This window comes from Citrobacter sp. BIDMC107, from assembly GCF_001037575.1.
In the GTDB taxonomy this organism is placed as follows: Bacteria; Pseudomonadota; Gammaproteobacteria; order Enterobacterales; family Enterobacteriaceae; genus Citrobacter; species Citrobacter freundii.
Genome location: NZ_KQ089848.1, coordinates 4,387,393 through 4,442,216, shown reverse-complemented (window position 1 = coordinate 4,442,216; position 54,824 = coordinate 4,387,393). Strand labels below are relative to the sequence as shown.

General features: G+C 51.5%; 64 protein-coding genes, 5 tRNA genes and 2 pseudogenes (2 of these 71 only partly in view). 32 read left to right on the top strand and 39 right to left on the bottom strand.

What is annotated here, in order from left to right:
* Together SK39_RS20645 and SK39_RS20640 are read right to left on the bottom strand one after the other, a co-directional pair.
* Window positions 1–108 carry the beginning of an SRPBCC family protein gene (locus tag SK39_RS20645; protein ID WP_003839113.1) on the bottom strand. Its footprint begins 363 nt before the window's first position, so the window shows 108 of its 471 coding nt (coding positions 1–108); the start codon lies at window positions 106–108; the stop codon falls past the left edge of the window.
* 13 nt (window positions 109–121) lie between these two features.
* A complete protein-coding gene (locus tag SK39_RS20640; RefSeq protein WP_048217380.1) occupies window positions 122–811 on the bottom strand; it encodes a LolA family protein in 690 nt (229 codons plus the stop codon).
* Between the two features lie 204 nt (window positions 812–1,015).
* On the opposite strand from SK39_RS20640, the gene SK39_RS26290 reads away from it, so the two are divergent.
* A complete protein-coding gene (locus SK39_RS26290; protein WP_075261962.1) occupies window positions 1,016–1,360 on the top strand; it encodes a hypothetical protein in 345 nt (114 codons plus the stop codon).
* A gap of 109 nt (window positions 1,361–1,469) precedes the next feature.
* Here SK39_RS26290 and SK39_RS20635 read toward each other — a convergent pair.
* From SK39_RS20635 to uvrY, 6 genes are all read right to left on the bottom strand, one after another.
* Window positions 1,470–1,556, bottom strand: a tRNA-Leu gene (locus SK39_RS20635).
* A 12-nt stretch (window positions 1,557–1,568) separates the two neighbouring features.
* Window positions 1,569–1,642: transfer RNA gene (locus SK39_RS20630), tRNA-Cys, on the bottom strand.
* Between the two features lie 51 nt (window positions 1,643–1,693).
* Window positions 1,694–1,769: transfer RNA gene (locus SK39_RS20625), tRNA-Gly, on the bottom strand.
* 151 nt (window positions 1,770–1,920) lie between these two features.
* Complete coding sequence (pgsA, locus tag SK39_RS20620) at window positions 1,921–2,469, bottom strand: CDP-diacylglycerol--glycerol-3-phosphate 3-phosphatidyltransferase (RefSeq protein WP_003030490.1); 549 nt, start codon at window positions 2,467–2,469, stop codon at window positions 1,921–1,923.
* Between the two features lie 55 nt (window positions 2,470–2,524).
* Window positions 2,525–4,357: an excinuclease ABC subunit UvrC gene (gene uvrC / locus SK39_RS20615; RefSeq protein WP_003030488.1), complete on the bottom strand. Its 1,833-nt coding sequence runs from the start codon at window positions 4,355–4,357 to the stop codon at window positions 2,525–2,527.
* Window positions 4,354–5,010, bottom strand: a complete 657-nt coding sequence (uvrY, locus tag SK39_RS20610) for a UvrY/SirA/GacA family response regulator transcription factor (protein ID WP_003030486.1) — start codon at window positions 5,008–5,010, stop codon at window positions 4,354–4,356. The genes uvrC and uvrY overlap by 4 nt, the downstream gene beginning before the upstream one ends.
* Before the next feature lie 296 nt (window positions 5,011–5,306).
* Between uvrY and SK39_RS27910 the strand changes: the two genes are divergently transcribed.
* Complete coding sequence (locus SK39_RS27910; protein WP_418219448.1) at window positions 5,307–5,450, top strand: hypothetical protein; 144 nt, start codon at window positions 5,307–5,309, stop codon at window positions 5,448–5,450.
* Between the two features lie 19 nt (window positions 5,451–5,469).
* Window positions 5,470–5,694 carry a DUF2594 family protein gene (locus tag SK39_RS20605; RefSeq protein ID WP_003030482.1) on the top strand — a complete coding sequence of 75 codons (225 nt, stop codon included), beginning with the start codon at window positions 5,470–5,472 and terminating at the stop codon, window positions 5,692–5,694.
* Between the two features lie 66 nt (window positions 5,695–5,760).
* On the opposite strand, the gene sdiA is transcribed toward SK39_RS20605, so the two are convergent.
* From sdiA to SK39_RS20560, 9 genes are all read right to left on the bottom strand, one after another.
* Window positions 5,761–6,483: a quorum-sensing transcriptional regulator SdiA gene (sdiA, locus tag SK39_RS20600; RefSeq protein WP_003030480.1), complete on the bottom strand. Its 723-nt coding sequence runs from the start codon at window positions 6,481–6,483 to the stop codon at window positions 5,761–5,763.
* A 230-nt stretch (window positions 6,484–6,713) separates the two neighbouring features.
* A complete protein-coding gene (gene tcyN / locus SK39_RS20595) occupies window positions 6,714–7,466 on the bottom strand; it encodes an L-cystine ABC transporter ATP-binding protein TcyN (RefSeq protein WP_003030477.1) in 753 nt (250 codons plus the stop codon).
* Entirely contained in the window at window positions 7,463–8,131 is a 669-nt protein-coding gene (gene tcyL, locus SK39_RS20590) for a cystine ABC transporter permease (protein ID WP_003030474.1), read from the bottom strand. The genes tcyN and tcyL overlap by 4 nt, the downstream gene beginning before the upstream one ends.
* Before the next feature lie 21 nt (window positions 8,132–8,152).
* The gene (gene dcyD / locus SK39_RS20585) at window positions 8,153–9,139 is read right to left on the bottom strand and encodes a D-cysteine desulfhydrase (protein ID WP_048217379.1); all 987 of its coding nucleotides are present in this window, start codon (window positions 9,137–9,139) and stop codon (window positions 8,153–8,155) included.
* 108 nt (window positions 9,140–9,247) lie between these two features.
* Complete coding sequence (gene tcyJ / locus SK39_RS20580) at window positions 9,248–10,048, bottom strand: cystine ABC transporter substrate-binding protein (protein WP_003030469.1); 801 nt, start codon at window positions 10,046–10,048, stop codon at window positions 9,248–9,250.
* 99 nt (window positions 10,049–10,147) lie between these two features.
* Entirely contained in the window at window positions 10,148–10,699 is a 552-nt protein-coding gene (gene fliZ, locus SK39_RS20575; protein ID WP_016150547.1) for a flagella biosynthesis regulatory protein FliZ, read from the bottom strand.
* Between the two features lie 57 nt (window positions 10,700–10,756).
* A complete protein-coding gene (locus tag SK39_RS20570) occupies window positions 10,757–11,476 on the bottom strand; it encodes an RNA polymerase sigma factor FliA (RefSeq protein WP_003030465.1) in 720 nt (239 codons plus the stop codon).
* 196 nt (window positions 11,477–11,672) lie between these two features.
* Window positions 11,673–12,875 carry a flagellin lysine-N-methylase gene (fliB, locus tag SK39_RS20565; protein WP_048217378.1) on the bottom strand — a complete coding sequence of 401 codons (1,203 nt, stop codon included), beginning with the start codon at window positions 12,873–12,875 and terminating at the stop codon, window positions 11,673–11,675.
* A gap of 79 nt (window positions 12,876–12,954) precedes the next feature.
* Window positions 12,955–14,223: a flagellin FliC gene (locus SK39_RS20560; protein WP_048217377.1), complete on the bottom strand. Its 1,269-nt coding sequence runs from the start codon at window positions 14,221–14,223 to the stop codon at window positions 12,955–12,957.
* Between the two features lie 255 nt (window positions 14,224–14,478).
* Here SK39_RS20560 and fliD point away from each other — a divergent pair, with 255 nt between their 5' ends.
* The 4 genes from fliD to amyA all read left to right on the top strand — a co-directional run bounded on the left by fliD (window position 14,479) and on the right by amyA (window position 18,229).
* Window positions 14,479–15,879: a flagellar filament capping protein FliD gene (gene fliD, locus SK39_RS20555; RefSeq protein ID WP_032936833.1), complete on the top strand. Its 1,401-nt coding sequence runs from the start codon at window positions 14,479–14,481 to the stop codon at window positions 15,877–15,879.
* Between the two features lie 15 nt (window positions 15,880–15,894).
* Window positions 15,895–16,302, top strand: coding sequence for a flagellar export chaperone FliS (gene fliS / locus SK39_RS20550; protein ID WP_032936832.1), 408 nt, complete (start codon window positions 15,895–15,897; stop codon window positions 16,300–16,302).
* Entirely contained in the window at window positions 16,302–16,673 is a 372-nt protein-coding gene (gene fliT, locus SK39_RS20545; protein WP_048217376.1) for a flagella biosynthesis regulatory protein FliT, read from the top strand. Before fliS ends, fliT begins: the two co-directional genes overlap by 1 nt.
* Window positions 16,674–16,741: 68 nt before the next feature.
* Window positions 16,742–18,229: an alpha-amylase gene (gene amyA / locus SK39_RS20540; RefSeq protein ID WP_048217375.1), complete on the top strand. Its 1,488-nt coding sequence runs from the start codon at window positions 16,742–16,744 to the stop codon at window positions 18,227–18,229.
* 40 nt (window positions 18,230–18,269) lie between these two features.
* On the opposite strand, the gene yedD is transcribed toward amyA, so the two are convergent.
* Window positions 18,270–18,683 carry a lipoprotein YedD gene (yedD, locus tag SK39_RS20535; RefSeq protein WP_003030454.1) on the bottom strand — a complete coding sequence of 138 codons (414 nt, stop codon included), beginning with the start codon at window positions 18,681–18,683 and terminating at the stop codon, window positions 18,270–18,272.
* Between the two features lie 185 nt (window positions 18,684–18,868).
* Here yedD and yedE point away from each other — a divergent pair, with 185 nt between their 5' ends.
* The gene (gene yedE, locus SK39_RS20530; RefSeq protein WP_048217374.1) at window positions 18,869–20,074 is read left to right on the top strand and encodes a selenium metabolism membrane protein YedE/FdhT; all 1,206 of its coding nucleotides are present in this window, start codon (window positions 18,869–18,871) and stop codon (window positions 20,072–20,074) included.
* On the top strand, window positions 20,071–20,304 hold the full coding sequence (gene yedF / locus SK39_RS20525) for a sulfurtransferase-like selenium metabolism protein YedF (protein WP_048217373.1): 234 nt from the start codon (window positions 20,071–20,073) through the stop codon (window positions 20,302–20,304). The genes yedE and yedF overlap by 4 nt, the downstream gene beginning before the upstream one ends.
* A 55-nt stretch (window positions 20,305–20,359) precedes the next feature.
* Here yedF and fliE read toward each other — a convergent pair whose 3' ends face one another.
* The gene (fliE, locus tag SK39_RS20520) at window positions 20,360–20,674 is read right to left on the bottom strand and encodes a flagellar hook-basal body complex protein FliE (RefSeq protein WP_003030448.1); all 315 of its coding nucleotides are present in this window, start codon (window positions 20,672–20,674) and stop codon (window positions 20,360–20,362) included.
* Between the two features lie 216 nt (window positions 20,675–20,890).
* On the opposite strand from fliE, the gene fliF reads away from it, so the two are divergent.
* The 14 genes and pseudogenes from fliF (at window position 20,891) to rcsA (ending at window position 32,391) form a co-directional block, all read left to right on the top strand.
* Window positions 20,891–22,564 carry a flagellar basal-body MS-ring/collar protein FliF gene (gene fliF, locus SK39_RS20515; RefSeq protein WP_003839087.1) on the top strand — a complete coding sequence of 558 codons (1,674 nt, stop codon included), beginning with the start codon at window positions 20,891–20,893 and terminating at the stop codon, window positions 22,562–22,564.
* A complete protein-coding gene (gene fliG / locus SK39_RS20510) occupies window positions 22,557–23,555 on the top strand; it encodes a flagellar motor switch protein FliG (protein WP_003030443.1) in 999 nt (332 codons plus the stop codon). The genes fliF and fliG overlap by 8 nt, the downstream gene beginning before the upstream one ends.
* The gene (gene fliH / locus SK39_RS20505; RefSeq protein ID WP_048217372.1) at window positions 23,548–24,255 is read left to right on the top strand and encodes a flagellar assembly protein FliH; all 708 of its coding nucleotides are present in this window, start codon (window positions 23,548–23,550) and stop codon (window positions 24,253–24,255) included. Before fliG ends, fliH begins: the two co-directional genes overlap by 8 nt.
* Window positions 24,255–25,625 (top strand): flagellar protein export ATPase FliI, encoded by a 1,371-nt coding sequence (fliI, locus tag SK39_RS20500; protein ID WP_003030440.1) that lies wholly within the window; start codon window positions 24,255–24,257, stop codon window positions 25,623–25,625. Before fliH ends, fliI begins: the two co-directional genes overlap by 1 nt.
* A 21-nt stretch (window positions 25,626–25,646) precedes the next feature.
* Window positions 25,647–26,090 (top strand): flagellar export protein FliJ, encoded by a 444-nt coding sequence (fliJ, locus tag SK39_RS20495; RefSeq protein WP_003839084.1) that lies wholly within the window; start codon window positions 25,647–25,649, stop codon window positions 26,088–26,090.
* The gene (gene fliK / locus SK39_RS20490) at window positions 26,087–27,301 is read left to right on the top strand and encodes a flagellar hook length control protein FliK (RefSeq protein ID WP_032936829.1); all 1,215 of its coding nucleotides are present in this window, start codon (window positions 26,087–26,089) and stop codon (window positions 27,299–27,301) included. Before fliJ ends, fliK begins: the two co-directional genes overlap by 4 nt.
* A gap of 104 nt (window positions 27,302–27,405) precedes the next feature.
* The gene (gene fliL, locus SK39_RS20485; protein WP_003030435.1) at window positions 27,406–27,873 is read left to right on the top strand and encodes a flagellar basal body-associated protein FliL; all 468 of its coding nucleotides are present in this window, start codon (window positions 27,406–27,408) and stop codon (window positions 27,871–27,873) included.
* 4 nt (window positions 27,874–27,877) lie between these two features.
* Complete coding sequence (fliM, locus tag SK39_RS20480) at window positions 27,878–28,882, top strand: flagellar motor switch protein FliM (RefSeq protein ID WP_003030434.1); 1,005 nt, start codon at window positions 27,878–27,880, stop codon at window positions 28,880–28,882.
* The gene (gene fliN / locus SK39_RS20475; protein WP_003030433.1) at window positions 28,879–29,292 is read left to right on the top strand and encodes a flagellar motor switch protein FliN; all 414 of its coding nucleotides are present in this window, start codon (window positions 28,879–28,881) and stop codon (window positions 29,290–29,292) included. Before fliM ends, fliN begins: the two co-directional genes overlap by 4 nt.
* Window positions 29,292–29,669 (top strand): flagellar biosynthetic protein FliO, encoded by a 378-nt coding sequence (gene fliO / locus SK39_RS20470; protein ID WP_121540187.1) that lies wholly within the window; start codon window positions 29,292–29,294, stop codon window positions 29,667–29,669. The genes fliN and fliO overlap by 1 nt, the downstream gene beginning before the upstream one ends.
* Window positions 29,669–30,406, top strand: coding sequence for a flagellar type III secretion system pore protein FliP (gene fliP, locus SK39_RS20465; protein WP_003030427.1), 738 nt, complete (start codon window positions 29,669–29,671; stop codon window positions 30,404–30,406). The genes fliO and fliP overlap by 1 nt, the downstream gene beginning before the upstream one ends.
* A gap of 9 nt (window positions 30,407–30,415) precedes the next feature.
* Window positions 30,416–30,685 carry a flagellar biosynthesis protein FliQ gene (gene fliQ, locus SK39_RS20460; RefSeq protein ID WP_003030425.1) on the top strand — a complete coding sequence of 90 codons (270 nt, stop codon included), beginning with the start codon at window positions 30,416–30,418 and terminating at the stop codon, window positions 30,683–30,685.
* An 8-nt stretch (window positions 30,686–30,693) separates the two neighbouring features.
* Window positions 30,694–31,489: pseudogene (gene fliR / locus SK39_RS20455) on the top strand (flagellar biosynthetic protein FliR).
* Window positions 31,490–31,767: 278 nt separating this feature from the next.
* Window positions 31,768–32,391 carry a transcriptional regulator RcsA gene (gene rcsA, locus SK39_RS20450; protein ID WP_003030421.1) on the top strand — a complete coding sequence of 208 codons (624 nt, stop codon included), beginning with the start codon at window positions 31,768–31,770 and terminating at the stop codon, window positions 32,389–32,391.
* Window positions 32,392–32,445: 54 nt separating this feature from the next.
* Here the strand turns inward: rcsA and dsrB are convergent, their stop codons facing one another.
* Entirely contained in the window at window positions 32,446–32,634 is a 189-nt protein-coding gene (gene dsrB, locus SK39_RS20445; protein WP_003030419.1) for a protein DsrB, read from the bottom strand.
* Window positions 32,635–32,797: 163 nt separating this feature from the next.
* On the opposite strand from dsrB, the gene yodD reads away from it, so the two are divergent.
* Window positions 32,798–33,025 carry a YodD family peroxide/acid resistance protein gene (gene yodD / locus SK39_RS20440; RefSeq protein WP_003030417.1) on the top strand — a complete coding sequence of 76 codons (228 nt, stop codon included), beginning with the start codon at window positions 32,798–32,800 and terminating at the stop codon, window positions 33,023–33,025.
* Between the two features lie 206 nt (window positions 33,026–33,231).
* On the opposite strand, the gene SK39_RS20435 is transcribed toward yodD, so the two are convergent.
* Together SK39_RS20435 and SK39_RS20430 are read right to left on the bottom strand one after the other, a co-directional pair.
* Window positions 33,232–33,417 (bottom strand): YodC family protein, encoded by a 186-nt coding sequence (locus SK39_RS20435; RefSeq protein WP_003030415.1) that lies wholly within the window; start codon window positions 33,415–33,417, stop codon window positions 33,232–33,234.
* Between the two features lie 77 nt (window positions 33,418–33,494).
* On the bottom strand, window positions 33,495–34,409 hold the full coding sequence (locus SK39_RS20430; protein WP_171279035.1) for a DUF808 domain-containing protein: 915 nt from the start codon (window positions 34,407–34,409) through the stop codon (window positions 33,495–33,497).
* A gap of 175 nt (window positions 34,410–34,584) precedes the next feature.
* On the opposite strand from SK39_RS20430, the gene yedA reads away from it, so the two are divergent.
* Complete coding sequence (yedA, locus tag SK39_RS20425; RefSeq protein WP_048217369.1) at window positions 34,585–35,505, top strand: drug/metabolite exporter YedA; 921 nt, start codon at window positions 34,585–34,587, stop codon at window positions 35,503–35,505.
* On the opposite strand, the gene SK39_RS20420 is transcribed toward yedA, so the two are convergent.
* The 3 genes from SK39_RS20420 to SK39_RS20410 all read right to left on the bottom strand — a co-directional run bounded on the left by SK39_RS20420 (window position 35,497) and on the right by SK39_RS20410 (window position 38,144).
* Window positions 35,497–35,964 (bottom strand): very short patch repair endonuclease, encoded by a 468-nt coding sequence (locus tag SK39_RS20420; protein WP_003030411.1) that lies wholly within the window; start codon window positions 35,962–35,964, stop codon window positions 35,497–35,499. The two genes, yedA and SK39_RS20420, sit on opposite strands and share 9 nt — an antisense overlap.
* Window positions 35,945–37,375, bottom strand: a complete 1,431-nt coding sequence (locus tag SK39_RS20415) for a DNA cytosine methyltransferase (RefSeq protein WP_048217368.1) — start codon at window positions 37,373–37,375, stop codon at window positions 35,945–35,947. The genes SK39_RS20420 and SK39_RS20415 overlap by 20 nt, the downstream gene beginning before the upstream one ends.
* A 76-nt stretch (window positions 37,376–37,451) precedes the next feature.
* Entirely contained in the window at window positions 37,452–38,144 is a 693-nt protein-coding gene (locus tag SK39_RS20410) for a phosphohydrolase (RefSeq protein ID WP_048217367.1), read from the bottom strand.
* Window positions 38,145–38,585: 441 nt separating this feature from the next.
* On the opposite strand from SK39_RS20410, the gene ompC reads away from it, so the two are divergent.
* On the top strand, window positions 38,586–39,776 hold the full coding sequence (ompC, locus tag SK39_RS20405; protein WP_048217366.1) for a porin OmpC: 1,191 nt from the start codon (window positions 38,586–38,588) through the stop codon (window positions 39,774–39,776).
* A gap of 102 nt (window positions 39,777–39,878) precedes the next feature.
* Here ompC and SK39_RS20400 read toward each other — a convergent pair whose 3' ends face one another.
* Window positions 39,879–40,211, bottom strand: a complete 333-nt coding sequence (locus SK39_RS20400; RefSeq protein ID WP_003839058.1) for an EmrE family multidrug efflux SMR transporter — start codon at window positions 40,209–40,211, stop codon at window positions 39,879–39,881.
* A 296-nt stretch (window positions 40,212–40,507) separates the two neighbouring features.
* On the opposite strand from SK39_RS20400, the pseudogene SK39_RS27605 reads away from it, so the two are divergent.
* Window positions 40,508–40,687 (top strand): annotated as a pseudogene (locus SK39_RS27605) (hypothetical protein); the annotation flags it as partial.
* A 27-nt stretch (window positions 40,688–40,714) separates the two neighbouring features.
* Here SK39_RS27605 and SK39_RS20395 read toward each other — a convergent pair.
* Window positions 40,715–40,804 (bottom strand) — tRNA-Ser (locus SK39_RS20395).
* A gap of 93 nt (window positions 40,805–40,897) precedes the next feature.
* Here SK39_RS20395 and mtfA point away from each other — a divergent pair.
* The 5 genes from mtfA to SK39_RS20370 all read left to right on the top strand — a co-directional run bounded on the left by mtfA (window position 40,898) and on the right by SK39_RS20370 (window position 45,534).
* A complete protein-coding gene (gene mtfA, locus SK39_RS20390) occupies window positions 40,898–41,662 on the top strand; it encodes a DgsA anti-repressor MtfA (protein WP_003030306.1) in 765 nt (254 codons plus the stop codon).
* 132 nt (window positions 41,663–41,794) lie between these two features.
* Window positions 41,795–41,870: transfer RNA gene (locus SK39_RS20385), tRNA-Asn, on the top strand.
* A 260-nt stretch (window positions 41,871–42,130) separates the two neighbouring features.
* Entirely contained in the window at window positions 42,131–43,168 is a 1,038-nt protein-coding gene (locus SK39_RS20380) for an extracellular solute-binding protein (protein ID WP_003030303.1), read from the top strand.
* Window positions 43,152–44,840 (top strand): ABC transporter permease, encoded by a 1,689-nt coding sequence (locus SK39_RS20375; protein ID WP_048217365.1) that lies wholly within the window; start codon window positions 43,152–43,154, stop codon window positions 44,838–44,840. The genes SK39_RS20380 and SK39_RS20375 overlap by 17 nt, the downstream gene beginning before the upstream one ends.
* Before the next feature lie 10 nt (window positions 44,841–44,850).
* Window positions 44,851–45,534 carry an ABC transporter ATP-binding protein gene (locus tag SK39_RS20370; RefSeq protein WP_048217364.1) on the top strand — a complete coding sequence of 228 codons (684 nt, stop codon included), beginning with the start codon at window positions 44,851–44,853 and terminating at the stop codon, window positions 45,532–45,534.
* A gap of 24 nt (window positions 45,535–45,558) precedes the next feature.
* On the opposite strand, the gene ldtA is transcribed toward SK39_RS20370, so the two are convergent.
* The 12 genes from ldtA to SK39_RS20310 all read right to left on the bottom strand — a co-directional run.
* Window positions 45,559–46,488 carry a L,D-transpeptidase gene (gene ldtA / locus SK39_RS20365; protein WP_048217363.1) on the bottom strand — a complete coding sequence of 310 codons (930 nt, stop codon included), beginning with the start codon at window positions 46,486–46,488 and terminating at the stop codon, window positions 45,559–45,561.
* Between the two features lie 127 nt (window positions 46,489–46,615).
* Window positions 46,616–47,680, bottom strand: coding sequence for a nicotinate-nucleotide--dimethylbenzimidazole phosphoribosyltransferase (gene cobT / locus SK39_RS20360; RefSeq protein WP_048217362.1), 1,065 nt, complete (start codon window positions 47,678–47,680; stop codon window positions 46,616–46,618).
* Window positions 47,681–47,704: 24 nt separating this feature from the next.
* The gene (cobS, locus tag SK39_RS20355) at window positions 47,705–48,448 is read right to left on the bottom strand and encodes an adenosylcobinamide-GDP ribazoletransferase (RefSeq protein WP_003844226.1); all 744 of its coding nucleotides are present in this window, start codon (window positions 48,446–48,448) and stop codon (window positions 47,705–47,707) included.
* Window positions 48,445–48,990, bottom strand: a complete 546-nt coding sequence (gene cobU / locus SK39_RS20350; protein WP_003844228.1) for a bifunctional adenosylcobinamide kinase/adenosylcobinamide-phosphate guanylyltransferase — start codon at window positions 48,988–48,990, stop codon at window positions 48,445–48,447. The genes cobS and cobU overlap by 4 nt, the downstream gene beginning before the upstream one ends.
* On the bottom strand, window positions 48,987–50,507 hold the full coding sequence (locus SK39_RS20345) for a cobyric acid synthase (RefSeq protein WP_048217361.1): 1,521 nt from the start codon (window positions 50,505–50,507) through the stop codon (window positions 48,987–48,989). The genes cobU and SK39_RS20345 overlap by 4 nt, the downstream gene beginning before the upstream one ends.
* A complete protein-coding gene (locus tag SK39_RS20340) occupies window positions 50,504–51,319 on the bottom strand; it encodes an energy-coupling factor ABC transporter ATP-binding protein (RefSeq protein WP_003839037.1) in 816 nt (271 codons plus the stop codon). Before SK39_RS20340 ends, SK39_RS20345 begins: the two co-directional genes overlap by 4 nt.
* Before the next feature lie 8 nt (window positions 51,320–51,327).
* Entirely contained in the window at window positions 51,328–52,005 is a 678-nt protein-coding gene (locus SK39_RS20335) for an energy-coupling factor ABC transporter transmembrane protein (RefSeq protein WP_003030290.1), read from the bottom strand.
* Entirely contained in the window at window positions 51,992–52,273 is a 282-nt protein-coding gene (locus SK39_RS20330) for an energy-coupling factor ABC transporter substrate-binding protein (RefSeq protein ID WP_003030289.1), read from the bottom strand. The genes SK39_RS20335 and SK39_RS20330 overlap by 14 nt, the downstream gene beginning before the upstream one ends.
* A gap of 2 nt (window positions 52,274–52,275) precedes the next feature.
* Window positions 52,276–53,013: a cobalt ECF transporter S component CbiM gene (gene cbiM, locus SK39_RS20325; protein ID WP_003834098.1), complete on the bottom strand. Its 738-nt coding sequence runs from the start codon at window positions 53,011–53,013 to the stop codon at window positions 52,276–52,278.
* Entirely contained in the window at window positions 53,010–53,723 is a 714-nt protein-coding gene (locus SK39_RS20320; protein WP_044711250.1) for a cobalt-factor II C(20)-methyltransferase, read from the bottom strand. Before SK39_RS20320 ends, cbiM begins: the two co-directional genes overlap by 4 nt.
* Window positions 53,720–54,514: a sirohydrochlorin cobaltochelatase gene (gene cbiK / locus SK39_RS20315; RefSeq protein ID WP_003844231.1), complete on the bottom strand. Its 795-nt coding sequence runs from the start codon at window positions 54,512–54,514 to the stop codon at window positions 53,720–53,722. The genes SK39_RS20320 and cbiK overlap by 4 nt, the downstream gene beginning before the upstream one ends.
* A 10-nt stretch (window positions 54,515–54,524) precedes the next feature.
* On the bottom strand, window positions 54,525–54,824 hold the 3' portion of the coding sequence (locus tag SK39_RS20310) for a cobalt-precorrin-6A reductase (protein WP_048217360.1). 486 nt of this gene lie beyond the right edge of the window; 300 of the gene's 786 nt are visible here — the last part of the coding sequence; the start codon falls outside the window, past its right edge — the gene reads right to left on this strand; it ends in the stop codon at window positions 54,525–54,527.

The following is a 54,824-nucleotide window of genomic DNA, read 5'->3' as shown; positions in this document are numbered from 1 at the left end:
CAGACTTTCCCACCATTCAGGCCACTGATCGGGATGAGAAAAAACATCCCATACCTCCTGAATAGAAGCCTCAACCCGCCAGACGGTGGAAAACTGATAGTCAGCCATAATACAGCCTCCTTCAAGGTGAGAAGAAATTGGCGGGAAAACGGATGTTAATGACCATAGCATCCAGAAGCACGGTTTCTAATCGCTGCCCATCTGGCGCATAGCTGATCACTTTGGCAGGGAGTCCGTGATAATTATCCAGCCAGACGTCATAGCGGTGAACACCATCAACCACCATTGTTCCAGGCCCAACCACAGATACGTGCGTCGTCGCCCGTCCTGCAAGGTTTTCCTTTCCAACAGTGGTCATTGTCCCTTCGCGTTGCAGATGACGAATATTGCCCAACAACACGCCGATATCAGAGCGATCCACCCGATGACCACGCTCATCCTGGATCAATGAATTAGTAGGCGACAGGTGCAAAATGGGCAAAGAACCCACACCAAATGGCCATAACGTCACTTTACCGCTGACAGGATTAAAGATAAGCACCGCTCCTGAATGCGGTTGGGTAAAATCCATCCGCACATACCCAGGCTTTTGAAAGCTATAGCGAATAATTTTGCTTTCATCGGATGGCGACGAAGAGCGCATCATGACCTGATAAGACGTCACGTTATTAAATGACTGTTGAGAAAATACGATGGGATCCATAGACCTGGCATTCTGCGAAAAGATATTCCCTTTTTCCACCGAATATGCTGCACAACTAAAGGTGAGCAATGCTGCGAACATGACTATCGGAGAAGATGAAATGTTCATAGCTGCCCCCTGAACCAGCGCGATTGGCAAACAGGAGTTATCACCTGCCGACTGTTTTTATTATAGTTCTTAACTGCGCGGCACTACTCTTCCGGCCCCTCAGACTCAGTATGGACAGCAGGTTTAAATTATTGGTTTTCTTTTCAGTTGAGATGACAACATAAAGCTATACTTTAATAGCCATATTTTTAATAGGTATTAATCATGAAACTGCCATCGGTATTTTCATGCACCGTTCTCATATTACTGCTGCTGTCGTCATCTTCTGCAACATCCAGCACGTTACAAAACCAGGCCGTCAGAGAGCAAGAGTTAAGCGCGGCACTTCAAGCCGGTAATGGCGTGATCATCATTGGCGGGACGGATGACTTCGTTTTCACGTTCAGGGCACGAAACCGAATCCACAGACATCTGGCGATACAGGATGACTTTGGCGATCCCATCCTGATGAATGGTTTCCAGGACCACAACTATAATCCCGTCCGCGATGGTTTTATCAACAACCCTGCCCGAGGGGGCTTTATGTTTAACGCGCCGATTCGGCGATAGATTGATGTGCAATAGTGAGTTCTATGCTTGTAAAAAACAGGCACAAAAAAACCACCCGTAGGTGGTTTCACGACACTGCTTATTGCTTTGATTATTCTGTTCTTTCCCATGGTACCCGGAGTGGGACTTGAACCCACACAGCGCGAACGCCGAGGGATTTTAAATCCCTTGTGTCTACCGATTCCACCATCCGGGCTCGGGAAGAAATTGGAGGCGCGTTCCGGAGTCGAACCGGACTAGACGGATTTGCAATCCGCTACATAACCGCTTTGCTAACGCGCCGAAATCTTCTGGCTTTTCAGCCGACATCCGCTATTGCCGATGCCTCTAATTTGGAGCGGGAAACGAGACTCGAACTCGCGACCCCGACCTTGGCAAGGTCGTGCTCTACCAACTGAGCTATTCCCGCATCACCAAGTAACTTTGTTAATCACTTGATTTTGTTATCGTCTGGCAATCAGTGCTGCCGTTCGATGCGTTGCATTCTACTTACCTGACGCAATGAGTCAACGATATTTTTCACCACTAACGATCGTTTGCTGAAATTTGCGTCGAAACGATCACTGATCAAGCAAATCTCCACGTGCAGCGCTCAAATACTGGAACATTGACCACAAAGTCAGTATCGCGGCGACGAAGAAAAGTGCGATCCCAGCATACTCAACCCAGATATTTGGACGCCACAGCAGCCAGGCCAGTGCAGCCATTTGCGAAGTGGTTTTCACTTTACCAATCCAGGATACGGCTACGCTGCTGCGTTTACCCAGTTCGGCCATCCATTCACGTAGTGCAGAGATGATGATTTCACGCGCAATCATTGTTGCGGCAGGGAGCGTCACCCACCAGCTGTGGTAATGCTCTGTCACCAGTACCATCGCAATAGCTACCAGCACTTTATCAGCGACCGGATCGAGGAAGGCGCCAAAACGCGTGCTTTGGTTCCAGCGGCGAGCCAGAAAACCGTCAAACCAGTCTGTGACCGCTGCGATACAGAAGATCAGCGCACAAACAAAGGGAGCCCAGGTGAATGGCAGGTAAAAAGCCAATACAAAGAATGGGATCAGGATGACGCGAAACAGCGTGAGCAACGTAGGGATATTAAATTGCATATGACGGATAACTATCTGTTGTCAGTGAAATTACCTCTATGTTGCTACAGAGGGCCTAATGTTTCAACGAGTAGAAGATCTTTTCTGCCAGAGCTTGCGAAATACCCGGCACTTTTGCAATTTCTTCGATACTTGCATTACGAAGACCTTGCAAACCTCCCATATATTTCAACAACATCTGGCGACGCTTTGGCCCGACACCTTCGATGGTCTCAAGCGTGCTGGTGCTTTTCACTTTCGCCCGCTTTTTACGATGCCCGCTAATCGCATGATCGTGAGATTCATCGCGGATATGCTGGATAACGTGCAATGCAGGCGAATCCGGCGGCAGACTAAAGCCCTCACCTTCCGGCTCAAAGAACAGTGTTTCCAGACCAGCTTTACGATCGGCCCCTTTTGCCACCCCCAGCAAAAGTGGGTGCTGTTTGTCCCAGGGAACGTCCAGTTCAGCAAAAACGGCTTTCGCCTGCCCTAACTGACCTTTACCGCCGTCGATCAATATGACGTCCGGAATCTTACTTTCTTCAATCGCCTTACCATAACGCCGACGTAAGACCTGATTCATCGCCGCATAATCATCACCCGGCGTAATGCCGGTAATATTGTAACGCCGATATTCTGCACGCAGCGGGCCATTGGCATCAAAAACCACGCAGGAGGCTACCGTCTGTTCCCCCATCGTATGGCTAATGTCGAAGCACTCCATACGCTTCACCGCAGGTAACTTCAATACGGAGGCCAGCGCCGTTAGACGTTGCGTAATCGTCGACTGCTGAGAAAGTTTCGTGGTGAGCGCCACTGCCGCGTTGGTCCGCGCCAGCTTCAGATAACGCGCGCGATCCCCTCGCGGTTTCGTCTGCACGTTAATCTTCCGTCCGGCCAGTTCAGACAGAGAGTCTGCCAGCAGGGTTTTATCGCTAAGATTGAAATCGAGCAGGATCTCCCCGGGTAAGGTACGCATCTGGCTCCCCTGCAGATAAAACTGCCCGACAAAGGTTTCGACGACCTCGCCGAGTTCCGTACCACCGGGTACTTTAGGGAAATAGCTGCGGCTGCCCAGCACTTTACCCTGGCGAATAAACAGAACGTGCACACAGGCCATGCCGGCGTCAAACGCCACGCCAATGACGTCCAGATCGTCTCCAGTATTAGAGACAAACTGTTTTTCGGTCACGCGGCGTACGGCCTGGATTTGGTCACGAATTCGCGCAGCCTCTTCAAATTCGAGATTTTGGCTGGCCTTTTCCATGCGGGTAATCAGCTGTGTTAACACCTGATCGTCTTTTCCGGACAGGAACAGACGAACATACTCGACCTGCTGAGCATACTCTTCCTCGCTCACCAGACCCGCGACACACGGGCCGAGACAGCGGCCAATCTGATATTGCAGACAAGGTCGAGAACGGTTGCGATAAACGCTGTTTTCGCACTGGCGGATAGGGAATATTTTCTGCAACAGCGCCAGCGTTTCACGCACCGCATAACCGTTAGGGAACGGTCCAAAGTACTCGCCTTTGGCATGCTTTGCCCCACGATGCATCGCCAGACGCGGGTGGGTATCGCCGCTAAGGAATATAAAGGGGTAGGATTTATCATCACGCAGCAATACGTTATAACGCGGCTGATATAGCTTGATGTAGTTGTGCTCAAGCAATAACGCTTCGGTTTCAGTGTGCGTTACCGTGACATCAATCTGCTGGATTTGCGCGACCAGCGCTTCGGTCTTGCGTGACGCAAGATTACTACGGAAGTAGCTGGAAAGCCTTTTTTTCAGGTCTTTCGCTTTCCCGACATAGATAACCGTTCCGGCGGTATCATACATACGATAGACGCCGGGCTGGCTGGTCACGGTTTTCAGGAACGCTTTGGCATCAAACTGATCTGTCACTGGCTTGCTAATGTCTCCGCATTACACAGGCCATGGCGAATTGCCAGGTGAGTCAGCTCTACATCGCCATGAATGTTTAATTTACTGAACATTCGATAGCGATAGCTGTTCACCGTTTTAGGACTAAGATTCAGTTGCTCTGAGATCTCATTAACCTTCTGACCTTTGGTGATCATCAGCATAATCTGCAACTCGCGTTCAGACAAACTGGCAAACGGGGTTTCCGTTTTCTCAGGCTCAATCTGGCTGAGCGCCATTTGCTGAGCGATATCGGAGGCAATATACCGTTGCCCGGAAAAAACCGAACGAATCGCACTCACTACTTCCTGGGGGGCAGCGCCTTTGCTGAGATACCCTGCGGCCCCTGCCTGCATAACTTTTGCAGGTAATGGGTTTTCGGTGTGTACCGTCAGCATGATCACTTTAATGTCTGCCGTAGAACGCGCAATTTTGCGGGTTGCTTCCAGACCGCCAATACCGGGCATATTCATATCCATCAGCACAACGTCAACGGAATTTGAGCGGCACCATTTTACCGCATCTTCACCGCAGCACGCTTCGCCGACAACTTTTATGCCTTTTATATCTTCCAGAATGCGTCGTATCCCTGCGCGCACCAGTTCGTGGTCATCAACAAGAAAAACGTTGATCAAAGGAATATCTCCAGAATAGGGATAACGCTACCGATAGTTAATCGGTCCTATGTTAACGGGTTTTATCTCAACTTTGAAATGTAAAAAACGCCCGACTTTCGATTTTGCTCTCGTTTTTGGAAATTAGATTGTACGACGAGTGGAAACTTTCAGTCCTGACAGCCTTCTGCCAAGGTTATATCTGCATAGCTGTTTCATAATGGTGACAAAAAGATCATATTCCTTCGCTGAATGCAAACCAGGCAGTCAAAGTTGTAACAATAATTAACGAGGAAAATACTCGAAATAAACAACATGTGGAGAAAATATATGCACTGCAACATGTTGTTTATTTTAATGTCCACAACATTGGTCCGCGCAAAAAACAACCACAGATATTTTTAGCCTCGCTTATGGTATACTCCGCCGCCTTAAGATTTGACATCGCACTTTTTCATTGAAACATAACGAGGAAAATAAATGAGTACGCCTGACTTTTCCACTGCTGAGAATAACCAGGAACTGGCCAATGAAGTCACCTGCCTGAAAGCCATGTTAACGCTGATGCTGCAGGCAATGGGTCAAGCCGATGCAGGCCGCGTGATTCTTAAAATGGAAAAACAGCTCGCGCTGATTGAAGATCAATCACAGGCTGCGGTATTTTCCAACACGGTTAAGCAAATTAAACAAGCTTACCGCCAGTAATAAGAAACCGGCTGATAGCAATGCTCTCAGCCGGTTTTGCGTCTGACACTCAGAACGATAATTTACTCAGATAAGCCCGGTTGCCGCGGCATAACAGGCTATCTGCGTTTTGTTTGGCGCATTGAATTTCTTTTGCATATTCTTCTGGTGGAAGTTCACGGTATTTTCAGAAATCGACAGAATGATGGCTATCTCTGAAGAGGTTTTCCCCTCAGCCGTCCATTTCAATATTTCCTTTTCCCGCTTGCTAAAACGCATCTCTGGCGCCATAACCATGTCATCTTCCAGTCGCGTCAGTACAGACAGACTTTCCCGTACCAGAAGCTGCATCCTGAGCTCCACTTCATCGCTCGCAAGGCGACTGTTACGGATACTTGCACGCGATACAGATAAAAAACCCAACGCCCGGTTAGGCAACATTAAGCATTGCGTCATCCCTTTGCGTAAACCGTGATTGCGCGCAGCGTCCCACAAAGGTTGCGCATCGCGAAACAGAGTATCGTTCCAGGGTAAATGCCCCTGACTGAAGTTTTCAGGTTTCAGCACCGGATCAATGGCGAAATAATTTTCGGACTGATAATGCGCCACCCATGCTTTGGGATAGGTCGTATGAAGTGACGTTTTAGGTCGGGTAAAAGGTACCGGATGACGAACACAGAGCGCGTAGAAATCAAACTCTAAGTGCTGCGTCTGTTGTTGTAATTCCGTATAGACATCCTCTGCCGTCGCCATTTCCTGAAAGCGTAACAGCATGCTCCGTCGCCAGGTGAAGAAATCAAGATCCTGCATACTAAGTGGTAATGCCCCTGAGATTGATAATCATCCAAACATATGAAACAAGCTAACACATAAATGTATTTTATATATGCAAATTATCGGACAAATGAACAATTACTTGAATATTACTCAACAGAGGAAGTAAGTAACAGAATCAAATGTTAATAATAAAGCAATAGTTATAAATAGTTATGCGAAGAGCACTCGCCAGAAACAATCCCGGCGAGTGCCATATTCACTATTTATTGCATCAAAAACTTTTCAAGAAACTGACGGGTACGTGGCTGCTGCGGGTGCGTGAATAAGGACTTTGCTGGTCCCTGCTCGACTATCCGTCCTTGATCCATAAATATCGCTCTATCGGCGACATCGCGAGCAAAGCTCATTTCATGCGTCACAATTACCATGGTGCGTTTTTCCTGCGCCAGTTGGCGGATGGTATTAAGTACCTCGCCAACCAGTTCAGGATCAAGCGCGGAGGTCGGTTCATCAAAAAGAATAACCTCAGGTCGCATCGCCAGCGCCCGGGCAATCGCTACGCGCTGCTGCTGTCCACCCGATAAACGCCGCGGATAGCTGGTTTCTTTACCTGCCAGCCCGACTTTCGCCAGCAACTCACGCGCACGAGCTGTCGCTTCAGCTTTTGGTTCACCTTTTACTATCACCGGCCCTTCAATAATGTTTTCCAGCACTGTCCGATGGGGAAACAAATTAAAGTTCTGGAACACAAAACCGACGTGCTGGCGTAACTGACGAATCAGCCCTTTCTGCTGGGTCAACGAACGCGCGGTATCAATGGTAATCTCACCTACTTTAATGGTGCCCGCCTCCGGTTGCTCCAGCAAATTAATGCTACGCAGCAGCGTGGTTTTGCCCGATCCGCTCGGCCCGATAATCGCTACTACTTCACCAGGTTTGACGTCAAGATCGATCCCATGCAGCACCGTTTGCCCATGAAATTTTTTGACCAGGTTTCTGACTTCGATAGCACTCATTTCGGCTCTCTCTCCTGGCGGTTCAGTTGTTCTTCAAAATAGTTTTGCAGCGCAGAAAGCACCGTCGCCATCACCCAGTAAATCAACGAGGCCGCCAGATACATCGTAAAGACTTCCAACGTACGCGAGGTAATCAGCTGCGCCTGACGGAACAGTTCCGGTACCTGAATAGTGGCGGCCAAAGAGGTATCTTTCACCAGACTGATAAAGCTGTTGCTCAGCGGCGGCAACGCAACGCGCGCAGCCTGTGGCAGGATTGCCCGGCGCATGGTCTGCCAGCGCGTCATACCAATACTGGCACCCGCCTCCCACTGTCCTTTGTCGATGGAAGAGATTGCCGCACGCAGGGTTTCCGCAGCGTAGGCGGCTGTATTAAGCGACAAGCCAATCATCGCCGCCGGGATGGGATCAAGCTCAATTCCAAACTGCGGCAGACCGTAATAAATCATAAACAGCTGGGCAATCAGCGGCGTTCCGCGAAAGATAGAGATATAAAAACGCGCCAGCCAGCGCACAGGCAACAGCGGCGACAGACGCATCAACGCCAGGATAAACCCCAGCACGAGGCCAAAAAACATCCCGCCGATACTCAGTTGCAGCGTAAAAACCGCGCCTTTGAGCAGATACGGCAGGGAATCAATTACCAGTTGGATACTTTCATGCATTAGCGTTTTTCGACCTGGTTGTTACACGTGAGGATGGTAGGCAAACAGTGCAGGCGCCCCACCGGTATGGATAAAGAGGATTGGCCCTTCATCTTTGAAGCGCTTCTGGCTGATGCCGTCAATCAAACCCGCCATCGCCTTACCGGTATACACCGGATCCAACAAAATGCCTTCGAGGCGCGCCAGCAGTTTTACTGCCTCCATGCCTTCTTCGTTTGGCGTACCGTAGCCCGGCGCATAATAATCATCCCATAACAGGATATCCGCTGAGGCCGTCAGCTCCAGTTCACGGGCAATATCCTGCTGCAACGTGACAACTTTTGGTTTTTGATCGGCGACGCTACGCGAAACGGTCACGCCGATAAGCTCGACGTCTGGCATCAGTTGCTCCAGCCCCACCGCCAGCCCGGCATGCGTTCCCGCACTGCCCGACGCGACCACCACGGAAGAGAGCGAAACGGGCCCTTCACACTGCTGGGCAATTTCCAGCGCGCTTTCCACATAACCCATCGCCCCCAGAGCATTAGAGCCCCCAACAGGGATCACATACGGGCGGAACCCTTGCGCTTCAATGCGCGTCGCCAGCTCCTGCAACTGCGCATTCGGATCGGTTAGCGCGTCACACATTTCGATCTGCGTATTAAACAGATCCAACAGCAGACGGTTGCCATTGGTGAGATAGTTTTCCGCCGTGGTGCCAATCGGATTTTCCAACAGCGCCACGCAGTGCAGGCCAAGCTTAGCCGCTACCGCCGCCGTCTGGCGAACATGGTTAGACTGGATGGCACCCGCGGTTATCAGCGTATCAGCGCCTTCACGCAGTGCGTCTGCGGCCAGGAACTCCAGCTTACGCAGCTTATTGCCGCCCATGGCCATCGGCGTGACGTCATCGCGTTTGATGAAAATATCGCGCCCAAGGTAGTCGGAGAAACGTGGAAGATATTCGAGCGGCGTTGGCGCGCCAATAAATACCAGACGTGGAAAGCGCGTTAAGTTATGCAGCGGCATACAGCCTCCGGTATTCGTTGTTGTGATGTTCTTTTTATTATGCACGTTCAGGCGCAATGAAATAAAAAAAGGCGCTGTTAAAGGCGCCTTTTTTTCAGCGGATGACGATTATTTCGTCACATCCGCTCCAAACCATTTTTCAGACAGGGCTTTCAGCGTACCGTCTTTCTGCATTTCAGCAATGGCCGCATCAACCGCTTTCAGCAGATCTTCATTGCCTTTGCGCAGCGCCACGCCGGACTCCTGACGGGAGAACGCTTCACCGGTCACAGCCAGCGTATCCTTGGTTTTCTTGACCAGATCCAGCGCCGCCAGACGGTCAACCAGAATGGCGTCGATACGGCCTACACGCAGATCCTGGTATTTGGTCGGATCATCATCATAGGTACGAATATCCACGCCCTGCACGTTCTGGCGCAGCCACTCTTCATAGTTGGTGCCCAGACCAACGCCGACTTTTTTACCTTTCAGATCGGCAGCGGTCTTAATAACGCCTTCATTGCCTTTTTTCACCAGCGCCTGAATACCAGAAACCGTATACGGGGTAGAGAAATCGTATTTTTTCTTACGTTCGTCAGAGATGGTCACCTGGTTGATGACCACATCAATGCGCTTGGAATCAAGAGAGGCCAGCATACCGTCCCACTTGGTCGGCTTCAGGTTAGCTTTCACCCCAAGGTGCTTGGCCAGTTCCTCAGCGAATTCCACTTCGAAACCGGTCAGCTTGCCGTCATCGCCCTGAAAACTAAACGGGGGATAGGTCCCTTCCAGGCCCACCAGCAGCGTGCCGCGCTCTTTAACTTTATTTAACAGACCTTCATCTGCATAAGTCTTTACGCTCATTCCGGCGACAAGTGCAACAGCCATTACACCCATCAGAGCCTGACGTCCCAGAAGTGCTAATTTCATAGTTACCCCGAATATTGTCATTAGTGACTATCATTTTGACTACAGTGTAAAACGTTTGCTGTGATCCACAAACACGACTCTGTTACACCTTATTCGTTTTTAATATATATCAGAACTGGCTGTCCAGGAGGATTTCTGCATATGCCCTATATGCGTATGGGCTTTAAACTGCTCATACTTACGTAAGGCGATGCGGTAATTGTTGGTGCTGGTTTCCGGCAGCCACGGGGCAAGGTTTTCGTCGAGGAACCCTTCCTGTAGCAGATCGTGAGAGATATTTTGTTCGGTCAGGTGATTCCCGAGGCGACGCAGACGGACAACGTATTCACGTACCGTACCGTGACTCATTTCGGTCTGCTCAAATAAAAACTGTTTAAAACCGATAATATCGAAAAAGTCGCTCTGCTCTTTGCAATGCAAATCACCGCAAAAACGACACAGTGCCACCCACTCTTTTTTCTCCTGCTCCCACTCGGCTTCATCCAACAAAGTGTCCAGGCGGGCGATAGCGATTTTATTCACAATTTGCCCGCGACGAACCAGCGTGATCCTGTCGAGCAACTTAAAGCAATGGGCGCAATGCGTCTGGCTGTGTTTGAAATCTTTGAGGTAGCGGCTTAGAGGCCGTCTTTTTGATTGCTGCACCGTCATGAGAACTCCTGGTAGTCAATTCGTAATGCGGCATTGTTCAGGGGTAATAATGTACCCCTATAGCTTACCCAGCTTGGTGCGTAGACGTTTGATGGCCTGACTGTGCAACTGGCTGACCCGTGATTCCCCGACTTCCAGTACTGCGCCAATCTCTTTCAGATTCAGCTCTTCCTGGTAGTACAGCGTTAACACCAGCTTTTCGCGCTCCGGCAACGCCTCGATCGCGTCCATCACGCGCTGGCGGAGGTTACCCTCAAGAAGCTGTTGTAACGGGTTTTCCTGCTGATGTTCTTCCGTCACCAGCTCAATACTATCGCCATGCTCTTCCCGCCACTCGTCATAAGAGAAGAGTTGGCTGTTATTGGTATCGAGCAACATCTGACGATACTCTTGTACAGGAATAGCCAGACGCGCCGCCACTTCGGTTTCCGTCGCGTTGCGTCCTAATTCCTGCTCCAGTTGTCCCATCGCCTGTGCCACTTCGCGAGCATTGCGCCGAACGCTACGCGGCACCCAATCCCGGCTACGTAGTTCGTCCAGCATTGCTCCACGAATACGCTGCACTGCGTAAGTAGTAAATGCCGTTCCTTGCAAAGCGTCATATCGGTCAACGGCATTCAATAACCCGATGCCGCCCGCTTGTAGCAGGTCATCCAGTTCTACGCTCGCCGGCAAACGCACCTGAAGGCGCAATGCTTCGTGACGCACCAACGGTACATAACGCTGCCACAGCGAGTGTTTATCCATTACACCTTCAGCGGTATACAGTGAATTCACGATAAACAGCCCTGCGTTAAATGAGTTATCGGCATGATTATCCGTTTCTGCAGGGGGTTCTATCGGAGGAATAAGGCTATAAAAGAAGGGTTATTTCACTTATGTAGGTTATGGGGTTATTTCGCAGAGAAAATAATCAACTATAAATCAAATGGTTAACGTGCCAGGGATGCGCTTTCACGCATCCCTGGTAAAATTATGTCAAGAGATGAATCATCGACAGGTCATCACCCGTTCTGACGGTCTCGATGTGCTTGTGAAAATTCTCATGGACGGTAGGATTATGCTGGCTTCGCGAATGGAAGCTGTAGACGATATTGATCACATCTTCTTCCTCAAGGTATGTTCTTTCGTAGGCACTTGCGGCGATCAACATTTTGATGAAGTAGTATTCAACGCCTATCATGTATAAGGATCGTAACGGATCTACGTTCTTTTGATTAGGGAAATTGTTTTCCCAAATCTTATACAAAATAAGATTTTTAAGATCGAATCCAGTCTCATCCTGTTGTTCGTAAACCTTCTGCCAGGTCGCCTCTAGTCTGGCGATCCCCTCATCTACAGACTGCATATCGTCCTGAGTTAACGTTCTCAGTAAACACTGAATATAGTAATTCAACACCCCACTCGCTCGACTCCCGTCGATACTGCGGAAATAATCTTGCAACAAAAGCGCTAAGGATAATTTGATATTTCGATCCGCCGAGAAATCTGACAACTCTTTTCTTAACTCACCCGATTGAAGTTGAGCCAACAGTGCATGATAAACGGGTTCAATCTCGGCCAATGCGGTATTATCAACCGCCTTAAATTTCTCGATAAATAGCGTAAACTTAATCAGCGCATAAAGTCCGGCGTTGATATCACGCCCAGCCTGATCAACAAGACTTAAACAAAAAAGATTCAACAATTTCTGCTGTGGTGTAAGCGCGAGTTTAGCATTAGCCTGCGGTTTAACGATGCTTTTTTCATTTAACATCATCGCATTCGGGTCTGTTAATACAATGCTAGCAACCTCAGGGCAGGATAAATTTAGCGATTTTCTCACATCATTTTTATAAGTGCGCTCAACACGCGGGAATGCCTGACAAATCGGACTTAACGCCTGGACCCCGAGCGTTTTTTGTACCTGGCACAGACTCTCTTCAGTGAGGTATGGGCAGTTCCCTGTGTTATCCGCAAGTTTAATCATCCCCCACTGCATAATATCTTTCTTAAGCAGAATAATATTCTCTTTAGCAATATTTCTAATATTCTCATTTTTACTGGAGACATACTTATTCACCGTTGCCTTATCCAGATGTATATTCCAGCCTTTACAGCAATGATCGCGACATTGCGTGCCAGTGCACTGAAACGTAGTCACAAAATGGGGTTCAGTAACGGTAATTTCTTGCATTCTTCAGACTCCAGTATAGAAAAAAGGCAGCTTGCGCTGCCTTTATTGTCTCTAATGACTGAGTAATCCAATCGATGGATTAACGCAGTAAAGAGAGGACGTTTTGCGTGGTCTGGTTAGCCTGTGCCAGAACAGAGGTGCCCGCCTGCTGCAGGATCTGCGCACGAGACATGTTAGACACTTCGGTCGCGTAGTCGGAGTCTTCAATACGGCTACGAGCAGAAGACAGGTTGTTCACAGTGTTACCCAGGTTGGTGATTGCAGATTCAAAACGGTTTTGAACAGCACCCAACTGGCTACGGAATGCATCAACTTTATTTAAAGCATCATCAATTTTAGATAACGGATCAATATCGGATTTCACAGTCACATCCGCAGTTCCGGCTTTAACTTTACCGTCAGTATCAAAAGTTGCGGCCTTAAATGTAGAAGTGCCATCATTTGCTAATGTACGAACGGCATAAGCGTCTTTACCATCACTATCTTTGTACTTAACTAATGATTCATTGCCTTTTAAATCGCTCGTATCAATCTTCACGTCGCGATTTAAGGTTGCAACTGCCGTAGGGTTTACAGCAGTGACTTCCTTACTTGAGTCAAAACTAATCGCACCGGTAGCAGCATCAACGTTAGCATCATAAAACTTAGGAGTACCAGTTGTGGTGTCATCTTTGATAAAGTACTTACCACTTTTATCCTGAGTTAAGCTTAATTTATTAGCAGCTAGCCCACCAGTTGCGCTATCAGTAAACTTAGTCGAGTCAACAGTTGTTCCAACTTTTAAGGTTGACTTATCACTAATGGTACTTGCAACCCCTTTGGATACATCAAGTTTATCCAGCCCTAATTCAGTTTTATCAATTTTTTGCAGGTCAATGGTAATAGTCTCACCATCATTTGCACCTACCTGAATAGTCAATTGACCATCCTGGCTTAATACTTTTTTACCGTTGAAGTCAGTCTGCTCTGCAACACGGTTGACTTCATTCAAACGCTGATCGATTTCATCTTGAATAGATTTCAGGTCGGAATCTGAGTTAGAACCGTTCGCCGCCTGCACAGACAGTTCACGCACACGCTGCAGGTTGTTGTTGATTTCGTTCAGAGCACCTTCAGTGGTCTGCGCGATAGAGATACCGTCGTTAGCGTTACGGGATGCCTGAGTCAGGCCTTTGATGTTAGAAGTGAAGCGGTTAGCGATCGCCTGGCCAGCAGCATCGTCTTTCGCGCTATTGATGCGCAGACCAGAGGACAGACGTTCGATAGCAGAGCCCAGAGCGGACTGAGATTTGTTCAGGTTGTTTTGGGTCAACAGCGACAGGCTGTTTGTATTGATGACTTGTGCCATGATCTTTTCCTTATCAATTACAACTCGATGTTATTGGGCTGTTGCCCACGGTTTCTGACCGTAACCCATGTATCGGCACCTTAAATTCGAACTTTAGAAAATTTTTAGTTTCCGTCGTTTTTTTTCTTAGCCCGCGAAATACCCTCTATATGCACCACTATTCTGCGCATTATTTTCACCAAACTATCATTAAACTTTGCGCGCAGACTGCCGATAACCCGCATAACAATTGTTTGCAATCACAAGGAATCGGGCATGGCTTCATTTACATCATTGGGCGTAGGCTCAGGCTTACCACTGGATACGTTGCTAAACAACCTGACTATTGCTGAGAAAAAACGTTTAAATCCAATTACTCAGCAACAGAGCGATAATACCGCCCGCCTGACGGCCTACGGTACGTTAAAGAGCGCGCTGGAAAAATTCCAGACGGCCAATACGGCATTAAATAAACCGGAACTGTTCAGAAGCAGTAATGTGACCAGCAGTACCGAAGATCTGAAAGTCACCACGGAAGCTGGCGCGGCACCGGGTATTTATACCATCAGCGTTACGCAGCTGGCGCAGGCACAATCTTTAAGTACTGCAACGGTTGGTTCAAACAAAGAGGCTCTCGGTGACGGTTCAGCCACCCGTACCATTAAAATTGAGCAGCCGGGCCGCAAAGAGCCGCTGGAGATTAAACTGTCGCAGGACAAAACCACGCTGGATGATATCAGTAAGGCGATCAACGATTCCGATAGCGGTATCTCTGCCAGTATCGTCAAGGTGAATGACAATGAGTTTAAACTGGTACTGACCGCCGCCGAAGGTCTGGACAGCAAGATGACCATCTCGGTAGACGGCGACAGCAAGCTAAATGATCTGCTGGCTTATGACAGCAAAACCGGTACCGGTAAAATGGATGAACGTGTAGTCGCGCAAAACGCACAATTAACCATGAACGGGATCCCGATCGAGCGCCAGAGCAATAAAGTGACCGATGCGCCGCAGGGCGTCACGCTGGAACTGACCAAAAAAGTCACTGATGCCCGCGTGACCGTGACCAAAAGCAATGACAAAGCGACAGAAGCCATCAAAGGCTGGGTTGATGCTTATAACTCGCTGATTGATACCTTCAATACGCTGACCAAGTATAAAGCGGTTGATGCCGGGGCTGAAGGTCAGGATAAAGATAACGGCGCGCTGGTGGGCGATAGCGTGGTACGTACCATTCAGACCGGTATTCGCGCACAGTTTGCTAACTCCGGTAGCGAAGGTGCCTTTAAGACACTGAATGAAATTGGCATCAAACAAGATGGCAAAACCGGCAAGATGACCATCGATGATACCAAGCTGAAAAAAGCACTGGATGAAAACACCTCTTCAGTACGTGAACTGCTGGCGGGCGACGGTAAAGAAACCGGTATTACCACCAAGATTGCCGCTGAAGTGAAAAGTTATCTGGCTGATGACGGCATTATCGACAATGCGCAAGACACGATTAATGCCACGCTGAAAAAACTGACCAAACAGTATCTGTCAGTTAGCGCCAGCATTGATGACATGGTTGCGCGCTATACGGCGCAGTTTACCCAGCTTGATAGCATGATGAGCAAACTGAATAACACCAGTACCTATCTGGGCCAACAATTTACAGCGATGAATAAATCCTGATAACACGAGGTAAGCATGTATACCGCGAGCGGTACCAAAGCCTATGCACAGGTCAGCGTGGAAAGCGCCGTGATGAGCGCCAGCCCACATCAGCTGATTGAAATGTTGTTTGACGGCGCGAACAGCGCCCTCGTGCGCGCTCGCCTGTTTATGCAACAGGGTGATATCGTCGCCAAAGGTGAGGCCTTAAGCAAAGCCATTAACATTATCGACAATGGTCTGAAAGCAGGCCTGGATCAGGAAACTGGCGGTGAAATCGCCACCAACCTGTCCTCGCTGTATGACTATATGATCCGCCGTTTACTGCAAGCTAACTTGCGTAATGATTGTCAGGCCATTGAAGAAGTCGAAGGGTTACTCGGCAACATTGCAGATGCCTGGAAACAGATCTCACCGAAAGCGTCGTCCCAGGAGCCTCGTTAATGACCTCAGCCGTGGAGTTTATCAACCGTTGGCAGCGCATCGCGCTACTCAGTCACTCGCTGCTGGAACTGGCGCAGCGCGGTGAATGGGACCTTTTACTGGAACAGGAAGTTACCTATCTGCAAAGTATTGAAGTGGTCATGGAAGTGCAAACTCCACCGGGAATTACGCGAAGTATTCAGGATTTAGTGGCCGGGTATATTAAACAGACGCTGGATAATGAACAATTACTCAAAACGTTGTTGCAGCAGCGCCTGGATGAACTCAGCAACCTCATCGGCCAGTCGACACGCCAAAAGACGCTGAATAACGCCTATGGACGTCTTTCCGGCATGCTGCTGGTACCCGACGCCCCCACTACGCCACAATAATTTCCCGTCTCGTCTGAATTATCTTCCATACTCCAGAGGTCGGCCAAACGACTTCTGGAGCACGGAAGATGAAAAATCCCACATTATTGCAGTACTTCCACTGGTATTACCCTGATGGCGGCCAACTCTGGCCCGAACTTGCCGAACGCGCAAGCGGACTCAATGATATCGGCATCAATATGGTATGGCTGCCCCCAGCCTATAAAGGCGCGTCCGGCGGCTATTCCGTTGGCTATGACTCCTACGATCTGTTTGATCTGGGCGAATTCGACCAAAAGGGAACCGTCGCCACCAAATACGGCGATAAAAACCAGCTGCTGGCGGCGATTGACGCGCTGAAACACAATGATATTGCCGTACTGCTGGACGTGGTGGTTAACCACAAAATGGGCGCGGATGAGAAAGAAAAGATCCGCGTCCAGCGCGTTAACGCCGAAGATCGCACGCAAATAGACGATGAGATTATCGAATGCGAAGGCTGGACGCGCTACACCTTCCCTGCCCGCGCAGGCCAGTACTCGCAATTCATTTGGGATTTCAAATGCTTCAGCGGCATTGACCATATAGAGAATCCCACCGAAGACGGCATTTTCAAAATCGTTAACGATTACACCGGCGAAGGCTGGAACGATCAGGTTGATGATGAGTTGGGTAATTTTGATTATCTGATGGGAGAAAATATCGATTTTCGTAATCACGCCGTCACCGAGGAAATCAAATACTGGGCGCGCTGGGTGATGGATCAAACCCATTGCGACGGCTTTCGCCTGGATGCCGTCAAGCACATTCCGGCCTGGTTTTATAAAGAGTGGATTGAGCACGTGCAGGAAGTCGCGCCAAAACCGCTGTTTATCGTCGCGGAATACTGGTCCCACGAAGTCGATAAGCTACAAACCTACATCAACCAGGTAGAGGGGAAAACCATGCTGTTCGACGCCCCCCTACAGATGAAGTTTCACGAAGCGTCCCGTCAGGGCCGCGATTATGACATGAGCCAGATTTTCACCGATACCCTGGTAGAAGCAGATCCGTTTCATGCCGTCACGCTGGTGGCCAATCACGACACCCAACCTTTACAGGCACTCGAAGCCCCCGTCGAGCCGTGGTTTAAGCCGCTGGCCTATGCGCTGATCTTGCTGCGTGAAAATGGCGTACCGTCGGTGTTTTACCCTGACCTCTACGGAGCGCATTACGAAGACACCGGCGGCGATGGCGAAACCTATCCTATCGACATGCCGATCATTGAACAGCTTGATGAACTGATCCTCGCGCGCCAGCGCTTCGCACACGGGGTACAGACGCTCTTTTTCGATCATCCTAACTGTATCGCTTTTAGCCGCAGCGGAACGGACGACGATCCCGGCTGTGTGGTGGTACTGTCAAACGGCGATGACGGGGAAAAGACCATCAATCTCGGCGCGAATTACGGCAATAAAACCTGGCGTGACTATCTGGGAAATCGCGAGGAAAGCGTGGTCACCGATGAAAACGGTGAAGCAACGTTTTTCTGTAACGGCGGGAGCGTCAGCGTGTGGGTGATTGAGGACGTGTTGTAAAGTTCAACCCCGGTGGCCAGAGGCTACCGGGGCGTACGGTTTATGGCAGCGGTGTGGCCAGCGGCGTTTTCTTTAACGCGTCAGCACATTCCTGCGTCGGGCGATCCACCCGTTGCAGCGTCATACCGTCATATTCCAGCGTATTGCCTTCGCGTTCGATCTCATACAGCTCGCGTTTCACCGTCACGTTGGTGAGATCGCCAGAGAGCATCGTCAGTTTCCCCGGCAGCGCGATCACCCGCTGCCACTGGCGACAATCCAGCGTATCGCCCTCTTTCGTTATCACCAGGCTGGCAATCGCTTCCGGGCTTACCAGACTGCGTTGCGGACCTTTTGACTGCCAGTATCCTTCCAGACCGGCTGGCGCTGGCGTTTTCACCACGTCGTTATAATTTTCTACTTCGGCGCATCCGGTAAGCGCCAGAAATACACCAACGATTGCTAATTTTTTCATCATTCATCCTGCATGCGAAGAAAATGGGATTGTGGCATTAAAGGCCTGATGTCGCCAGCCTTTCGGCAGCGTTGAGAAAGATTGATCCAGACGGTATTACCTCTTATTACTCATAGTCAAAAATTATGAACGGTGTAGTATCCACACTTCTTGTTACATACCTTCTGAGTTCAGAGGCGCAACGCATGTCATGGCAACACTTCAAACAGGCCTGGTTAATTAAATTTTGGGCCCCCGCCCCTGCGGTCATCGCAGCGGGTATTCTCTCCACTTATTATTTCGGCATTACGGGAACCTTCTGGGCCGTTACCGGTGAATTCACCCGTTGGGGTGGGCAAATCCTGCAACTGTTTGGCGTGCACGCCGAAGAGTGGGGATACTACAAGCTGATTCATCTCGAAGGCTCGCCCCTGACCCGCATTGACGGCATGATGATCCTCGGTATGTTCGGTGGCTGTTTTGCTGCCGCACTGTGGGCTAACAACGTCAAGTTACGCATGCCGCGCAGTCGGGTGCGCATTATGCAGGCGATAGTCGGCGGGATGATCGCCGGATTCGGCGCCCGGCTCGCGATGGGCTGCAACCTGGCCGCATTCTTCACCGGCATTCCACAGTTCTCGCTACATGCCTGGTTTTTCGCACTGGCAACGGCAATCGGCTCATGGTTTGGCGCACGCTTTACCCTGCTGCCAATGTTTCGTATTCCGGTCAAAATGCAGAAAGTTTCCGCCGCTTCGCCGTTAACGCAAAAGCCGGATCAGGCCCGTCGCCGTTTCCGCCTTGGCATGCTGGTGTTTATCGGCATGATCGGCTGGGCGCTACTCACCGCGATGGATAAACCCAAGCTCGGTCTGGCGATGCTGTTTGGCGTTGGGTTCGGTCTGCTGATTGAACGGGCGCAAATCTGCTTCACCTCCGCCTTCCGCGACCTGTGGATTTCTGGTCGCACCCATATGGCAAAAGCGATCATCTTCGGGATGGCGGTCAGCGCCATCGGTATCTTTAGCTACGTGCAACTGGGCGTCGAGCCTAAAATCATGTGGGCGGGTCCAAATGCGGTGATCGGCGGCTTGCTGTTCGGCTTTGGCATCGTTTTAGCGGGCGGATGTGAAACCGGCTGGATGTACCGCGCCGTTGAAGGCCAGGTGCATTACTGGTGGGTTGGTCTGGGCAACGTTATTGGCTCGACCATTCTGGCCTACTACTGGGATGATTTTGCTCCCGCGCTTGCCACCAACTGGGACAAAGTGAATTTGCTCAACACCTTCGGTCCGCTCGGTGGTCTGCTGGTAACCTATCTGCTGTTGTTTGCCGCGCTGATGCTCATTATCCGCTGGGAAAAACGCTTCTTCCGTCGCGCAGGACTGACGCCTGCCAAGGAGTCTGTATGAAAAATATCGTGCCTGATTATCGCCTCGATATGGTCGGCGAACCGTGTCCATACCCGGCTGTCGCCACGCTGGAAGCGATGCCGCAATTGAAGAAAGGTGAAGTTCTGGAAGTGGTGAGCGATTGCCCGCAGTCAATCAACAATATTCCACTGGATGCGCGTAATCACGGCTATACGGTGCTGGATATTCAGCAGGATGGCCCAACGATCCGCTATTTGATTCAGAAGTAACTGGTTGCCGGATGGTCGCTGCGCTTATCCGGCAAACAATCTCTGCACGTTAAACCTACACCTGCATCGACATCACTTCCTGGTAGGCCGACACCAGTTTGTTACGTACCTGAATACCCATCTGCATCGAGACCGACGCTTTTTGCATATCGGTCATCACATCATTTAACGCAATACCCGGCTCACCGAGGGTAAATTTCTCAGCCTGCGTACGGGACGCGGTTTGCACATCGCTGATTCGGTCTAACGCCGCATGCAGCTGACCGGCAAAACTCACGGTCGGTTGTGGCTGCATATCCTGCATTTTTGCTGACATCGCCGTGGCCTGTAACTGGCTGATGACCCCTTCAATCCCCTGTATTGCCGACATTCTGATCCCCTGGATGATTTTTTACTTAGCTGAGATTACCAGTTAGTCAATAAGATAAAGGCGTTAAATAACGATAAAAAACCACGGTTTTTAACGCATAGAAAAATTCGAAACCGCAAATAATGAGACCGTCAATTTTTCGAGTTTGCTGACCCGGGAGTGAGTCTTGTTCCACTTTGCAAAAAACGCCGTCCACGATAAGCCACGAGGTGCGAGATGAGTGCGACAGCATCGACTGCAACCCAGCTTAAACCTCTCGAGTGGTTAAACCGCCTGCGCGCGAATCCCAGAATTCCTCTGATTGTGGCGGGAGCCGCTGCCGTCGCTATCATCGTGGCGATGGTCCTGTGGGCCAAAACACCTGACTACCGCACACTGTTCAGCAACCTATCCGATCAGGATGGTGGCGCGATTGTCACCCAACTGACGCAGATGAACGTTCCCTATCGTTTTACTGAGGGAAGCGGTGCTATAGAAGTTCCTGCCGATAAAGTTCACGAATTGCGGTTACGTCTGGCACAACAAGGTCTGCCGAAGGGCGGCGCCGTTGGCTTTGAGCTGCTGGATCAGGAAAAGTTTGGTATTAGCCAGTTTAGCGAGCAGGTCAACTACCAGCGTGCGCTGGAAGGTGAATTAGCCCGTACTATTGAAACGCTGGGACCGGTAAAACGCGCCCGCGTGCATCTGGCAATGCCAAAACCGTCGCTGTTTGTGCGTGAGCAAAAAGCGCCTTCAGCCTCCGTGACCGTTAACCTTGAACCGGGTCGCGCATTGGATGAAGGTCAAATCAGTGCGGTCACGCATCTGGTTTCCAGCGCTGTTGCAGGCTTGCCGCCGGGCAACGTTACGCTGGTCGACCAGGCGGGTCATCTGTTAACTCAGTCGAACACCAGCAGCCGCGATCTTAACGATGCGCAGTTGAAATACGCCAGCGATGTCGAAGGGCGCGTTCAACGTCGTATCGAATCGATCCTGTCGCCGATTGTCGGCAACGGTAACGTACATGCGCAGGTCACCGCGCAACTGGATTTTGCTAATAAAGAGCAAACCGAAGAACAGTACCGTCCAAACGGTGATGATTCCCAGGCCGTGCTGCGTTCACGCCAGTTAAACGTCAGCGAGCAGATCGGGAGCGGAGCGCCAGGCGGCGTACCGGGCGCATTGTCTAATCAACCAGCACCGGCTAATACCGCGCCAATCGCCACCCCTCCGGCTAATCAGCAAAATGCGCAAACCACGCAAACGGCAAATAACAACAATAATGCTGGTCCACGCAGTACGCAGCGTAATGAAACCAGCAACTATGAAGTCGACCGTACCATTCGCCACACCAAAATGAACGTCGGCGATGTACAGCGTCTCTCGGTTGCAGTGGTGGTCAACTATAAAACGTTGCCGGACGGTAAACCGCTGCCGTTAACCGCCGATCAGATGAAACAGATTGAGGACCTGACCCGCGAAGCGATGGGCTTCTCCGACAAGCGTGGCGATACCCTGAACGTGGTGAATTCACCCTTCACGGCGACCGACGATTCCATTGGCGAACTGCCGTTCTGGAAACAGCAGGTCTTTATTGAACAGTTGATGACCGCTGGCCGTTGGTTGCTGGTGCTGCTTGTTGCCTGGATCCTGTGGCGTAAGGCTGTTCGCCCGCAGTTGGTTCGCCGCAGCGAAGAAGCCAAAGCGGTACAAGAGCAAACGCGTATCCGTCAGGAAACCGAAGAAGCGGTAGAAGTTCGCCTCAGCAAAGACGAACAAACCCAGCAGCGTCGTACGAATCAACGTCTGGGTGCAGAAGTGATGAGCCAGCGTATTCGTGAAATGTCAGATAACGATCCGCGCGTCGTGGCGCTGGTCATTCGCCAGTGGATGAGTAACGATCATGAGTAATGCCCTTACCGGTACCGATAAAAGCGTCATCCTGCTGATGACCATTGGCGAAGATCGCGCGGCTGAGGTATTTAAACACCTTTCCACGCGCGAAGTTCAGGCGCTCAGTACAGCGATGGCGAACGTACGCCAGATCTCCAACAAACAGTTGACGGAAGTGCTGGCCGAGTTTGAGCAAGAAGCAGAACAATTTGCCGCGCTGAATATCAACGCCAACGAATATCTGCGCTCCGTGCTGGTGAAAGCGCTGGGCGAGGAACGCGCCTCCAGCCTGCTGGAAGATATTCTGGAAACCCGCGATACCACCAGCGGCATTGAAACGCTCAACTTTATGGAGCCACAAAGCGCCGCCGACCTTATCCGCGACGAGCATCCACAGATTATCGCCACCATTCTGGTGCACCTCAAACGGGGCCAGGCCGCCGATATTCTGGCGCTGTTCGACGAGCGTTTACGTCACGACGTGATGCTGCGTATCGCCACCTTCGGCGGCGTGCAGCCTGCCGCGCTGGCAGAACTGACCGAGGTACTGAACGGTCTGCTCGATGGTCAGAACCTCAAGCGCAGCAAAATGGGCGGCGTGAGAACGGCAGCAGAAATTATCAACCTGATGAAAACTCAGCAGGAAGAAGCGGTTATTACCGCCGTACGCGAATTCGACGGCGAGCTGGCACAGAAAATTATCGACGAGATGTTCCTGTTCGAAAACCTGGTGGACGTCGACGATCGCAGTATCCAGCGCCTGTTGCAGGAAGTGGATTCCGAATCACTGCTGATTGCCCTGAAAGGTGCCGAACAGCCGCTACGCGAGAAGTTCCTGCGCAACATGTCGCAACGTGCTGCCGATATTCTGCGCGACGACCTTGCCAACCGCGGCCCGGTGCGTTTGTCGCAGGTGGAAAACGAACAGAAAGCAATTCTGCTTATTGTGCGTCGTCTGGCGGAAACCGGCGAGATGGTGATAGGCAGCGGCGAGGATACTTATGTCTAACGAACTGCCGTGGAAAGTCTGGACTCCGGACGACCTCGCCCCACCGATGGCGGAGTTTGTACTGGCCGACCACAGCGAAACGCCGCTGTCAGAAGAAGCTGAAGAGCCACCGCTTTCCGCAGAGCAACAGCTTGAACAGCAGCTCGCACAGCTGCAAATGCAGGCCCATGAGCAAGGGTATAACGCGGGGCTGGCGGAAGGTCGACAGAAAGGTCACGAACAAGGCTATCAGGAAGGTCTGAGCCAGGGGCTGGAGCAAGGCCAGAACCAGGCGCGAGCACAGCATGCGCCGATCCATGCCCGCATGCAGCAGCTGGTGAGTGAGTTTCAGAATACGCTGGACGCGCTGGATAGCGTCATTGCCTCGCGACTGATGCAAATGGCGCTGGAAGCTGCGCGTCAGGTGATTGGTCAGACGCCAATCGTGGATAACGCGGCGCTGATTAAGCAAATCCAACAGTTATTGCAACAGGAACCGCTGTTTAGCGGTAAACCGCAGCTGCGCGTACATCCGGACGATCTCCAGCGTGTGGAGGAGATGCTCGGTGCCACTCTCAGCCTGCACGGCTGGCGGCTACGCGGCGATCCCACGCTGCATCACGGCGGTTGTAAAGTCTCAGCTGATGAAGGCGATCTGGATGCCAGCGTCGCCACACGGTGGCAAGAACTCTGCCGTCTGGCAGCGCCGGGAGTCGTGTAATGACCACTCGCCTGACTCGCTGGCTCAATACGCTGGACAACTTCGAAGAGAAAATGTCACTGCTGCCTGCGGTGCGTCGTTATGGTCGCCTGACCCGCGCAACCGGGCTGGTGCTGGAAGCCACGGGGTTACAGCTGCCGCTCGGTGCCACCTGCGTCATTGAACGTCAGGACGGCAACGAAACCCAGGAGGTCGAAAGCGAAGTCGTGGGCTTTAACGGTCAACGTCTGTTTCTGATGCCGCTCGAAGAAGTCGAAGGCGTTCTGCCCGGCGCGCGCGTATACGCGAAGAACATTGCCGGAGAAGGTCTGCAAAGCGGGAAGCAATTACCGCTTGGCCCTGCTCTGCTGGGTCGTGTGCTGGACGGTAGCGGCAAACCGCTCGACGGCCTGCCCGCCCCGGATACCACCGAAACCGGCGCGCTGATTACACCGCCGTTTAACCCGCTGCAACGCACCGCAATTGAACACGTCCTGGATACTGGCGTACGCCCCATCAACGCGTTGTTAACCGTTGGCCGCGGCCAGCGTATGGGGCTTTTCGCCGGTTCCGGCGTCGGTAAAAGCGTCCTGCTCGGCATGATGGCGCGCTATACCCAAGCCGATGTTATCGTCGTGGGTCTGATTGGCGAGCGTGGTCGCGAAGTTAAAGATTTTATTGAAAATATTCTCGGCGCTGACGGTCGCGCACGCTCGGTAGTGATTGCCGCTCCGGCGGACGTCTCGCCGCTGTTACGTATGCAAGGCGCGGCCTACGCCACGCGCATCGCCGAAGATTTTCGCGATCGCGGACAGCATGTATTGCTGATTATGGACTCCCTCACCCGCTACGCGATGGCACAACGTGAGATAGCCCTGGCGATCGGCGAGCCACCGGCAACCAAAGGTTATCCACCCTCAGTATTCGCTAAGTTACCGGCGCTGGTCGAACGGGCCGGAAACGGTATCCACGGAGGCGGTTCAGTCACCGCATTTTATACGGTACTGACCGAGGGTGACGACCAACAGGACCCGATTGCCGATTCCGCGCGCGCGATTCTGGACGGTCACATTGTGCTGTCTCGTCATCTGGCCGAGGCGGGTCACTATCCGGCCATCGATATTGAAGCCTCGATCAGCCGTGCCATGACCGCGCTCATTAGTGAAAAACACTATGCACGGGTGCGTAACTTTAAACAGTTGCTGTCCAGTTTCCAGCGTAACCGCGATCTGGTCAGCGTGGGGGCGTATGCCAAAGGCAGCGATCCGATGTTGGATAAAGCCATCGCCTTATGGCCGCAGCTGGAAGCATTCTTACAGCAAGGTATTTTTGAACGGGCTGACTGGGAAGATTCTCTACAAGCTTTGGAACTGATTTTCCCTGGTGTGTGATTAAGCAGGAGAGCATAGGTCATGGCACAACATGGTGCATTAGCAACATTGAAAGACCTGGCTGAAAAAGAAGTAGATGACGCTGCTGTCTTATTGGGAGAGATGCGTCGTGGCTGTCAGCAGGCGGAAGAACAGTTAAAAATGCTGATCGATTATCAGCATGAGTATCGCAACAATCTGAATACCGATATGGGCCAGGGTATTACCAGCAATCGCTGGATCAATTACCAACAATTTATTCAGACGCTGGAAAAAGCGATTGAGCAACATCGCCAACAGCTCAATCAATGGACACAGAAAGTAGACCAGGCATTGAACAGTTGGCGCGACAAAAAACAACGATTACAGGCGTGGCAGACGTTGCAGGACAGACAAACCTCGGCGGCGTTACTGGCCGAAAACCGTCTGGATCAGAAAAAAATGGATGAATTTGCTCAGCGCGCAGCTATGAGGAAACCCGAATGATTACTTTACCCCAACTGATTACCACCGACACCGATGTAGCCGCAGGTCTTCAGTCAGGCAAAGCGGTAGATTCACCCGAGGATTTTTTAGCGCTGCTGGCTGGCGCATTAGGTGCGGGCGACGCACAAGGTAAAGATGCCCCGCTGTCGCTTGCCGATTTAAAAGCGGCTGGCAGCAAGCTGCAAAAAGGGTTGCTGCAAAAAAATGGCGATGCCACACCGTCGGTCAAATTAACCGATCTGCTGGCGCAACAGGAGCTGCAAACCGAGACTTCTCTTGCCGACATGACTGACGCTCAGCAACTGTTGTCCGCTCTCACGCCTTCACTGAAAGCGAATGCCCTGACGACACTGGGCAAAGTCGCTCAGCAGGACGAAAAAAACACTACGCTGAGTGATGACGATCTCGCCAACCTGAGCGCGTTGTTCGCCATGCTGCCAGGACAACCACTGGCTACGCCTGCCGTCGACAGCGCACCAGCCCCTGTTGATGCGGCGCTTTCCGCATTGTCACGAGGCGCGGTACACGGCGCGGCGACTGATAATGCAGACGAATTACTGCCGGGCGATGCCAAAAAAGGCAAAGCGGATGTCACGATTGCTGGCGGTGGTGCTAATCAGGCAAACAATCCAACATTAACCCCGCTGACGGCAGCAGTGAACGCCAGAGCTGAAATCGACAGCACCCCGTCACCGACCAGCATTGGCATGACTGCGGCCCCGCTAAGTGGTCCACAAACACACGCACAACCGTTACCGACGGCCGCGCCGGTGTTAAGCGCTCCGTTAGGTAGCCATGAATGGCAGCAATCGCTGAGCCAGCACGTCACCTTGTTCACGCGCCAGGGCCAGCAAAGCGCAGAGCTGCGTCTGCATCCGCAGGACCTGGGTCAGGTACATATTTCGCTCAAGCTGGACGATAACCTCGCACAGTTACAAATGGTTTCACCGCACAGTCACGTGCGCGCCGCACTGGAAGCCGCATTACCGATGCTGCGTACACAGTTGGCTGAAAGCGGGATCCAACTGGGGCAAAGCAACATCAGCAGTGAAAGCTTCGCTGGCCATCAGCAGTCTTCCGGACAGCAACAGCAGTCTGGTCGCGCTCAAGGACAAGACATTTTTGCCGCTGAAGATGACGCAATACTGGCAACCCCAGCCTCGCTGCAAGCCGCTGCCCGCGGCGATGGCGCAGTAGACATCTTCGCCTAACGCCAGAGGTAGCATGATTATCCGCGTCTTTTCCACGCTTTGTCGTGGACAGGACACGGGATAATCAGCCCATAAGCTGTACCGAAACAGGAAGCCCGTATCTGATGACTGACTCCGCGATTAACAAAAAAAGTAAACGCGCTATTTGGATCCCTCTGCTGGTATTAATTACCCTCGCCGCCTGCGCAACTGCAGGTTATAGCTACTGGCGCATGCAGCAGCAGCCTTCCGCCAGCGTCAAAGCGGAACCGGCTCCACCGCCAGCCCCGGTGTTCTTTGCGCTGGATACCTTTACCGTCAATCTGGGTGATGCAGACCGTGTGCTGTATATCGGTATCACACTGCGCATGAAAGATGAGGCGACACGTTCACGTCTTAACGAATATCTGCCGGAAGTGCGCAGCCGCTTGCTGCTGCTATTTTCTCGTCAGAATGCGGCCACACTCGCCACCGAGGAAGGTAAGCAACAGCTGATTACCGCCATCAAAGAGACGCTGGCGACTCCGCTTGTTGTTGGGCAGCCGAAACAGGTTGTCACCGACGTTCTTTATACAGCTTTTATTCTGCGGTAAAGACATGGGCGACAGTATTCTTTCTCAGGCAGAAATCGACGCATTGCTGAACGGCGATAGCGAAACCAAAGACGAACCCATTTCAGGTATCGCAAAAGAAAGCGATATTCGTCCTTATGATCCCAACACTCAGCGTCGCGTGGTACGTGAGCGTTTACAGGCGTTGGAGATCATTAACGAACGCTTCGCGCGCCAGTTCCGTATGGGGTTATTTAACCTGTTGCGCCGTAGCCCGGATATTACCGTGGGGGCGATCCGTATCCAGCCTTACCACGAATTTGCGCGCAACTTGCCGGTTCCGACCAACCTGAACTTAATCCACCTGAAGCCGCTGCGCGGTACGGGTCTGGTGGTGTTCTCACCAAGTCTGGTATTTATCGCCGTAGACAACCTGTTCGGTGGTGACGGTCGTTTCCCGACGAAAGTGGAAGGCCGCGAATTTACGCACACGGAACAGCGCGTTATCAACCGCATGTTGAAGCTGGCGCTGGAAAGCTACAGCGACGCGTGGAAGGCCATCAACCCGCTGGAAGTGGAATACGTCCGTTCCGAGATGCAGGTGAAATTTACCAATATCACCACCTCCCCGAACGACATTGTGGTGAACACCCCGTTCCACGTTGAAATTGGCAACCTGACCGGTGAATTTAACATCTGTCTGCCATTCAGCATGATTGAGCCGTTGCGTGAGCTGCTGGTGAATCCGCCGCTGGAAAACTCGCGTAATGAAGATCAGAACTGGCGCAATAATCTGGTGCGTCAGGTTCAGCATTCTGAGCTGGAGCTGGTGGCAAACTTTGCCGACATTCCGCTGCGGCTATCCCAGATTTTAAAACTGAAACCCGGCGATGTACTGCCGATTGAAAAACCCGACCGCATTATTGCTCATGTGGACGGCGTGCCTGTGCTGACCAGCCAGTATGGCACTGTAAACGGTCAGTATGCGTTACGCGTAGAACATCTGATAAACCCGATTTTGAATTCGCTGAATGAGGAACAGCCCAAATGAGTGATATGAATAATCCGTCCGATGAGAACACTGGCGCATTGGACGATCTGTGGGCTGACGCGTTAAACGAGCAAAAAACCACGCCCACCAAAAGTGCGGCCGATGCGGTATTCCAGCAGTTAGGTGGCGGCGACGTCAGCGGTGCTTTGCAGGACATCGACCTGATCATGGACATTCCGGTCAAACTGACCGTCGAACTGGGCCGTACCCGCATGACCATCAAAGAGCTGCTGCGCCTGACGCAGGGGTCGGTTGTCGCACTGGATGGTCTGGCAGGCGAACCGCTGGATATCCTGATCAACGGTTATCTGATTGCCCAAGGCGAAGTCGTCGTGGTCGCGGATAAATACGGTGTGCGTATCACTGACATTATCACCCCGTCTGAACGTATGCGCCGTCTGAGCCGTTAATCATGAATACCCAGGCTACCGTTTCTCAACCCGTCGCCGTTTCCGGTTCACCGCTGGTGCAGGTAAGCGGCGCGCTGCTCGGGATCATCATCTTGATCCTGGCGGTGGCCTGGGTCATTAAACGTCTGGGGTTTGCCCCAAAAAGTACCGGTACACGCGGGCTGAAAGTCACGGCCAGCACCTCATTGGGTCCACGTGAGCGCGTGGTGATTGTCGAGGTCGAAGATGCCCGTCTGGTACTGGGTGTCACAGCCTCGCAGATTAACGTCCTGCACACCCTGCCCCCGGCACCTGCCGATGCAGAAGAAAAAACGGCCTCCCCTGCGGATTTCCAGGCCATGATGAAGAGTTTGCTTAAGCGTCCAGGGAGATCCTGATGCGCCGTTTGTTATCCCTCACGCTGGCAGGCTTGTGGCTTTTCAGTCCCGTTGCCCTCGCCCAACTCCCGGGTCTGGTTAGTCAGCCATTGCCGGGCGGCGGACAAAGCTGGTCTTTGCCCGTGCAGACACTGGTGTTCATCACCTCGCTGACGTTCCTGCCTGCAATTTTGCTGATGATGACCAGCTTCACCCGCATCATCATTGTTTTCGGTCTCCTGCGAAATGCACTGGGTACCCCCTCTGCACCACCTAACCAGGTGCTACTGGGCCTGGCGCTCTTTTTGACCTTTTTCATCATGTCGCCAGTGATCGATAAAATCTACGTCGACGCATATCAACCGTTCAGCGAAGAGAAGATCTCCATGCAGGAAGCTATGGAGAAAGGCGCCCAGCCGCTGCGTGAGTTTATGTTGCGCCAGACCCGTGAAGCCGATCTGGCCCTCTTCGCGCGCTTAGCAAACAGCGGTCCATTACAGGGACCAGAAGCCGTGCCGATGCGAATTTTGCTACCCGCTTATGTCACCAGTGAGTTGAAAACAGCATTCCAGATAGGTTTTACCATTTTTATTCCGTTTCTGATTATCGACCTGGTGATCGCCAGCGTACTGATGGCACTCGGGATGATGATGGTACCGCCAGCCACAATCGCGTTGCCGTTTAAGCTGATGCTGTTTGTGTTGGTAGACGGTTGGCAGCTACTTGTCGGCTCGCTGGCACAAAGCTTTTACAGTTAGAGGCGCGAAATGACTCCTGAATCGGTCATGATGATGGGCACAGAGGCGATGAAAGTCGCCCTGGCCCTTGCTGCACCTTTGCTGTTGGTCGCTCTCGTCACAGGTCTTATCATCAGTATTCTGCAGGCGGCGACCCAGATTAACGAAATGACGCTGTCCTTCATTCCCAAAATTGTCGCGGTGTTTATTGCCATCATTGTTGCTGGCCCGTGGATGCTTAACCTGCTGCTCGACTACGTGCGTACGCTGTTCAGCAATATCCCCTACATCATCGGGTAGACAACGTTATGTTGCAGGTGACCAGCGTTGAGTGGCTCCACTGGCTGAATTTATACTTCTGGCCTTTGCTGCGCATACTGGCGCTCATCTCAACGGCCCCCATCCTCAGTGAACGAGCCATCCCCAAACGGGTAAAGCTGGGGCTGGGGTTGATGATAACCGTCGTTATCGCCCCGTCAATTCCCGCCGTTGACGTCCCCATCTTTTCGATCGGCGCACTATGGCAGGCAATGCAACAAATCCTGATCGGTATCGCTTTAGGCTTCACCATGCAGTTTGCGTTTGCCGCGGTACGTACCGCCGGGGAATTAATTGGCCTGCAAATGGGCCTTTCCTTCGCGACGTTCTTCGATCCCGGTAGCCGTCTGAATATGCCGGTTCTGGCACGACTGATCGACATGCTCGCCATGCTGCTGTTCCTGACCTTTAACGGTCATTTATGGCTGATTTCGCTGCTGGTAGATACTTTTCATACTCTGCCCATCGGTGGCAATCCGGTGAACAGCAATGCGTTTCTCGCGCTGGCACGGGCGGGTAGCCTGATTTTCCTCAACGGGCTAATGCTGGCCCTGCCAGTAATGACGCTGCTACTCACGCTGAACCTCGCACTTGGTTTGTTAAATCGCATGGCGCCACAGCTGTCGGTTTTCGTCATCGGCTTTCCTCTCACTCTGACCGTAGGTATTTCACTGATGGCGGCGCTAATGCCATTAATTGCGCCATTCTGCGAACGATTATTCAGTGAAATTTTTAATTTACTGGCCGATATCGTCAGCGAAATGCCTGGAAAATAATAACCCTTAATTTTTATCCTGTTTTACTAAGGATTGTCCTAATTTTAAAAAGTGACAACATCCACCAGGATATCTCTGTCGCGGCTTATTTGTTTTTGCCTCACTCACATAACGCAACATTCACTTTACTTTAAGATGTTTCCTGGCAAATTATACGCAACTTTACGGGATAGTAAATTCGCCTGAAAAACAGCGAAAGCGTCATCTTGGGTCGTTATTATTCCGTTTAGTTGTGATGAAATAATCAGGTAAGGGGAATTATCGTTACGCATTGAGTGAGGGTATGCCATGTCAACGATTATTATGGATTTATGCAGTTACACCCGACTAGGGTTAACCGGGTATCTGGTAAGTCGGGGAGTGAAAAAAAGGGAAATCAACAACATTTCCAACGTTGATGAACTCAGTCTCGCCTGTGTCTCTCAACAACCCGCTGTGGTGTTTATTAATGAGGACTGCTTTATCCACGATCCTGCTAATAGCCAGCAAATAAAGCAAATCATTAATCAGCATCCCAGCACATTATTTATTGTGTTTATGGCAATTGCCAACGTGCATTTTGATGAATATCTACTCGTCAGAAAAAACTTATTGATTAGTTCTAAATCGATTAAACCTGACTCACTGGATAAACTACTTGGCGATATTCTGAAAAAAGAAGTAGATATTGCTATTGATGTGAATCTGCCGACATTATCATTAAGTCGAACCGAATCCAGCATGCTGCGTATGTGGATGGAGGGTCAGGGAACAATACAGATATCGGATCAAATGAATATCAAAGCCAAGACGGTGTCATCCCATAAGGGGAATATAAAACGAAAGATTAAGACGCATAATAAGCAAGTTATCTATCACGTTGTGAGGCTTACGGATAACGTCACCAATGGTATCTTTGTGAATATGCGCTAAGACGTTCTGACTGGTGGCGACTCCACCAGTCAGAATCAAACAGCGGAACTCATCTCACTCCACTTTTTCCACAAAGATACCATCCTGATGACCTGATTCATTAAAGAACCAGATACCGAGCGGGTAGTCTTCCAGCGAAACCAGGTACATGGTGCCTTCACTAAACTCTTCGATTGCCAGTACCACGCCCGGTCGACGAGGACCGCCGTCCGTTTTGACTGTGACCCGATCATTCACCTTCATAGTTTTCCTCCTGTGGCTTTGTGCCAGTGTAGAACAAATTCCTTTTTCTGGCAGCGCTCTGCACGCGCGATTGCGGGTTTTATCGACGGTCTATACTTAAGTTGTGCGTATCTGATGTTTGGGTACGCTCCCCCGGTATCCTTAACGGTTGAGAGGTATGAGGATGAAAACCGCGAAAGAGTACAGCGATACGGCCAAACGTGAAGTCAGCGTCGATGTGGACGCGCTGCTAAAGGCAATCAACGAAATCTGCGAGAGTGAAATTCATCGCAGCCAGGATGACCCGGAGCGCGTTAGCGTCGACGGCCGAGATTACCATACATGGCATGAACTGGCCGACGCGTTCGAGCTTGATATCCATGACTTTAGCGTATCGGAGATCAATCGCTGACTGAGGGCGAAAAAAATCCCGGCCCTTATAGGGTCGGGATCAAGCTTGCTTATGCAAGAAGCACTTGTAAATTCGTTACACCAGAAAATCTGATGTGAACCAAACCTTATCTGCAATTTTTTTGCCTGACAAGTAAATAATTCTCACCAAAATGATAAATATAACTAATGGGTGAGAGATCACCAGGTTACGGTCGAGTCAAATGTTCAGGCATCCTGACAGAGCTGTCTTCGCTCGCCCGGCACCACCAGTTCATCTTCACGGAATGCTTCCCGTTTAACGCCAAAGCCGTCGTACCAGCGACACTCCACCATTCCGCTGGCATACCCGGTAACGATCATACGTGGGCCACCCTCTTTGGAGGTGACTTCCTCACTGACAGAAAAGACCATACCTGCCTCCTGTATCAAGAGAAACCTTTACACCTTAGATGACAAAGAGGCGTTTTGCATAATCAGTCCTGTAACAATTAGTGCGAAACTCCGCGCAGTTTGGTGACAGCTTTCACCAGCAGAACGACAATCCCACCGATGATAAAGCCGAGCACCAGGTTAAGCAGGGTCGGAAGCATTAGCGAAATCAATGTACTTTGCTGTTGAGCAAAATGTTCAATCGCATGATGCAGCGGTGATATTCCGTGTACCACAATACCGCCCCCCACCAAAAACATCGCCAATGTACCGACCACAGAAAGTGTTTTCATCAGCCAGGGGGCAACCACCAGCAACCCTTTCCCCAGCGACTGGGCAAGTTGGCTACGTTTTTCTGCCAGCCAGTACCCGATGTCGTCAAGCTTAACGATAATCCCGACCAGGCCATACACGCCCACGGTCACCACTAACGCGATACCCGATAACACCAACACCTGATTCAGCAAAGGTGCATCCGCTACAATACCCAGCGTAATCGCAACAATCTCGGCAGACAAAATGAAGTCAGTACGTATTGCCCCTTTGATTTTATCTTTCTCAAAGGTGAGTGGATCCTGTGCGGCCAGAGCAGCCAGACGCTGCTGACGCTCTTCCGGGCTTTCTTTGTGCTTACGCGCCTCCAGGGTATGCAGAACCTTTTCTACCCCTTCAAAACAGAGAAACGCCCCACCTACCATTAATAATGGGGTGATCGCCCAGGGAATAAATGCGCTTATCAATAGCGCCAACGGTACAAGGATAACTTTGTTTAAAAACGACCCCTTCGCCACGCTCCAGACCACCGGGAGTTCACGGTTCGCCCGCACGCCCGATACCTGCTGCGCATTAAGCGACAGATCATCTCCCAGCACGCCCGCGGTTTTTTTCGCGGCCAATTTTCCCATCACTGATATATCATCCAGCAGCGTGGCGATATCATCGAGTAAGGTTAGTAAGCTACTTCCTGCCAAAATTTTGACCCTCAATATTATTTTTTTGCAGTCATAAGTATGAAGTAAAACACGCCATGCTGAAACTGACCTTTCTGGTCAACAAGTTTTTAACATCGACACGTAATTATAAATCTCGCCAGTAAGATAGTTTTGACGTTTACTATGTTGCACCTTTTTATTTCTACCGTGAGGGATTATGCGTTTCAGGCAATTGTTACCGCTTTTCAGTGCGCTATTCGCGCTGTACATCATTTGGGGTTCCACGTACTTCGTTATTCGCATTGGTGTTGAAAGCTGGCCGCCGTTAATGATGGCAGCCGTACGTTTTCTCTCTGCGGGAATTTTATTAACAAGTTTTTTACTTATTCGCGGGCATAAGCTCCCCCCCTTACGCTTAATCCTAAACGCCGCGTTAATTGGTATCCTGCTGTTGGCTGTGGGTAATGGACTGGTCACCGTCGCAGAACATCAAAATGTCCCTTCCGGTATTGCCGCCGTGGTGGTCGCCACCGTCCCGCTATTTACGCTGTGTTTTAGCCACTTTTTTGGCATCAAAACGCGCAAACTGGAATGGTTGGGGATAGCGATTGGGCTCGCAGGGATCATCATGCTGAACAGCGGAGGCAATTTAAATGGCAATCCGTGGGGCGCTATTTTAATCCTGATCGGTTCGATAAGCTGGGCGTTTGGCTCGGTGTACGGTTCACGCATTACGCTACCCGTTGGCATGATGGCCGGAGCCATTGAAATGTTAGCAGCCGGTATTGTGCTGATGTGCGCATCGTTACTCTCCGGGGAAAAACTGACCACCATGCCAACATTTTCAGGCTTTATGGCGGTGGCTTACCTGGCCCTGTTTGGCTCCATTATTGCCATTAATGCGTATATGTTCTTGATCCGCAATGTCAGCCCGGCGCTAGCCACCAGCTATGCCTACGTCAATCCGGTTGTTGCGGTGCTGTTAGGTACCGGTCTGGGGGGAGAAAGACTAACCCCTATCGAATGGCTGGCGCTCGGCGTGATCGTGTTTGCTGTGGTGCTGGTAACGTTGGGGAAATACCTGTTCCCTGTTAAAGCGGATGCCGTCGCGAGTTCGTCGGAAAAGACATTACAGTAAATGAATACCGAGAGTGTCGATCTGCGCGGTGTCGCCACCGCCGCAGATCCACTCGATGACACGTTCAGATAACGCTTCATCATCCAGCTTTTCGCGACCACGCAGGGCGCACTCCCAGACAATCAGTACGCGCCAGCCAAGAGCCTGCAATTTTTCACAATCCCGCGCATCGCGTTGGACATTTTTGCCTATTTTTTCCAGCCAGAATTCCGTTCGTGTCGCGGGGACTTTAAACAAATAGCAATTGTGGTGGTGCCAGAAACAACCGTGAGTAAAAATCACACAATGATAATCATCCACCACAAAATCGGGGCGACCGGGTAACGTCGCATCCTGCACGCGAAACGTTACCCCCTGCTCTGTCAGCACGCTGGCAAGGCGTTTTTCAATTGCGGTATCGCGGGTGGCTATCGCCCGCATATTTTTACTGCGTGTTGCTTTATCGTGAACGTCTGCCATGCAGGTTCTCTTTCTCGCGAATAGCAACTGCCTGCCTGATTTTTGGCTCCAGCAGCCTGGCCACCGCCGCAAATGCCGGAACGACCACCGAATTACCAAACTGGCGATAAGCCTGAGTATCTGACACGGGGATCCTGAACTGATAGCCTTGCGGAGATTCAAACCCCATCAGGCGCGCGCACTCTCTGGGCGTAAGTCTGCGTGGGCGGTGTCGCTGATTCTGCGGATCGTCAAAATCTTTTTCACCCAGCGCCATATCCCAGCCACGGTCAATCAGAATCTCCGCCCCATCCTTATAATAACGCGCAGATAATGTGCGCGTTACGCTATCAGGGTTACCGGGATACACCATGCCATAGCCAAATCCATTTCCCCGCGCCTGATGCTTTTTCGCATAGCGGTAGAGGTATTTCCACAGCACCGGCGTCAGCACATATTTCGCATCGACGTTCGGCTCAAGCAGTTCCGCCAGGGTAGTACGCCGCTGCGGATAACGCGTGACAATATCCCGCAGCGTGAAGTCTGATTTCAAATTCAGATCGCGTCGGAAGCCGACAAGCACGATACGTTCGCGATGTTGAGGCAAAAAATGTTGCCCATCGATAATTTTCGGATCATCCGGACCGTTATCTGCCGCATCTGCCACGTCATACCCCAGCTCGTCCAGCGTCTGCATAATGATGCGAAACGTTTTGCCCTGATCGTGACTCTTCAGGTTTTTGACGTTTTCGAGCACAAATATTGCTGGTCGACGAGCGTCGATAATGCGCACCACGTCAAAAAAGAGTGTGCCTTGTGTATCACAGGCAAAACCGTGGGCCCGCCCTAACGCATTTTTCTTTGACACCCCGGCCAGGGAGAAGGGCTGACAAGGAAATCCCGCCAGCAGTACATCGTGTTCTGGAATGTGCTGGCGAATATGTTCTGCCGCCTGCTGGTCGCTCACCCCATCCTGATGGCTCAGCGTGACATCACGAATATCTTCATTAAAGTGATGCTGGAAGGGATCGCAATAGTTGTTCGCTTTGTAGGTACGCACCGCATGCTTGTTCCACTCGCTGGTAAACACGCACTGCCCACCAATTGCCTCAAAGCCGCGACGAATCCCGCCAATGCCGGCAAACAGATCGATAAATCGAAAGGCATAATGCGGATGATGCGCAGGTGGCGTCGGCAGCAAGGAATTCAGATAAGTAAACTCATTGTCGCTGAGGCGATGCCATGTTTCGTTCGCCACCACTCGCTTAAAGATGGCCGGACTCCAGCGGTTCTCGCCAACACCGTTCAGATAAGCAACCAGGGTTTTCACGTCATATATTTCAAGCAACTTAGCCAAAATCACCTGCGCGGCGGCCTTGTTATCATCTGTCATCGGGTTCATGGAGCCTGCTACTGAAAAATTATCCTGCATACATTTAACCGGCCGAAATGGATAACCGACAGATTAACATAAAATAGTGCGGTTGACGTTGCGGCTGTACTGGCGACTAACGTGCTTTAAAGGGTTGAATCGCGTCAAGATCCAGCATTTCATACTCTCCTTTTAACTCCGCACTCAGCTTCGCCATATACGTCAGTAAGAAGTCAGCATTATGCTGCGCTAAATGTCGTCCTTGTTCAGTGTGCATCGTCGACGGCAACGTCAATAACTTCGTCTGGAAGTGATCGAGCGCGTACTGTTTGTCGTCAAGGCCACGCTGGCGGGCAAACGGATCTTCCGCATCAAATAGCGCCACGCCTAACGCACCAGACACAGCAAATACGCGCGCTAGACCGATAGCCCCCAGCGCCTCAAGCCGGTCCGCATCCTGCACGATTTTCGCTTCAAGGGTTTCTGGTGCAATTTTGGCGCTAAAACTGTGCGCCTCAATGGCATGGCACACGGCAGGTATTCTTTGTTGTGGAAAATCCGGAAAATCGCGCATCAAAATGCGACGCGTTTCCAGAGCTGCCAGTACCGACGAACGATGACGCTCAGGATGGTTCTTTGGCAGGCTGACGAGATCATGGAAGTAGCACGCGGTCAGCACCACTAGCCAGTCTACAGTAGCATCTGTACTCAGCTTTTGCGCCGTCATCCACACACGACGAAAGTGAAAGATGTCATGCGCGGCATCTTGTCCGGAATGGTTATCAGCTAACCAAGCTTCAAATTGCGACTGCCAGTCGTGCAGTTTCATGCTATCTCCCTTTGTAGAAAGAAAATCACCTTAGCAACAATTTTCATTGCAAACCACTGCCTGCCCCATTACATAATTAACTTTTATTATCACACCGAAAACAAAATCCACATGAATTTATAAAAACCATAATTTCAATATCAACAACCATATTATATGAATAACAAAAATAAATACTCCACACAAATAAAATTCAAATTTCAAATAAATAGCCAGATATACATAAGATATTGATTAAAAATAATTTATGTGACAAATAACAATTTAACTAACATATATTTATAGTTATAAAAACACACCGATGAAACATTTAGAAATATTTTAAATACATTTGTTACATGTTATATTTTAAATTAAATGAACTTCATAGATAGTATCCAAATGTAGTTGCTTGGATAGTACTACATATTCATTTTAATTATCATGCAAAGGGAATACATAATGAAAAGAAAAGTATTGGCACTGCTTCTCCCTGCTTTATTAGCTGCAGGCGCAGCAAATGCGGCTGAAATCTATAATAAAAACGGCAATAAACTGGATCTGTACGGAAAAGTCGATGGTCTGCGTTATTTCTCTGATGATGCAGGCAGCGACGGCGACATGACCTATGCGCGTCTGGGCTTTAAGGGCGAAACGCAGATCAACGATATGCTGACTGGCTATGGTCAGTGGGAATATAACATTCAGGCCAACGGTACCGAAGGTGACAAAGGCGATTCATGGACTCGTCTGGCCTTTGCCGGTTTAGGTTTTGGTCAAAACGGTACTTTCGACTACGGTCGTAACTACGGCGTCGTGTACGACGTTGAGGCCTGGACCGATATGCTGCCAGAATTCGGTGGTGATACCTACACTCAGACCGACGTTTACATGCTGGGCCGTACCAACGGCGTTGCTACCTATCGTAATAAAGGCTTCTTTGGTCAGGTTGATGGCCTGAACTTTGCCCTGCAGTATCAGGGTAATAATGAAAATGGTGACAGTCGGTGGAGTGGTCAGGAAGGTTCCGGTAACAGTGAAGGCCGCAAACTGGCGAAAGAAAACGGCGACGGTTTCGGTATGTCTACTTCCTATGACTTCGACTTCGGTTTAAGCCTCGGTGCGGCATACTCCGCATCTGACCGTACCGACTCTCAAGTTGCTCGCGGTTACCAGGACGGTATGAACAAGCGCAATAACTACGCTGGCGGCGAAACAGCTGAAGCCTGGACTGTTGGCGCGAAGTATGACGCTAACAACGTTTACCTGGCAGCCATGTATGCAGAAACCCGCAATATGACCTATTACGGCGGCGGCAACGGCGAGAATAATGGTGGCATTGCTAACCAAACCCAGAACTTTGAAGTTGTGGCTCAGTATCAGTTCGATTTCGGTCTGCGTCCATCCATCGCTTACCTGCAGTCTAAAGGCAAGGATTTAGGTGGTCAGGAAGTGAGCCATGGTAACTGGCGTTACGTCGACAAAGATCTGGTCAAATATGTTGAAGTGGGTATGACTTACTACTTCAACAAAAACATGTCCACATACGTTGATTATAAAATCAACCTGCTGGACGAAGACGACAGCTTCTATGAAAGCAATGGTATCGCAACTGACGACATCGTTGCCGTTGGTTTAGTCTATCAGTTCTAATTACGACAAAAATACGCAAGCCCGCTTCATACCAAGCGGGCTTTTTCACCGCACAGGGATAAGCTCTGCTAACAGCGCCAGATATCCGACATTCTTTTAGAATTAATGCGGGGAAGATTTTGAAAAAATATTGATAACCAGAACCCCAGCGCAAATCAGGAACATGCCTGCGATCGCCGGGAAATCCAGCTTTTGCCCACTTACCAACCAGCCCAAAAGGCTGATTAATACGATTCCAGCACCAGACCAAATTGCGTACGCAATACCCGTTGGAATCGTCGACAGCGTCTGAGCGAGAAGATAAAAAGCAGTGCAGTAGCACACAATGGTTGCGACAGATGGCCATAGACGTGTAAACCCATCAGAGAACTTCATCAGGGTTGTACCTATTACTTCAGCTACAATGGCCCCGGCAAGGAAAATGTATGAATTCAAAATCTGGCCCCATGTGACAATCTACGATAATTATCATATCACAAAGGGTTAAGTGAGTTTATCCAAAACAAGGCGTGGGCATAACCCCAACAAATATTGCAATCTTGTCACCGTCTTGTGCGCCCGCTCATCGCTCAAAGATAACTGTCAGATTTATTCTTGAGGCTTGTTGCTAATTTCTCTAACGGCCTGGTTTCTGGGGCTATCTTCTTCTAGCATAAAAGCCAAAATAACTTTAGCTACCCTGCCCCTGGTTTAACTTTGAGCCGCAGGAAAAAAACTTGATAGAAACGAGAAAGGACAAACAACTATTCTCAGATCACAAAACTGAACGCCAGGTTGCGGTTTATGACAGAAAAGTGAAAATTTCCCCCACACTGGATCTTCCAGTATTGGGCAAATCAGAACATGATGATGGCGAGCTTTATACTAAGCGAATATACCGACACTATACCAAGTGTGACATGAGTCGTTGAAAGGAATTGAGCTAAGTGTTTGAATAGTGGCGGAGAGAGGGGGATTTGAACCCCCGGTAGAGTTGCCCCTACTCCGGTTTTCGAGACCGGTCCATTCAGCCGCTCTGGCATCTCTCCGTTTTGGCGGTTGCCATGATGCCAGGTAATTTGGCATTTTAACAGACCCCGTTCCGTCAATTTCGTTCAAGTGACGAGTTTGCGAGCAAAACGATGATTAAGTGGCCCTGGAAAGAGCAAGAAACAACCCGGAGTGACGACTGGCCGTGGGACGACGCCCTGGCTATTCCTCTTCTGGTGAATCTCACCGAGCAAGAACAAGCCAGACTTATCGCCCTGGCCGAACGCTTTTTACAGCAAAAAAGATTGGTAGCGCTTCAGGGGTTTGAACTTGACCCACTGAAAAGTGCGCGCATTGCGCTGCTTTTCTGTTTGCCTGTCCTGGAATTAGGGGTCGAGTGGCTCGACGGGTTTCATGAAGTTCTCATCTACCCTGCCCCGTTTGTCGTTGACGATGAATGGGAAGACGATATTGGGCTGGTGCATAATCAACGGGTTGTACAGTCCGGGCAGAGCTGGCAGCAAGGTCCGATAATCCTTAACTGGCTCGACATTCAGGATTCTTTTGATGCCTCCGGCTTTAATCTGATCATCCATGAAGTGGCACATAAGCTTGATATGCGTAATGGCGACCGCGCCAGCGGTATTCCGGCGATCCCTCTGCGAGATATTGCCGGTTGGGAGCACGACCTGTATGCCGCAATGAATAACATTCAGGATGAAATTGATCTGGTCGGTGAAACCGCGTGCAGTATAGATGCTTACGCAGCAACCGACCCGGCCGAATGCTTTGCCGTTCTTTCGGAGTATTTCTTCAGTGCTCCTGAATTATTTGCGCCACGTTTTCCGGCCTTATGGCAGCGTTTTATTCAGTTTTACCGCCAGAACCCCATGGAGCGGTTACGCGATACCCGCTAAGATGGTCATTATCGCTCACCAAATGTGCATTAACGCTGAATTTGAAGATTAATTAAGCAATTGAAATGACGCGCTAATTTTACTGTTGACACCTCATGGTGAGGTCAGTAATATGCGCCTCGTTCACACGATTCCTCTGTAGTTCAGTCGGTAGAACGGCGGACTGTTAATCCGTATGTCACTGGTTCGAGTCCAGTCAGAGGAGCCATATTTAAGAAGCCTGCTTAGGAAACTAAGCAGGCTTTTTGCTTTTTCGGTCGCTATAAAATCCCCTCTGATAAGCACCCTGCCTGCTCTGCACCCCCGTTACATGCCGCATCACAACGTTGATTAAAGTTATGTAAATGTAAATCGTTTAAACTTTGCAATTATTGTAAGTGCTAGTGATTATCATTTATTGTACGCGAGCCAAAGGAACGAGCCCCCGCTCGGTTCACTGTACGTTCCAATTACTCTGGGATATAAACGATGAATTCTCTGCCTCGCGCCGGACTGCGCCGTATCACTCTTGCCTCTTCCCTGGTCTTCTCAGTTAGCCTACCGGCTTTCGCTCAGGAAACGTTAACGCTCTATACAACCCGTGAACCGGGTCTGATCCAGCCTTTGCTTGATAGCTGGACCAAAACCAGCGGCATCAAAGTCAGTACGGTCTATATCAAGGACGGTATGCTTGAGCGCGTTAAAGCTGAAGGTAAAAATTCACCTGCCGACCTGCTGATGACCGTCGATGCCGGTAATCTCATTGATTTAGTGGAAGCGGGTGTAACTCAGCCAGTAGAGTCAGAAGCACTGAAAACCGCTATTCCGGCTAATCTGCGCGGTGCAGATAATCAGTGGTTTGCGCTGTCGATGCGTGCCCGCGTGCTGTATGCCGAGAAGTCACTGCCAATCGATAACTGGCATTACGAACAACTCGCCAGCCCTGAGTACAAAGGTAAAGTCTGTATTCGTTCCGGACAGCACCCGTATAACACGGCGCTGATCGCCGCAATGATTGCTCATCACGGCGAAGCAAAGACCGAAGAATGGCTGCGCGGTGTGAAAGCTAACCTGGCGCGTAAAGCTACTGGTGGCGATCGCGATGTTGCTCGCGATATCCTCGGCGGCATTTGCGATATTGGTCTCGCCAACTCCTATTACGTCGGCCATATGAAAAATGCCAAAGAAGGCAGCGATGCGCGTCAATGGGGCGATGCGATTAAAGTCGTTAAACCTACCTTTGAAAATGGCGGTACACACGTCAACATCAGTGGTGCAGCTGTAGCCCGCTATGCGCCAAATAAAGCCGATGCCGTTAAGCTGATGGAATATCTGGTTTCAGCACCTGCCCAGCAGCAATATGCGAAAGCGAACTTCGAATACCCGGTACTGAAAGGCGTGACGCTTGACCCGGTTATCAACGCAACTATTGGCGAAATCGACGTCGATAAAACACCATTAACCGAAATCGTTAAATATCGTAAACAAGCTAGTCTGCTGGTAGATAAAGTTGGATTCGATCAATAAACCTCTGCAGTTTCCGACGTTACGCGGCCTGGTTTCCGGGCCGCAGTCATTATTAACGCCGCTACATCTTGGCGCACTGTGCGTAGCACTTGGCGTTCTGACACCGATCATAGCGCTGATTTGGCAGGCTACCCAGGCCGATTTATCTCACTGGGATAATCTCCTGACGTATGTACTACCTGCAGCACTAAAAAATACCGTGCTGTTATTAGCCGGTGTCGCGGTGATGGTCGGCGTGATTGGCGTAGGCAGCGCATGGGCGGTAACGGCATGGGATTTCCCCGGACGTAAAATACTTAGCTGGGCGTTACTGTTGCCGCTGGCGATGCCGACCTACATTGTGGCCTTTGCGTGGCTTGATCTGCTGCATCCGATTGGCCCCCTGCAAACCTTTATCCGTTTTTTACTGGGTTTTGACAGCCCAAGACAGTTCCGTCTGCCAGATTTACGCTCACTTTCCGGCGCAATCATCCTACTCGGATTGGTGCTTTACCCATACGTGTATCTGACAACCCGTGCCATGTTTATTAGCCAACCGGCCCATTTACTGGAAGCCGCACGCACGCTGGGATGCAGCGCAACCGGAACCTTCTTTCGTGTTGCATTGCCCATGGCCCGTCCGGCACTGGCCGTTGGGATCAGCCTTGCACTGCTGGAAACGCTCAACGATATTGGCGCATCGGAGTTTCTCGGGGTACAGACGTTAACCGTTACCGTGTACACCACATGGATCTCGCGTTCTGATTTATCTGCCGCGGCACAAATTGCCTGCATGATGCTGATGTTTATATTCCTTATTCTGACGCTGGAATTTTATGGTCGCAGAAAACAAGGATTCAGCAGTCGCAGCCTACGGGAAATTCAACCTACGCGCGTGCAGGGCTGGCGTGGCTGGCTGCTCGGTGGCGTTATTTCACTGCCTGTCCTGCTGGGTTTTCTGGCTCCGGTTCTGTTTTTAATGTGGGAAAGCGCCAAACGCATAGGTGATGAGAATCCGCTTTCCTCTTCGTTACTGTCAGCATTACAAAATACGCTATCGCTGGCGGCGGGAACCACGCTGGTGGTGGTTTGCGTCAGTATGTTAGTGGCCTGGAGCGCGCGTCATAGCGCCGCAGACAACGCCATGCCAGGATTTCGTCGCGGCGTGATGCGTCTGGCTTCTTTAGGCTATGCAGTCCCCGGCACGATTCTGGCAATTGGTTTTTTGACACCAGCCATGGCGGTCGACCGCTGGCTGGCCGATTTACTGGATGTTCGTGGTCTGCCGCTGATGTCCGCCGGGATCCTGCTGGTAATTTGTTGTGCCATGCGATTCCAGGCGATTGCCATTGGCGCACTGGATTCTGGTCTGGGCCGTATCCCCCCCTCGCTGGAACAGGCGTCTCGTCTGTTGGGTGAGAATGGTACGGGGACGTTTGCACGGGTCCATTTTCCCCTGCTGCGCCCAGCGTTAGTCAGCAGTGCCCTGCTGGTTTTTGCCGATGCCATGAAAGAACTGCCAACAACGTTGCTTTTGCGCCCGGTCAATTTCGAAACGCTGGCAACATTGTTGTATGCGGAAGCCGCCCGTGGAACCTATGAAGAAGGTGCTATCGCCGCGCTAATGATTGTTTTAGCTGGCACGCTACCGGTTATTTTGTTGGTGCGTCACCAAATGACTCGCCGTGGTTAAGAGAGCAACAATGTCAGAAATTGCATTACGACTCCAGGATGTACACATTACTTATGGCAACAGCCAGCAATCGGTACTGAGCGGATTTTCAATGTCCGTACATAAAGGTGAAATCGCCTGTCTGCTGGGCGCTTCAGGCTGCGGAAAAACCACGGTGCTACGCGCAGTTGCCGGATTTGAACGCCTGCAAAACGGAGAGATCTATGTGTCACAGCGCCGTGTTGCCGGTCCCGGCATTCATCTGCCACCGGAAAAACGTCATGTCGGCATGGTCTTCCAGGAATATGCGTTATTCCCCCATCTGACCGCGCAGCAAAATGTGGCCTTTGGATTGCGTCGCATGCCGCGTGAGGAACAACAGGCCAGAGTGACTGAGCTGTTGAAAATGGTGGAGTTACACAGCCATGCCAACCGCTATCCGCATGAGCTTTCAGGCGGGCAACAACAGCGTATCGCCCTTGCGCGCGCGTTGGCGCCACATCCGGAAATCCTGTTGCTCGATGAACCCTTCTCCAGCCTTGATAAGCGCACACGTGAACGTCTTGGCAACGAGGTACGGGATATTTTGCGCGCCGCCGGGCAAACGGCGCTGTTGGTTACCCACAGCGAACACGAAGCTCAACTAATGGCAGACCATATTGGCGTGGTAAAAATGGGGCAGTATCAAATAAAAAAAGCGACCCATCCGACCTGAAGGTCACCAGGGTCGCCCTGAAAATTAATAATGTTTCTGTACCAGGCTGATGTTCACCGGCATACCGGAACGTCTTTCCAGTGCCTGGTTCCCACGGCTCACATCCACGTCATTCCCGCTGATAAAGGTACGCAGAGCGGGAGTGACTGGCAAAGGTACCTTTCTGTCAGACTCGTATTCCGAACGATTTCGCGACAGCGGCTCATGCACTTCCACCCAACGACTACCGTCCGGCTCTTCGCTGTATTTCACCGGTCGGTCAATTAATTGTACACGGGTCCCTACAGGCACCGTATCAAACAGGTACTTGATGTCGTCATTCCGCAAACGGATACACCCCTGGCTTACCCGCAGACCAATACCGAAATTGGCATTTGTCCCGTGAATGGCATAAAGCCTGCCGATATAAATTGCATACAGGCCCATCGGATTTTCTGGCCCGGCAGGAACAAATGCTGGCAAGTTTTCCCCGCGAGCGGCGTATTCGCGTCGGGTATTTGGCGTCGGTGTCCAGCTTGGCGCTTCCTGCTTACGCTCTACCGCCGTCACCCAGTTGCGCGGCGTTTCTCTACCCGCCTGACCAATGCCAATGGGTAAAACCTCAACCGTATTGCTGCCAGCAGGATAATAGTAAAGCCGCATCTCGGCGACGTTGATGACAATCCCCTCGCGTACGGTATCCGGTAATATCAGTTGCTGCGGCACAACCAGCGTTGAACCCGATTTAGGCAGAAAAACATCGACGCCCGGATTGGCTTCAAGCATATTGCTCAACCCCTGCCCGTACTGAGCGGCAAATGCTTCCAGCGGCTTGGTATTACCTGGTGGAACCGTAATAGTCAAAGGGCTACCCACCAGGCGACTGCCCTCTGGCGGCAGTGGATAACTTACCGCCTGCGCGCCCTGACTCGCAAGCAGCATAATGAGTGAACAAAGCAGTTTTACACGACGCATCTTTTTCCTTTCCTTCGTCGCAGCAGATATCCGTTAATTATAGCTTTTATTATCTGTTTTAGTGGGTTACGACATATTTGCGCATAAAAAAACCTCGCCAACAGGCGAGGTTCAGGTTGAGCGGTAACTACGCTTCCTTACCATCCGGAAGCACGATGTTACTGGCGGCTAACTGCCCCATATTGTTGTACATCGCACAAGCAGCCTCAACAATTGGCATCGCCAACGTGGCCCCACTGCCTTCGCCCAAACGCATCCCCATATTCAGATACGGATCCAATTCAAGATGCGCCAGCGCGGTACGGGCGCCCTTCTCAGCGGAGAAATGTGACGGGATTAGGTAGGGTTTAATTTGTGGTGCAATCTGGCAGGCCGCCAGCGCAGCGGAATAAGAAAGAAAACCATCCAGCACGACCGGCAGGCCGCAGGAGGCCGCCCCCAACATAACCCCTGCCATGCCGACAAGATCGAACCCACCAACTTTAGCCAGCACATCGACACCGTCATGGCGATCCGGCTGATTGACGGCAATTGCCCGACGCACAACGTCTACCTTATTCCCCACCCGAGAAAGAGGAAGGTTAGCGCCAATACCCACGACTTCCTCAGCATCACTGCCGGTAAGCACGCTAACAATGGCCGCCGCAGGTGTAGTATTTGCCATACCAAGCTCACCGACACCAAACAGCGTTACGCCGTCTTTGGCCAGTTCATGGGTATAGCGAATGACTTCCAGCAACAGCTCCTCGGCCTGCGAATGGCTCATTGCCGGGCCTTCGGCTATATTGCCGCAGCCGCGTGCCACGCGCATATTCACCACGCCGGGAATAGGTTCAGCATCAATCCCCACATCTATCACATGGACCTTCGCCCCCGCCTGAGCGGCGAGGACGCAGACGCCGGTCGTTCCACGCGTCATATTGGCAGCCTGTATAGCCGTGACAACTTTAGGTGAAACGGCAACCCCTTCATCCCACACGCCGTGATCGGCGCACATCACCAGCATCGCTTTGCCATTCACATGCGGCACACCCTTCAGGCCAGGCATCCCGGCCAATTGTACGGCGAGAGATTCGAGTCGCCCCAAGCTTCCCGGCGGCTTAAGCAAGCCGTCGATATGCTGCTGCGCGCGCAGCATCGCGGCACTGTCAGGTAATGGGATCGCGCGGAGTAAAGAGGTTAAAGTCTGCATAAGGGTTCCAGTATGTGGGCTGGCTCAGAGCAGAGCCAGCAAGAAAATCAACTCGCCAAGTTCAATGGCAGCGCCCAGCGTATCGCCGGTTTGCCCACCCAACGTGCGTTTTAATAACTGCCCAAGAATAAAAATCGCCACCATTGTGACAACCAGCGCTGCCACGCCGCGCATGCCGGGAAGCAGCACGGCAGCAAGGATCGCCGCCAATCCCAACGTAACGCAGGTTTGACGCCCGGTGACTTTACCAATAAAAACGTTACCCAGCCCTTCTTCGCGGGCATAGCGATGCCGATACATCAGCAACACCGCCGTTCCTCGCCCGGCGACACATGCCGCCGCCAGCGCAGCCAGCATCGGCGTGCCACGCAAAGCCAGTTCGCTCACCACCAGCACCTTCGCCAGTAAAACGAAAATTAACGCCAGTCCACCGTGGGTTCCCAGACGACTGTCGCGCATGATTTCCAGCATCCGCTCGCGTCGGCGCGCCGAAAAAATGCCGTCACAGGTATCCGCCAGACCATCCAGATGAAATCCCCCGGTCAATAACGCCAGCGTCAGCACCGCAAAAAGGGCGGCCAACGGTATACCGCACCAGGTCTGGAGCGCCATGAAGACCAGCCCCGTCAACCCTCCCAACACGACGCCAATCAGGGGAAACATCACAATACCGCGGGAATAGTGCTCGAAATCCAGTCCTTGCGACCAGCGAGCAGGAACGGGCAAGCGACTGATAAAAGAGAGCATTGCCCAGAACAACTTACTCATTTAATTTTGACTCCAATTCCTGATACCACCAGCCAGACCTCATCAGCCGCCGCCGCCAGTCGCTGGTTCACGCGTCCTGCAATATCACGAAAATGCCGCGCCAGACGGTTCTCCGGCACAATCCCCATTCCCACTTCGTTAGTGACCAACACGATCTTTGCCGGGCAGCGCTGACAGGCTGCAATCAGCGAACGGATTTCACCTTCGATAGACTGCTCCATCGCCGCGTAATCCCAGCTGTCCGGATCGCTGTCACCGCCCAGAGCAAACAGCAGGTTGGTCACCATCGTAGTGATGCATTCAAGCAGAATGGTTTCCTGAGGATCGTTCGCGGCCGTGATCAGTTCATCAAGATGTTGCCAACGTTCGGCTGTACGCCAGTGCGCAGGACGTCCATCGCGATGATGCTGAATTCGCGCAGCCATCTCCTCATCAAAAATCTGCGAAGTCGCAATATACAAAACGTTTGGGGAATCAGCGATCAGCGCTTCCGCATGCCGACTCTTACCGCTTCGCGCGCCGCCAGTAACCAGAATCATCATACTGGCTCCCGGTGTTGCTGCATGATGGTATAAATTTTCTCAATATCGATGTGTTGCCGCATCGCATCCGCCAGCAGATCAAACTGCTGCGATTTATATTGCGCGTAATGGAAGGTGGAATCCAGCGGAGCTAACCCTTTACGTTCTCGCAGGCCATTGACCAACGCACGGGTGAAATCATCGCTGTCGAAAAGACCGTGAAGATAGGTGCCGAACGCCAGACCATCCGCAGTGACCGCGCCGTCAACAACGTTGCAGCCGTCTTTGTGCAACGTCATCACCGACTGACATTCATCGGTTAATGCTGTTTCGCCCATATGAATTTCATAACCGCGAACGGATAACCCCGCCGTGCCCGCCAGCCAGTCAGGCAGCGATGAGGACATTTGCCCCTCAACCAGGGTCGTGGTTTTGTGCTGGGAAAAATGGGTTACGGTATTGAGCAAGCCCAGCCCCGGCAGCGTACCGAGTCCTGACTCCACTTCATCAATGATGGTATCGCCGAGCATTTGATAACCGCCGCAAATCCCCACCACCGGTACGTTATTACGATGCAATTGCACGATGCCGTGCGCTATCCCGCTTTCACGCAGCCACACCAGATCGCCAAGGGTATTTTTGCTGCCGGGCAAAATCACCAGATCGGCCCCCACCAGCTCTTCAGGCTGGCGAACATAGCGCACACGCACATCCGGCTGCGCAGCAAGCGCATTGAAATCCGTAAAGTTAGAAATGTGCGGGATTTGCACAACGGCGATGTCGATGTCGCGTTTATCAGTGCGCAAATACTTGCCCTTTTGCAGTGCAACGCCATCTTCATCTTCCAGATCAACATCCAGCCATGGCATCACGCCCAGCACCGGAACACCGGTCAGCGCTTCAATTTGCTCGATACCGGAGTGCAGCAGCGTCACATCACCGCGAAACTTATTGATGATCACCCCTTTTACGCGTGCGCGTTCGTGATCGTGCAACAGCGCCAGCGTGCCGTAAATGGAGGCGAATACCCCACCACGATCGATATCCGCCACCAAAACGACAGGGCACTGCGCCATTTCTGCCATGCCCATATTGACGATATCGCGATCGCGCAGGTTAATCTCTGCCGGGCTCCCCGCACCTTCCAGCACCAGCACATCGAACTCCTGCGCCAGGCTGTTATAAACTGACAGGATCTGTTCCCGCAGACGTGGTTTGTACTCGTGGTAACTCACCGCGTCCATATCAGTCGCTACTTTGCCCATCAGCACTACCTGCGCTTTGCGATCGCTGGTCGGTTTAAGCAGAACCGGGTTCATACGCACATCTGGCGTAATACCTGCGGCTTCAGCCTGAAAAATTTGCGCGCGGCCCATTTCTTTTCCCTCTGGCGTAATGCCAGAGTTCAGCGCCATGTTCTGCGATTTGAACGGTGCGGTATGCAGTCCATCCTGATAAAAAATACGACACAGCCCGGCGACCAATACGCTTTTACCCACATCAGATGCCGTTCCCTGCAACATTATTGCCTGCGTCATGACGCCTCCTTCAGTGCGTTCTCTCGCATACAGCTAAAAAATTCAGCCTCTGTTTTACACAGAGGGAAGCCCAACTCGGTATGCAGCTTCACCAGCCAGGGCTGAGTTAATCCCGCTTGTTCAATAAGATCCGTACGGGCGAAAACGTCGCCTGGCGTGCCGTGCGTGAGTACTTCGCCCCGGCGTAAAACGTACACCGCATCGCTGACTTCATAGATAAGATCGATATCATGGCTTGAAATTACGACATGGTTTCCTTGCGCTACGATGCGTTTGATAATCTCAATCATCTGCGTGCGGCCTGACGGGTCGAGGCCCGCAGTAGGTTCATCCAGCAGCAGATACTGCGCCTGCAACACCAACGCCCCGGCTATCGCTACGCGTTTTTTTTGCCCATGGCTTAAACACTGAATGGGCTGATGGCGAAAATGCTGGGCGTCGACCAGCGTAAGCGCATCTTCCACGCGTCGGGCGATTTCAGCCTCATCCACCCCGAGATTGCGCAGGCTAAAGGCGATATCGCTGTCGATATCGGTATAAAAGATTTGCTGATCGGGGTCCTGAAATACCGTTGCCACCTGTTGACGCAGCGCCAGCAGGCCGCGTTTGCTGTAATCCAGCGGTTTGCCCTGCCACATCACCGCGCCTTGCTGTGGGCGCAATAAGCCACTCAGGTTCATAAACAGCGTGGATTTCCCGCAACCATTAGCGCCTACCAACCCGGTGACGGCATGCGTAGAAAAATCCAGCGTTAGCCCTTTGAGGATCGGGTCATCCTGATAGCGAAACCAAAGCGCTGAGGTGGCAAGCATACTTTTCCTTACAGGTGAAAATCACCCTGATAAAGTTTGATATCCAGTGTGGTGGTCATTTGCTGGTAGCGGATCAACACGCGGGTGAACAGCAATCCCACCAGCATTGCCAGAGAGCGGTAGCCCAACGGCAAGCTACGATAACCAAAACGCAGCGTTTGTGCGCGGTGAATAGCCAGCGCCTCGTCTAAGAGAATAAAAATAAACCGCCAGGTCAGCAGGATCTGCTCAGTTAACAGGCGAGGAACGTGCGCGCGTTTGAGTAGGATAATTAATTGCGGAAACGGCAGATTCAGTACCAGCCAGAAGGTTGCCGCCAGCGCTGCAAGGCTGCGCCAGAACGTTTCATTCGCTGTCACCAGACCTGGTGCGCTGATTCCCAACCAGTAACTTCCCACAGGTATGCTGGCCAACAGCGTCTGTGGATCGCGGCTGATGCTAAACAGGATGGTCACTACGCCAACCGCCAGAAAACCAAACGGTAATGCCATCCAACGGCACCAGCGCCAGAATGAAATACGCAGCAGCCAGCAGCTCAGCGCGGCAATCAATAACAGCTCAATACCCTGCCCCAACGGGGGCAGAGTAAACGCCAGAATCATCATCACCAGCCAGAGCAGAAATTTCCGCACTGGCGAGACATGAACCCAACGGCTTTGATAGCTAAGCCTGTCAAGCCCGGTCATCACGGCGTTGCCTGCCCTTGGTATAACCCAGGATATAGAAAATCACGGCTGCGCCCAGCGATCCCTGAAGTGTAAACAGCAGACTTTCAATTTCACCGCTTGCCGGTTCATACAGCGGCTGGAACCAGGGTTCATAATGCGGGGCAATAGCCTGAATCTGACTCTCAGCCTCACCGTCTGAACCGCCGTACTCTCCACCGTGGTTGATAAAGAACGGCAGGATCACCAGCGCCACAACCATGCCCAATATAATCAGCGTCTTTTTCATCGTTAATGTCCTTGTGCGGTTATTAACTGGCGTTTGGTCAGCTGATCGTAAATCAGCACGGTGAGTAACCCTTCCGCAATCGCGATTGGGATCTGCGTCAGACAGAAAATCCCCATGAACTTAATGATTGAACCGGTAGCGCCAGCAGAGGGATCCGGGAACGCCACGCCCAGCTGTACCGACGTCACGAAATAGGTGACGAGATCCGCCAGCATCGCGCACAAGAAGACGCAAACATCACGACGCAGCCCTGCACGGCAGGCCATTTTCCACACCATGTAACCCACTACCGGGCCAATTACCGCCATCGACATGCCGTTCGCGCCGAGCGTCGTTAAACCACCGTGTGCCAGCAGCAGTGCCTGGAACAGCAGAACGATCGCCCCGAGGATGGCCACTACGCCAGGTCCAAACAGGATAACTGCCAGGCCTACGCCGGTAGGGTGTGAACAACTTCCGGTAACGGAAGGAATTTTCAGCGCCGACAGCACAAAAATAAAGGCGCCGCACAGTGCCAGTAAAACTTTCTGGTGGTTATCTTCCTGCACGATTTGGCGCAAGCGCACCAGCCCGTACCACAGGCAGGGTAAAAACAGCAGCCACCATGCCAGCGCCCACATCGGCGGCAAGAAGCCTTCCATAATGTGCATGGCGAACGCTTGCTCAGGAACAATCATCAGTAATAGCGCCGCAGCCAACCCGCTGAAAGACAGCTGTTTTAGCTGTTGTTCAAGCTTCATTGTGCATACTCCCACTGTTTGTTGACCAGAATGGTCGAGAAATAAGGCAGCGGCTGATCGTCGCTCACCTCATCGAGATGACGCCAACACTGTTCAGCTGGCAGCGTGGCTTCAGACATCATTAATGCGCAGCCCAACAAACCTTCTTGTTGCAGCAGCGCTTTGATACGCGCAAAACGACCGTACACTTTCATTAACACCAGACTGTCATGCTGCTTTAACGCCTGCTGAATTTCAGCTTCCGGCGCGGTACAGGAGACCACTGCCAGCGATTGTTGCTCCATGGCGAGCGGGGTTTTCGAACGCGCGGCAATCGCAGCGAAAGAAGTCACGCCCGGGACGATTTCTAACCAGTCAGGCGAACCAATGCGCTGCAGTAAAAAGACCCAGGTACTGAACAGCATGGCGTCGCCGAGCGTAATAAAACCTACTTTTTTTCCAGCTTCGACTTCCTGAACCAGCGCGGTTGCAACCTCATCCCAGACGGCCTCTTTTTCCGCGCTGTCGGCACTCATGGGAAAATGGCAGCAGCGGACCTCGGTCTGCTCGCCGATATACTCCCGTACAATCGACAGCGCCAGGCTATCGCCGCCTTTACGCCCGGCAGGCGCATAGAGAATATCCAGCATGCCCAGCGTACGTGCAGCACGTACGGTGATCAGATCGGAAGCGCCAGGTCCGGTGCTTAATGCGTACAGTTTCCCGCTCATGCTGCTTCCTCCAGCGCCACATTAAGCGCCTGCTGTAAATGTGCCACGAACATGGCGCGAACCGCCGGATTCTCACCCAGTCCACTGAGCCATGGCGTAGCCTTTATCCCGGCCGCATTGAACAATGTTTTCCACGAATCATCTTCGTCAGAGGCCATATCATTGATAGCATGGTCACCAGCAACTAACATCAGCGGCATCAGATGCACCGCCGCCACCCCTTCCTGAGATAAACTTTCAATCAGCACATCCACTTCCGGATAGCTTTCCACCGCCCCAACCCGCGCCGGAAAGCGCTGCGCCGTCATCATATGGTCGAGACAGGCATAGGCGGCAAAGGCATGATGGCTGGCGCCGTGTCCCATAAACACCACTTTTTCATTTTCTCTAAGCGTCGGCATTTGCTGTTGCAGCGCCAGCATCAGCTGGGCGTAATCTTCATGGCTGCTCAGTAGCGGTACACCCAGCGTCAGGCGTGAAAACAGCGGACGCATACTTTGCACTTCGCGGACAATTTTTTCGTATTCGTCGCCATTGATAATGTGCAGCGACTGAATAGCCACATCCTGATACCCCTGCTCCGCCAGTTTTTGCAGCGCCTGCAGCGGTGTGTCGATTTCAATGCCGTCACGCTGCTTGAGCTTGCGGATAATCATCCCGGAGGTAAACGCCCGGAACAGGTCGCGATCAGGGCAACTGGCTGCGAGATCGCGCTCACAGGCCACAATATTTTTTTCACAGGTGTCGTGATAGCTGGTGCCAAAGCTGACCACCAGAAGCGCCTTTTTCATCTCTAACTCCTTAAGCCGCGGCCAGCCAACGCGTTAAACGCGCCGCAAAGGCGGCCTGACTTTCCAGTAACTCGTCTCCCGTCACCAACGGTGCCGGACGTGTAATCACGATGCAGGGGATACCGGCATCCAGACAGGGTTGAACTTTTTCCTGATAACCACCTTCAGCGCCTGAAGCCTTAGTGATCACCACATCAGCCTGACACTGGCGATAAAACGCGGCGTTGAACTCGGCGCTAAACGGCCCACACAGTGCGAAGATTTCACCGACGCCAAATCCCAGATCCGCGCATTGCTGAATGACCTCAGG

Excerpts from the sequence above, each read along its gene's own strand:
- SK39_RS20640 (WP_048217380.1), bottom strand. The coding sequence starts at position 811 with ATGAACATTTCATCTTCTCCGATAGTCATGTTCGCAGCATTGCTCACC.
- SK39_RS26290 (WP_075261962.1), top strand. The coding sequence starts at position 1,016 with ATGAAACTGCCATCGGTATTTTCATGCACCGTTCTCATATTACTGCTG.
- pgsA (WP_003030490.1), bottom strand. The coding sequence starts at position 2,469 with ATGCAATTTAATATCCCTACGTTGCTCACGCTGTTTCGCGTCATCCTG.
- SK39_RS20605 (WP_003030482.1), top strand. The coding sequence starts at position 5,470 with ATGAGTACGCCTGACTTTTCCACTGCTGAGAATAACCAGGAACTGGCC.
- sdiA (WP_003030480.1), bottom strand. The coding sequence starts at position 6,483 with ATGCAGGATCTTGATTTCTTCACCTGGCGACGGAGCATGCTGTTACGC.
- tcyN (WP_003030477.1), bottom strand. The coding sequence starts at position 7,466 with ATGAGTGCTATCGAAGTCAGAAACCTGGTCAAAAAATTTCATGGGCAA.
- tcyL (WP_003030474.1), bottom strand. The coding sequence starts at position 8,131 with ATGCATGAAAGTATCCAACTGGTAATTGATTCCCTGCCGTATCTGCTC.
- dcyD (WP_048217379.1), bottom strand. The coding sequence starts at position 9,139 with ATGCCGCTGCATAACTTAACGCGCTTTCCACGTCTGGTATTTATTGGC.
- tcyJ (WP_003030469.1), bottom strand. The coding sequence starts at position 10,048 with ATGAAATTAGCACTTCTGGGACGTCAGGCTCTGATGGGTGTAATGGCT.
- fliZ (WP_016150547.1), bottom strand. The coding sequence starts at position 10,699 with ATGACGGTGCAGCAATCAAAAAGACGGCCTCTAAGCCGCTACCTCAAA.
- fliB (WP_048217378.1), bottom strand. The coding sequence starts at position 12,875 with ATGCAAGAAATTACCGTTACTGAACCCCATTTTGTGACTACGTTTCAG.
- SK39_RS20560 (WP_048217377.1), bottom strand. The coding sequence starts at position 14,223 with ATGGCACAAGTCATCAATACAAACAGCCTGTCGCTGTTGACCCAAAAC.
- fliD (WP_032936833.1), top strand. The coding sequence starts at position 14,479 with ATGGCTTCATTTACATCATTGGGCGTAGGCTCAGGCTTACCACTGGAT.
- fliS (WP_032936832.1), top strand. The coding sequence starts at position 15,895 with ATGTATACCGCGAGCGGTACCAAAGCCTATGCACAGGTCAGCGTGGAA.
- fliT (WP_048217376.1), top strand. The coding sequence starts at position 16,302 with ATGACCTCAGCCGTGGAGTTTATCAACCGTTGGCAGCGCATCGCGCTA.
- amyA (WP_048217375.1), top strand. The coding sequence starts at position 16,742 with ATGAAAAATCCCACATTATTGCAGTACTTCCACTGGTATTACCCTGAT.
- yedD (WP_003030454.1), bottom strand. The coding sequence starts at position 18,683 with ATGAAAAAATTAGCAATCGTTGGTGTATTTCTGGCGCTTACCGGATGC.
- yedE (WP_048217374.1), top strand. The coding sequence starts at position 18,869 with ATGTCATGGCAACACTTCAAACAGGCCTGGTTAATTAAATTTTGGGCC.
- yedF (WP_048217373.1), top strand. The coding sequence starts at position 20,071 with ATGAAAAATATCGTGCCTGATTATCGCCTCGATATGGTCGGCGAACCG.
- fliE (WP_003030448.1), bottom strand. The coding sequence starts at position 20,674 with ATGTCGGCAATACAGGGGATTGAAGGGGTCATCAGCCAGTTACAGGCC.
- fliF (WP_003839087.1), top strand. The coding sequence starts at position 20,891 with ATGAGTGCGACAGCATCGACTGCAACCCAGCTTAAACCTCTCGAGTGG.
- fliG (WP_003030443.1), top strand. The coding sequence starts at position 22,557 with ATGAGTAATGCCCTTACCGGTACCGATAAAAGCGTCATCCTGCTGATG.
- fliH (WP_048217372.1), top strand. The coding sequence starts at position 23,548 with ATGTCTAACGAACTGCCGTGGAAAGTCTGGACTCCGGACGACCTCGCC.
- fliI (WP_003030440.1), top strand. The coding sequence starts at position 24,255 with ATGACCACTCGCCTGACTCGCTGGCTCAATACGCTGGACAACTTCGAA.
- fliJ (WP_003839084.1), top strand. The coding sequence starts at position 25,647 with ATGGCACAACATGGTGCATTAGCAACATTGAAAGACCTGGCTGAAAAA.
- fliK (WP_032936829.1), top strand. The coding sequence starts at position 26,087 with ATGATTACTTTACCCCAACTGATTACCACCGACACCGATGTAGCCGCA.
- fliL (WP_003030435.1), top strand. The coding sequence starts at position 27,406 with ATGACTGACTCCGCGATTAACAAAAAAAGTAAACGCGCTATTTGGATC.
- fliM (WP_003030434.1), top strand. The coding sequence starts at position 27,878 with ATGGGCGACAGTATTCTTTCTCAGGCAGAAATCGACGCATTGCTGAAC.
- fliN (WP_003030433.1), top strand. The coding sequence starts at position 28,879 with ATGAGTGATATGAATAATCCGTCCGATGAGAACACTGGCGCATTGGAC.
- fliP (WP_003030427.1), top strand. The coding sequence starts at position 29,669 with ATGCGCCGTTTGTTATCCCTCACGCTGGCAGGCTTGTGGCTTTTCAGT.
- fliQ (WP_003030425.1), top strand. The coding sequence starts at position 30,416 with ATGACTCCTGAATCGGTCATGATGATGGGCACAGAGGCGATGAAAGTC.
- rcsA (WP_003030421.1), top strand. The coding sequence starts at position 31,768 with ATGTCAACGATTATTATGGATTTATGCAGTTACACCCGACTAGGGTTA.
- dsrB (WP_003030419.1), bottom strand. The coding sequence starts at position 32,634 with ATGAAGGTGAATGATCGGGTCACAGTCAAAACGGACGGCGGTCCTCGT.
- yodD (WP_003030417.1), top strand. The coding sequence starts at position 32,798 with ATGAAAACCGCGAAAGAGTACAGCGATACGGCCAAACGTGAAGTCAGC.
- SK39_RS20435 (WP_003030415.1), bottom strand. The coding sequence starts at position 33,417 with ATGGTCTTTTCTGTCAGTGAGGAAGTCACCTCCAAAGAGGGTGGCCCA.
- yedA (WP_048217369.1), top strand. The coding sequence starts at position 34,585 with ATGCGTTTCAGGCAATTGTTACCGCTTTTCAGTGCGCTATTCGCGCTG.
- SK39_RS20420 (WP_003030411.1), bottom strand. The coding sequence starts at position 35,964 with ATGGCAGACGTTCACGATAAAGCAACACGCAGTAAAAATATGCGGGCG.
- SK39_RS20415 (WP_048217368.1), bottom strand. The coding sequence starts at position 37,375 with ATGCAGGATAATTTTTCAGTAGCAGGCTCCATGAACCCGATGACAGAT.
- SK39_RS20410 (WP_048217367.1), bottom strand. The coding sequence starts at position 38,144 with ATGAAACTGCACGACTGGCAGTCGCAATTTGAAGCTTGGTTAGCTGAT.
- ompC (WP_048217366.1), top strand. The coding sequence starts at position 38,586 with ATGAAAAGAAAAGTATTGGCACTGCTTCTCCCTGCTTTATTAGCTGCA.
- mtfA (WP_003030306.1), top strand. The coding sequence starts at position 40,898 with ATGATTAAGTGGCCCTGGAAAGAGCAAGAAACAACCCGGAGTGACGAC.
- SK39_RS20380 (WP_003030303.1), top strand. The coding sequence starts at position 42,131 with ATGAATTCTCTGCCTCGCGCCGGACTGCGCCGTATCACTCTTGCCTCT.
- SK39_RS20370 (WP_048217364.1), top strand. The coding sequence starts at position 44,851 with ATGTCAGAAATTGCATTACGACTCCAGGATGTACACATTACTTATGGC.
- ldtA (WP_048217363.1), bottom strand. The coding sequence starts at position 46,488 with ATGCGTCGTGTAAAACTGCTTTGTTCACTCATTATGCTGCTTGCGAGT.
- cobT (WP_048217362.1), bottom strand. The coding sequence starts at position 47,680 with ATGCAGACTTTAACCTCTTTACTCCGCGCGATCCCATTACCTGACAGT.
- cobS (WP_003844226.1), bottom strand. The coding sequence starts at position 48,448 with ATGAGTAAGTTGTTCTGGGCAATGCTCTCTTTTATCAGTCGCTTGCCC.
- cobU (WP_003844228.1), bottom strand. The coding sequence starts at position 48,990 with ATGATGATTCTGGTTACTGGCGGCGCGCGAAGCGGTAAGAGTCGGCAT.
- SK39_RS20345 (WP_048217361.1), bottom strand. The coding sequence starts at position 50,507 with ATGACGCAGGCAATAATGTTGCAGGGAACGGCATCTGATGTGGGTAAA.
- SK39_RS20340 (WP_003839037.1), bottom strand. The coding sequence starts at position 51,319 with ATGCTTGCCACCTCAGCGCTTTGGTTTCGCTATCAGGATGACCCGATC.
- SK39_RS20335 (WP_003030290.1), bottom strand. The coding sequence starts at position 52,005 with ATGACCGGGCTTGACAGGCTTAGCTATCAAAGCCGTTGGGTTCATGTC.
- SK39_RS20330 (WP_003030289.1), bottom strand. The coding sequence starts at position 52,273 with ATGAAAAAGACGCTGATTATATTGGGCATGGTTGTGGCGCTGGTGATC.
- cbiM (WP_003834098.1), bottom strand. The coding sequence starts at position 53,013 with ATGAAGCTTGAACAACAGCTAAAACAGCTGTCTTTCAGCGGGTTGGCT.
- SK39_RS20320 (WP_044711250.1), bottom strand. The coding sequence starts at position 53,723 with ATGAGCGGGAAACTGTACGCATTAAGCACCGGACCTGGCGCTTCCGAT.
- cbiK (WP_003844231.1), bottom strand. The coding sequence starts at position 54,514 with ATGAAAAAGGCGCTTCTGGTGGTCAGCTTTGGCACCAGCTATCACGAC.